Origin of the sequence: Nocardia sp. NPDC127606 (assembly GCF_042671725.1) — a bacterium.
Lineage (GTDB): Bacteria > Actinomycetota > Actinomycetes > Mycobacteriales > Mycobacteriaceae > Nocardia.
This window is the reverse complement of the sequence record NZ_JBHXWQ010000001.1, coordinates 1,336,389-1,392,178: the sequence shown is the minus strand read 5'-3', so window position 1 is coordinate 1,392,178 and position 55,790 is coordinate 1,336,389. Positions and strand designations below refer to the sequence as shown.

General features: G+C 67.1%; 59 protein-coding genes (2 of these 59 cut by a window edge). 22 read left to right on the top strand and 37 right to left on the bottom strand.

The window, feature by feature from the left end; translation table 11 throughout:
* Positions 1-48 carry the 5' portion of a M20/M25/M40 family metallo-hydrolase gene (locus ACFVJ5_RS06590; RefSeq protein ID WP_379218872.1) on the bottom strand. The gene continues 1,314 nt to the left of window position 1, outside the view, so only the first 48 of its 1,362 coding nucleotides appear in the window; the start codon lies at positions 46-48; its stop codon lies beyond the left edge, outside the window.
* Between the two features lie 141 nt (positions 49-189).
* Between ACFVJ5_RS06590 and ACFVJ5_RS06585 the strand changes: the two genes are divergently transcribed.
* Positions 190-1,146 carry an endonuclease/exonuclease/phosphatase family protein gene (locus ACFVJ5_RS06585; protein WP_379218871.1) on the top strand — a complete coding sequence of 319 codons (957 nt, stop codon included), beginning with the start codon at positions 190-192 and terminating at the stop codon, positions 1,144-1,146.
* Between the two features lie 88 nt (positions 1,147-1,234).
* On the opposite strand, the gene ACFVJ5_RS06580 is transcribed toward ACFVJ5_RS06585, so the two are convergent.
* A complete protein-coding gene (locus ACFVJ5_RS06580) occupies positions 1,235-1,960 on the bottom strand; it encodes a helix-turn-helix domain-containing protein (protein WP_379218870.1) in 726 nt (241 codons plus the stop codon).
* Between the two features lie 254 nt (positions 1,961-2,214).
* Here ACFVJ5_RS06580 and ACFVJ5_RS06575 point away from each other — a divergent pair, with 254 nt between their 5' ends.
* Both ACFVJ5_RS06575 and ACFVJ5_RS06570 read left to right on the top strand, forming a co-directional pair.
* On the top strand, positions 2,215-3,033 hold the full coding sequence (locus ACFVJ5_RS06575) for an alpha/beta fold hydrolase (protein ID WP_379218869.1): 819 nt from the start codon (positions 2,215-2,217) through the stop codon (positions 3,031-3,033).
* A gap of 50 nt (positions 3,034-3,083) precedes the next feature.
* Positions 3,084-3,491, top strand: coding sequence for a hypothetical protein (locus ACFVJ5_RS06570; protein WP_379218868.1), 408 nt, complete (start codon positions 3,084-3,086; stop codon positions 3,489-3,491).
* Positions 3,492-3,563: 72 nt separating this feature from the next.
* On the opposite strand, the gene ACFVJ5_RS06565 is transcribed toward ACFVJ5_RS06570, so the two are convergent.
* Entirely contained in the window at positions 3,564-4,175 is a 612-nt protein-coding gene (locus ACFVJ5_RS06565; protein ID WP_379218867.1) for a TetR/AcrR family transcriptional regulator, read from the bottom strand.
* Positions 4,176-4,239: 64 nt separating this feature from the next.
* On the opposite strand from ACFVJ5_RS06565, the gene ACFVJ5_RS06560 reads away from it, so the two are divergent.
* The 3 genes from ACFVJ5_RS06560 to ACFVJ5_RS06550 all read left to right on the top strand — a co-directional run bounded on the left by ACFVJ5_RS06560 (position 4,240) and on the right by ACFVJ5_RS06550 (position 7,301).
* On the top strand, positions 4,240-5,088 hold the full coding sequence (locus tag ACFVJ5_RS06560; RefSeq protein ID WP_379218866.1) for an alpha/beta fold hydrolase: 849 nt from the start codon (positions 4,240-4,242) through the stop codon (positions 5,086-5,088).
* A 79-nt stretch (positions 5,089-5,167) separates the two neighbouring features.
* The gene (locus tag ACFVJ5_RS06555) at positions 5,168-6,352 is read left to right on the top strand and encodes an NAD(P)/FAD-dependent oxidoreductase (protein WP_379218865.1); all 1,185 of its coding nucleotides are present in this window, start codon (positions 5,168-5,170) and stop codon (positions 6,350-6,352) included.
* A 10-nt stretch (positions 6,353-6,362) separates the two neighbouring features.
* Positions 6,363-7,301: a sigma-70 family RNA polymerase sigma factor gene (locus ACFVJ5_RS06550; RefSeq protein ID WP_379218864.1), complete on the top strand. Its 939-nt coding sequence runs from the start codon at positions 6,363-6,365 to the stop codon at positions 7,299-7,301.
* Positions 7,302-7,310: 9 nt separating this feature from the next.
* Here the strand turns inward: ACFVJ5_RS06550 and ACFVJ5_RS06545 are convergent, their stop codons facing one another.
* From ACFVJ5_RS06545 to ACFVJ5_RS06520, 6 genes are all read right to left on the bottom strand, one after another.
* The gene (locus ACFVJ5_RS06545) at positions 7,311-7,928 is read right to left on the bottom strand and encodes a class I SAM-dependent methyltransferase (RefSeq protein ID WP_379218863.1); all 618 of its coding nucleotides are present in this window, start codon (positions 7,926-7,928) and stop codon (positions 7,311-7,313) included.
* Positions 7,929-7,974: 46 nt separating this feature from the next.
* Positions 7,975-9,051 (bottom strand): metallophosphoesterase, encoded by a 1,077-nt coding sequence (locus ACFVJ5_RS06540; protein ID WP_379218862.1) that lies wholly within the window; start codon positions 9,049-9,051, stop codon positions 7,975-7,977.
* 142 nt (positions 9,052-9,193) lie between these two features.
* Complete coding sequence (locus ACFVJ5_RS06535; RefSeq protein WP_379218861.1) at positions 9,194-10,420, bottom strand: hypothetical protein; 1,227 nt, start codon at positions 10,418-10,420, stop codon at positions 9,194-9,196.
* Positions 10,421-10,556: 136 nt separating this feature from the next.
* Positions 10,557-11,306 (bottom strand): HAD family hydrolase, encoded by a 750-nt coding sequence (locus tag ACFVJ5_RS06530; protein WP_379218860.1) that lies wholly within the window; start codon positions 11,304-11,306, stop codon positions 10,557-10,559.
* Positions 11,303-13,636, bottom strand: a complete 2,334-nt coding sequence (locus ACFVJ5_RS06525; protein WP_379218859.1) for a glycoside hydrolase family 65 protein — start codon at positions 13,634-13,636, stop codon at positions 11,303-11,305. Before ACFVJ5_RS06525 ends, ACFVJ5_RS06530 begins: the two co-directional genes overlap by 4 nt.
* 157 nt (positions 13,637-13,793) lie before the next feature.
* Entirely contained in the window at positions 13,794-15,272 is a 1,479-nt protein-coding gene (locus ACFVJ5_RS06520) for a sugar porter family MFS transporter (protein WP_379218858.1), read from the bottom strand.
* Between the two features lie 244 nt (positions 15,273-15,516).
* Here ACFVJ5_RS06520 and ppk2 point away from each other — a divergent pair, with 244 nt between their 5' ends.
* The gene (gene ppk2, locus ACFVJ5_RS06515; RefSeq protein ID WP_379218857.1) at positions 15,517-16,452 is read left to right on the top strand and encodes a polyphosphate kinase 2; all 936 of its coding nucleotides are present in this window, start codon (positions 15,517-15,519) and stop codon (positions 16,450-16,452) included.
* A gap of 5 nt (positions 16,453-16,457) precedes the next feature.
* On the opposite strand, the gene ACFVJ5_RS06510 is transcribed toward ppk2, so the two are convergent.
* Positions 16,458-17,195: a hypothetical protein gene (locus tag ACFVJ5_RS06510; protein ID WP_379218856.1), complete on the bottom strand. Its 738-nt coding sequence runs from the start codon at positions 17,193-17,195 to the stop codon at positions 16,458-16,460.
* A gap of 134 nt (positions 17,196-17,329) precedes the next feature.
* On the opposite strand from ACFVJ5_RS06510, the gene ACFVJ5_RS06505 reads away from it, so the two are divergent.
* The 4 genes from ACFVJ5_RS06505 (at position 17,330) to ACFVJ5_RS06490 (ending at position 19,955) form a co-directional block, all read left to right on the top strand.
* Positions 17,330-17,947, top strand: coding sequence for an NAD-dependent deacetylase (locus ACFVJ5_RS06505; RefSeq protein ID WP_379218855.1), 618 nt, complete (start codon positions 17,330-17,332; stop codon positions 17,945-17,947).
* On the top strand, positions 17,863-18,075 hold the full coding sequence (locus ACFVJ5_RS06500) for a hypothetical protein (RefSeq protein WP_379218854.1): 213 nt from the start codon (positions 17,863-17,865) through the stop codon (positions 18,073-18,075). The genes ACFVJ5_RS06505 and ACFVJ5_RS06500 overlap by 85 nt, the downstream gene beginning before the upstream one ends.
* 9 nt (positions 18,076-18,084) lie before the next feature.
* Positions 18,085-18,741, top strand: a complete 657-nt coding sequence (locus ACFVJ5_RS06495) for a CPBP family intramembrane glutamic endopeptidase (protein ID WP_379218853.1) — start codon at positions 18,085-18,087, stop codon at positions 18,739-18,741.
* A gap of 65 nt (positions 18,742-18,806) precedes the next feature.
* Positions 18,807-19,955: a glycosyltransferase gene (locus tag ACFVJ5_RS06490; protein ID WP_379218852.1), complete on the top strand. Its 1,149-nt coding sequence runs from the start codon at positions 18,807-18,809 to the stop codon at positions 19,953-19,955.
* 1 nt (position 19,956) lies between these two features.
* On the opposite strand, the gene ACFVJ5_RS06485 is transcribed toward ACFVJ5_RS06490, so the two are convergent.
* The gene (locus ACFVJ5_RS06485) at positions 19,957-20,655 is read right to left on the bottom strand and encodes a GNAT family N-acetyltransferase (RefSeq protein ID WP_379218851.1); all 699 of its coding nucleotides are present in this window, start codon (positions 20,653-20,655) and stop codon (positions 19,957-19,959) included.
* A gap of 399 nt (positions 20,656-21,054) precedes the next feature.
* On the opposite strand from ACFVJ5_RS06485, the gene ACFVJ5_RS06480 reads away from it, so the two are divergent.
* Complete coding sequence (locus ACFVJ5_RS06480; RefSeq protein WP_379218850.1) at positions 21,055-21,801, top strand: class I SAM-dependent methyltransferase; 747 nt, start codon at positions 21,055-21,057, stop codon at positions 21,799-21,801.
* 51 nt (positions 21,802-21,852) lie between these two features.
* Here ACFVJ5_RS06480 and ACFVJ5_RS06475 read toward each other — a convergent pair whose 3' ends face one another.
* From ACFVJ5_RS06475 to ACFVJ5_RS06465, 3 genes are read right to left on the bottom strand one after another with little or no spacing between them, the layout of a single operon-like run.
* Positions 21,853-22,689, bottom strand: a complete 837-nt coding sequence (locus tag ACFVJ5_RS06475; protein WP_379218849.1) for a DUF5753 domain-containing protein — start codon at positions 22,687-22,689, stop codon at positions 21,853-21,855.
* Positions 22,686-23,216, bottom strand: coding sequence for a DUF6879 family protein (locus ACFVJ5_RS06470; protein ID WP_379218848.1), 531 nt, complete (start codon positions 23,214-23,216; stop codon positions 22,686-22,688). The genes ACFVJ5_RS06475 and ACFVJ5_RS06470 overlap by 4 nt, the downstream gene beginning before the upstream one ends.
* Positions 23,197-23,526 (bottom strand): hypothetical protein, encoded by a 330-nt coding sequence (locus ACFVJ5_RS06465; protein ID WP_379218847.1) that lies wholly within the window; start codon positions 23,524-23,526, stop codon positions 23,197-23,199. Before ACFVJ5_RS06465 ends, ACFVJ5_RS06470 begins: the two co-directional genes overlap by 20 nt.
* Positions 23,527-24,584: 1,058 nt before the next feature.
* On the opposite strand from ACFVJ5_RS06465, the gene ACFVJ5_RS06460 reads away from it, so the two are divergent.
* Positions 24,585-24,968, top strand: a complete 384-nt coding sequence (locus ACFVJ5_RS06460) for a hypothetical protein (protein ID WP_379218846.1) — start codon at positions 24,585-24,587, stop codon at positions 24,966-24,968.
* Here ACFVJ5_RS06460 and ACFVJ5_RS06455 read toward each other — a convergent pair.
* From ACFVJ5_RS06455 to ACFVJ5_RS06420, 8 genes are all read right to left on the bottom strand, one after another.
* Positions 24,948-25,169, bottom strand: a complete 222-nt coding sequence (locus tag ACFVJ5_RS06455) for a hypothetical protein (protein ID WP_379218845.1) — start codon at positions 25,167-25,169, stop codon at positions 24,948-24,950. The two genes, ACFVJ5_RS06460 and ACFVJ5_RS06455, sit on opposite strands and share 21 nt — an antisense overlap.
* A 58-nt stretch (positions 25,170-25,227) precedes the next feature.
* Entirely contained in the window at positions 25,228-26,466 is a 1,239-nt protein-coding gene (locus tag ACFVJ5_RS06450) for an MFS transporter (RefSeq protein WP_379218844.1), read from the bottom strand.
* Positions 26,467-26,559: 93 nt separating this feature from the next.
* The gene (locus ACFVJ5_RS06445) at positions 26,560-26,847 is read right to left on the bottom strand and encodes a hypothetical protein (protein ID WP_379218843.1); all 288 of its coding nucleotides are present in this window, start codon (positions 26,845-26,847) and stop codon (positions 26,560-26,562) included.
* A gap of 24 nt (positions 26,848-26,871) precedes the next feature.
* Positions 26,872-27,174, bottom strand: a complete 303-nt coding sequence (locus tag ACFVJ5_RS06440; RefSeq protein ID WP_379218842.1) for a hypothetical protein — start codon at positions 27,172-27,174, stop codon at positions 26,872-26,874.
* Between the two features lie 52 nt (positions 27,175-27,226).
* Complete coding sequence (locus ACFVJ5_RS06435) at positions 27,227-27,787, bottom strand: DUF4334 domain-containing protein (protein WP_379218841.1); 561 nt, start codon at positions 27,785-27,787, stop codon at positions 27,227-27,229.
* A 15-nt stretch (positions 27,788-27,802) separates the two neighbouring features.
* On the bottom strand, positions 27,803-29,467 hold the full coding sequence (locus ACFVJ5_RS06430; RefSeq protein ID WP_379218840.1) for a GMC oxidoreductase: 1,665 nt from the start codon (positions 29,465-29,467) through the stop codon (positions 27,803-27,805).
* A complete protein-coding gene (locus ACFVJ5_RS06425) occupies positions 29,464-30,912 on the bottom strand; it encodes a flavin-containing monooxygenase (protein ID WP_379218839.1) in 1,449 nt (482 codons plus the stop codon). The genes ACFVJ5_RS06430 and ACFVJ5_RS06425 overlap by 4 nt, the downstream gene beginning before the upstream one ends.
* On the bottom strand, positions 30,909-31,703 hold the full coding sequence (locus tag ACFVJ5_RS06420; protein ID WP_379218838.1) for an alpha/beta fold hydrolase: 795 nt from the start codon (positions 31,701-31,703) through the stop codon (positions 30,909-30,911). The genes ACFVJ5_RS06425 and ACFVJ5_RS06420 overlap by 4 nt, the downstream gene beginning before the upstream one ends.
* Before the next feature lie 139 nt (positions 31,704-31,842).
* Between ACFVJ5_RS06420 and ACFVJ5_RS06415 the strand changes: the two genes are divergently transcribed.
* The gene (locus ACFVJ5_RS06415; RefSeq protein ID WP_379218837.1) at positions 31,843-32,502 is read left to right on the top strand and encodes a TetR/AcrR family transcriptional regulator; all 660 of its coding nucleotides are present in this window, start codon (positions 31,843-31,845) and stop codon (positions 32,500-32,502) included.
* A gap of 34 nt (positions 32,503-32,536) precedes the next feature.
* Here ACFVJ5_RS06415 and ACFVJ5_RS06410 read toward each other — a convergent pair whose 3' ends face one another.
* Genes ACFVJ5_RS06410 through ACFVJ5_RS06400 form a run of 3 tightly spaced genes read right to left on the bottom strand, consistent with a single transcriptional unit; the run spans position 32,537 to position 34,753 of the window.
* Positions 32,537-33,169, bottom strand: coding sequence for a TetR/AcrR family transcriptional regulator (locus ACFVJ5_RS06410; protein WP_379218836.1), 633 nt, complete (start codon positions 33,167-33,169; stop codon positions 32,537-32,539).
* A gap of 25 nt (positions 33,170-33,194) precedes the next feature.
* Positions 33,195-34,283 (bottom strand): NAD(P)-dependent alcohol dehydrogenase, encoded by a 1,089-nt coding sequence (locus ACFVJ5_RS06405; RefSeq protein ID WP_379218835.1) that lies wholly within the window; start codon positions 34,281-34,283, stop codon positions 33,195-33,197.
* A complete protein-coding gene (locus ACFVJ5_RS06400) occupies positions 34,283-34,753 on the bottom strand; it encodes a DUF4334 domain-containing protein (RefSeq protein WP_379218834.1) in 471 nt (156 codons plus the stop codon). Before ACFVJ5_RS06400 ends, ACFVJ5_RS06405 begins: the two co-directional genes overlap by 1 nt.
* Positions 34,754-34,845: 92 nt before the next feature.
* On the opposite strand from ACFVJ5_RS06400, the gene ACFVJ5_RS06395 reads away from it, so the two are divergent.
* On the top strand, positions 34,846-35,403 hold the full coding sequence (locus ACFVJ5_RS06395) for a TetR family transcriptional regulator (RefSeq protein ID WP_379218833.1): 558 nt from the start codon (positions 34,846-34,848) through the stop codon (positions 35,401-35,403).
* Positions 35,404-35,707: 304 nt separating this feature from the next.
* A complete protein-coding gene (locus ACFVJ5_RS06390; protein WP_379218832.1) occupies positions 35,708-36,316 on the top strand; it encodes a GDSL-type esterase/lipase family protein in 609 nt (202 codons plus the stop codon).
* Positions 36,317-36,319: 3 nt separating this feature from the next.
* On the opposite strand, the gene car is transcribed toward ACFVJ5_RS06390, so the two are convergent.
* Together car and ACFVJ5_RS06380 are read right to left on the bottom strand one after the other, a co-directional pair.
* On the bottom strand, positions 36,320-39,775 hold the full coding sequence (gene car / locus ACFVJ5_RS06385; protein WP_379218831.1) for a carboxylic acid reductase: 3,456 nt from the start codon (positions 39,773-39,775) through the stop codon (positions 36,320-36,322).
* Positions 39,772-41,271, bottom strand: a complete 1,500-nt coding sequence (locus tag ACFVJ5_RS06380; protein WP_379218830.1) for a carboxylesterase/lipase family protein — start codon at positions 41,269-41,271, stop codon at positions 39,772-39,774. Before ACFVJ5_RS06380 ends, car begins: the two co-directional genes overlap by 4 nt.
* 95 nt (positions 41,272-41,366) lie before the next feature.
* Between ACFVJ5_RS06380 and ACFVJ5_RS06375 the strand changes: the two genes are divergently transcribed.
* The 4 genes from ACFVJ5_RS06375 (at position 41,367) to cydB (ending at position 45,278) form a co-directional block, all read left to right on the top strand.
* Complete coding sequence (locus tag ACFVJ5_RS06375) at positions 41,367-42,110, top strand: uracil-DNA glycosylase (protein ID WP_379218829.1); 744 nt, start codon at positions 41,367-41,369, stop codon at positions 42,108-42,110.
* A 35-nt stretch (positions 42,111-42,145) separates the two neighbouring features.
* Entirely contained in the window at positions 42,146-42,676 is a 531-nt protein-coding gene (locus ACFVJ5_RS06370) for a DUF488 family protein (RefSeq protein ID WP_379218828.1), read from the top strand.
* Between the two features lie 76 nt (positions 42,677-42,752).
* On the top strand, positions 42,753-44,246 hold the full coding sequence (locus ACFVJ5_RS06365; protein ID WP_379219794.1) for a cytochrome ubiquinol oxidase subunit I: 1,494 nt from the start codon (positions 42,753-42,755) through the stop codon (positions 44,244-44,246).
* 9 nt (positions 44,247-44,255) lie between these two features.
* A complete protein-coding gene (gene cydB, locus ACFVJ5_RS06360) occupies positions 44,256-45,278 on the top strand; it encodes a cytochrome d ubiquinol oxidase subunit II (protein WP_379218827.1) in 1,023 nt (340 codons plus the stop codon).
* 18 nt (positions 45,279-45,296) lie between these two features.
* Here the strand turns inward: cydB and ACFVJ5_RS06355 are convergent, their stop codons facing one another.
* The 9 genes from ACFVJ5_RS06355 to ACFVJ5_RS06315 form a co-directional block, all read right to left on the bottom strand.
* Complete coding sequence (locus ACFVJ5_RS06355) at positions 45,297-46,034, bottom strand: DUF998 domain-containing protein (protein ID WP_379218826.1); 738 nt, start codon at positions 46,032-46,034, stop codon at positions 45,297-45,299.
* 54 nt (positions 46,035-46,088) lie between these two features.
* Positions 46,089-46,946, bottom strand: a complete 858-nt coding sequence (locus tag ACFVJ5_RS06350; protein ID WP_379218825.1) for a helix-turn-helix domain-containing protein — start codon at positions 46,944-46,946, stop codon at positions 46,089-46,091.
* Between the two features lie 72 nt (positions 46,947-47,018).
* Positions 47,019-47,990, bottom strand: coding sequence for a glycine betaine ABC transporter substrate-binding protein (locus tag ACFVJ5_RS06345; RefSeq protein ID WP_379218824.1), 972 nt, complete (start codon positions 47,988-47,990; stop codon positions 47,019-47,021).
* Positions 47,987-48,724 (bottom strand): ABC transporter permease, encoded by a 738-nt coding sequence (locus ACFVJ5_RS06340; protein ID WP_379218823.1) that lies wholly within the window; start codon positions 48,722-48,724, stop codon positions 47,987-47,989. Before ACFVJ5_RS06340 ends, ACFVJ5_RS06345 begins: the two co-directional genes overlap by 4 nt.
* Positions 48,721-50,001, bottom strand: a complete 1,281-nt coding sequence (locus ACFVJ5_RS06335) for an ATP-binding cassette domain-containing protein (protein ID WP_379218822.1) — start codon at positions 49,999-50,001, stop codon at positions 48,721-48,723. Before ACFVJ5_RS06335 ends, ACFVJ5_RS06340 begins: the two co-directional genes overlap by 4 nt.
* A complete protein-coding gene (locus ACFVJ5_RS06330) occupies positions 50,001-50,642 on the bottom strand; it encodes an ABC transporter permease (protein WP_379218821.1) in 642 nt (213 codons plus the stop codon). Before ACFVJ5_RS06330 ends, ACFVJ5_RS06335 begins: the two co-directional genes overlap by 1 nt.
* 133 nt (positions 50,643-50,775) lie before the next feature.
* Complete coding sequence (locus ACFVJ5_RS06325) at positions 50,776-51,708, bottom strand: TauD/TfdA dioxygenase family protein (RefSeq protein ID WP_379218820.1); 933 nt, start codon at positions 51,706-51,708, stop codon at positions 50,776-50,778.
* 119 nt (positions 51,709-51,827) lie between these two features.
* On the bottom strand, positions 51,828-52,373 hold the full coding sequence (locus tag ACFVJ5_RS06320) for a hypothetical protein (RefSeq protein WP_379218819.1): 546 nt from the start codon (positions 52,371-52,373) through the stop codon (positions 51,828-51,830).
* A gap of 152 nt (positions 52,374-52,525) precedes the next feature.
* Positions 52,526-53,284, bottom strand: a complete 759-nt coding sequence (locus ACFVJ5_RS06315) for a spermidine synthase (protein ID WP_379218818.1) — start codon at positions 53,282-53,284, stop codon at positions 52,526-52,528.
* A gap of 178 nt (positions 53,285-53,462) precedes the next feature.
* Between ACFVJ5_RS06315 and ACFVJ5_RS06310 the strand changes: the two genes are divergently transcribed.
* A complete protein-coding gene (locus tag ACFVJ5_RS06310) occupies positions 53,463-53,987 on the top strand; it encodes a TerD family protein (RefSeq protein ID WP_379218817.1) in 525 nt (174 codons plus the stop codon).
* A 20-nt stretch (positions 53,988-54,007) separates the two neighbouring features.
* On the opposite strand, the gene ACFVJ5_RS06305 is transcribed toward ACFVJ5_RS06310, so the two are convergent.
* Positions 54,008-55,504, bottom strand: a complete 1,497-nt coding sequence (locus tag ACFVJ5_RS06305) for a hypothetical protein (protein ID WP_379218816.1) — start codon at positions 55,502-55,504, stop codon at positions 54,008-54,010.
* Positions 55,505-55,746: 242 nt separating this feature from the next.
* Here ACFVJ5_RS06305 and ACFVJ5_RS06300 point away from each other — a divergent pair, with 242 nt between their 5' ends.
* Positions 55,747-55,790, top strand: partial view of a hypothetical protein gene (locus ACFVJ5_RS06300; protein WP_378990060.1) — the beginning only. The gene runs 226 nt beyond the window's last position; the window shows 44 of its 270 coding nt (coding positions 1-44); the start codon lies at positions 55,747-55,749; its stop codon lies beyond the right edge, outside the window.

Genomic DNA, 55,790 nt, shown 5'->3' with positions numbered 1-55,790 from the left:
CGCGCGGGACCGCCCGTTCGAACCAGAATTCTCGCCAGATGCCGACACGCCCCCTTTCCTACCACCATTCGCGCACCCCTCGCGCCACCTGCGGCCCTCGGGACCCTTGCGCCGCTGCTCGCGCGCCGGACTCGGCGTGAGCAGAACTACGAATTCGCCTCCGTCCCGGTGGCGTGCTTGGCTGACACGATGAGAGCGCGGGTTGTCCGAGTCGGTGTCCGGGTGCTGGCCGGGGCCGCGACCGCGATCGGCGCTGCCGGGGTCGCGTTGCATTTCACCCGCTGGCCGCTGGAGCCGCTCGTCCTCGCGGCTTCGGGGGCGCCCTACCTGATGAGCGGTGCGGTGCTCGGGGTCGCCGGTTTCGCGGCGACCAGGCAGTGGATCGCGACCGGTGTGGCAGTGGTGGTGGCGGGCGCGGGGATCGCGACCCAGGCGCCGCTGTATGTGGCGCACAACGGTGGTGCCGGACACCCGATCGTGGCGATGCAGGCCAATCTGCTCTTCGACGGCGCCGATCCGCGCGCGCTCGTCGACCAGGTGCGTGCGCGCGACATCGCGATTCTGACCGTCAACGAGCTCACCCGCGCGGCTGTACAGAGCCTGTCGCAAGCCGGCCTCGACGAGCTGCTGCCCCATCGCTATCTCGCCCCGGGTCAGACGGCCAGCGGTACCGGTATCTGGAGCCGATTCCCGTTGTCCGACACCGTCGAATACGACGGTTACGTCCTCAATCAGATCTCGGCCACCGCCGCGGTCCCCGAGCTCGGCCCGGTCGCGATCTATGCCTTTCACCCCGTCCCGCCCGTCTACGACACCGGGGTCTGGGCCGACGAGCTCGCCCGCTTGCACGAGATCCTGCGCCGGTCCCCCACCGATCGTCCTGTGATCGCCGGCGGCGATTTCAACGCCACCTACGACCATGCCCGCTTCCGCGCCCTGGCATCGGGGCGTTTCGCCGACGCCGCGGTCCAAGCGGGCGCGGGTCATCTGGTCACCTACCCGACCGACAAGGCCATCCCACCGCTGGTGGGCATCGACCATTTCCTGCTCGCGAGTGCGCACGCCACCAGCGTCGAAACTGTCGCCGTACCCGGCGCCGATCATCGAGCGCTGGTGGCGCGGATAGTGCTCACAGCTCAGGGTTAGACCCCGGTATTCAGCTGTTGCAGAACGTGTTTCGGTGCACCGGAGACGATCCGGTGGCGGGTCGGCGATGCACGGGGTCGTGCGATCGCTATTCGCGTTCGGCGCTGCGTTCGGCCAGGCGCGCTCGCCACTGCTCCATGGCCTGGCGCAGGGCCGCGCCGACGATGGCGACGAACTCGGCGGATTGTTCGAAGCGAGCGCCGGCCGGGGTGTCGGGGCCGAGGATCTCGACACCGCGCCGGGTCATGGCGGACAACGAGTTCTGCATCTGCACCGAGGCGACGAGGTTGCGCAGCCAGATGTCGTCGTCGACGAGGTAGCGCTCGCGCCGTTCACCGGGAACCAGTTCTCGGCGCAGCATGCCCTGCTGTTCGAGGAAAGCGACCGCGTTGGAGATCGAGGCCGGGCTCACGCGTAGGCGCGCGACCAACTCGGCGGCAGTGAGCGCCCCGGAGTCGGTGATCTGCAGGCAGGCGAGCACTCTGGCTTCCATCCGGGGCAGACCCTGTTCGATGAGCAGAGCGGTGAACGATTCGGTGAAGTCGGCGACCGCGCGGGGGTCGCGCCCGTAGCCATCGTCGGGAATCGGTGGCGGGGCGGGGTCGGCCTGCTTGTGGCGGCGTGCGCGCTGCTGGGTGGCGGCCTGCGCGCGTTCGGCCCGGTAGTCGTCGGGGCCGCCGTTGCGGGTGACCTCGCGCATGATCGTCGAGGCGGGCCGTCCGAGCGTGCGCCCGATCTCGGCGTAGCCGAGTCCGTCCGCGAGCCCCGCGGCGATGTGCTGACGGTCCGCGTCGGTGAGTCTGCCTCCGGGCATCGCTGCTGGTCACCTCTCTGTCGACCGGTACGAAGCGGGTGTCTCGTACCACGCCCAGTATGCATTCACTCTCATTTCATTGCAAAGCGCAACGCCAAAGCCCGTTGCATTCACACTCATTGTCATTGCACTATCGGCGACTAATGCAGCTTTAACAAGGCTTTTCACCGAAGTTGACTGTTGACAGATGAGTGAACGCAATCTACCTTTTAGTCATCAGTAAATATCGAACACCGCAACGCAAGGACACGACAATGACTTCCTCGAACCCCACCGGCACCGTCGCCCCCTGGACCGGCATGGTGACGATCGACGACACCGAACTGGCTGTCACCGACACCGGCGGCACCGGAACCCCGGTGGTCTACCTCAACGGCCAGTTCGCCACCCAGGGTTACTGGCGCCGGGTCATCGCCGATCTCGGCCCCGGCTACCGGCACATCACCTTCGACGAGCGGGCCCGCGGCAAGTCGAAGAAGTCGGCCGACTACTCCTTCGACACCTGCGTGCGCGATATCGACGCGATCCTGGCGGCCAGGGGTGTCACCGAGAAGCCGATCCTGGTCGGCTGGTCCTACGGGGCCTATCTCGGGGCGCACTGGACCAGCCGCAACCCGGCCGGTGCGCTCGGCGCGGTCCTCGTCGACGGCGCGTTCCCCTACGACTGGCTCGACGAGGCGATGGAGCTGCGTATCCGCACGCTGTTCAAGCGTCTGAGCTGGGTGCTGCCGCTGGCTCGCCCGACCGGGCTGGCGCCCCGTTTGACCGCACAGCAGCAGGCCGACAGCAATATCGAGCTCGGCAAGCTCTCCAGCGTCGACGCGCTGGGCCCGGTGCTCGATGCCATCACTGTCCCGGTGCGGTATGTGGTCGCCTCGGGAACCTCGTTCGGTAGCCGTGGCGACGAGCAGGAGAAGATCCGCGCCGGCCTGGACGCGGCGCTCGACCGCAACCCCAACATCCGCATCAGCGCCAAGGTCGCCAGCAACCACGGTGCGATCCTGCGCAAGGACTTCCGCGCCATCACCGACGCCGTCCGCGAGGTCGAGACCATCTCCTCGCCCACCCGCTGACTCGGTACCGATCCTCTTCCCGCACAACAGAACCCAAGGAGATAACCACCATGTCCGTCACCCTCACCACCCAGGAAAAGGCCACTGTGCGGACCGCCGCGTACGGTGCGGTTTCCCTGCTCGCCGCCGCGGGCGGGGCCACCGGCAAGCCGCACAAGATCGCCACCACCGGCAGCATCGCGCTGTCGTCGGCGACCGGTGTGGTCGGACACGTCCTGGCCGAGAAGTCCGGGCGCATCGCACTGAGCGGCTCCTCGGTCGCCGAACTCGCCGATCAGGTGCTGCCCGCCCTCACCGCGGCGATGAGCCTGCTCGGTCGGCACGACCCGGTGGAGGCCGAGAACTTCCGCAACACGATCGCCGTCGCCATCGACACCGCCCAGCTCTACCAGACTCGGCCCAACCCGACGATGGTCGACATGACCCGCAAGATCACCGGAGCACTCGCCGGCGCGTGATGAGACATCCACTCGCGCAACCACAGCCGTGTCACAGGGCCCGTGACACGGCCACCGTGGTGTGCCGGGTGATCACCGATCGACGACAGCTCCCGCGCGCGCGGCGAGCACCATATCCACCCGCGCCGCCATCGCCCGACCGGCCGCGCGCAACGGTTCGGCCGAACGTAGCGTGCGGCCCAGAATGAATGCCCCTTCCAGTGCGGACAGCATCGCCAGGATCAGCTCGCGTGCCGCGCCTTCCCCGGCGCCGCGTTCGACGAAATACCGTGTGCCCTGGTCGATCCAGTCCCCCACGACCTCGGCCGCCACCTCCCGCAAGACCGGTTCGCTGTCGGCGATCTCGCCCGCGACGGTCCCGACGGGACACATGTTCATCCACCCCGACTCCTCGAGCGTGCGCGCGGCGTCGTCGAACGCGGCGGGCACCGCCACCCGCAGATCCTCGTGTGGGTCCATCAGCAGCGGCAGCAGCTGGATGTAGGCCGCGCCGGTGCTGCGCAACGCCTCGGCCGCGATCTGCACTTTGCCCTGCGGAAAGTGGTGGTAGAGCGACCCCATCGGCGCCCCGGCGGCGGCGGTGATCTGTTTGACGGTGATCGCGCTGTACCCGTGGACACGCATCAATTCCGCGACCGCGCTCACCAGTCGCTCGCGGGTGCTCGTTGACATCTGCTCGCTCACTCCACCAGACTAGAGCAAACACACTAGAGCGAACGCTCTAGCCGTGGAGGCAAGGGAGGATGTCATGGCGATCGTCGAACTCGATGCGGGCCGGATCCACTACCGCGAACGCGGCGAAGGCCCCCCGGTGGTCCTGCTGCACGGACTGTTGATGAACCACACGGTCTGGGACTCGGTCCTCGACCACCTGCCCACCGGCTTCCGCTACGTTCTGCCCGACCTACCGCTGGGCGCCCATCCCGAACCCCTGCGCCCAGGCACCGACCTGAGCTTGCGCGGCCTCAATCAGCTCGTCGCCGACTTCCTCGCCGCACTGGACCTGCACGATGTCACCCTCGTGCACTCCGACTGGGGCGGTGCCCTGTTCCTCACCGCCTACGGCCTCGACGACCGGGTCGGCCGCCTGATCATCTTCCCCAGCGAAGCCTTCGACAACTTCCCACCCGGCCTCCCGGGCAAAACCGCCACGCTCGCATCGGCTCTGCCCGGCGGGGTGACCCTGGCCTTGCGTCAGATGCGCATCGGCTGGCTGCGCCGCAGCCCCGTGATGTTCGGCTGGATGGCGAAAACTCCCCTCCCCGACGCCCTGGTCCACGCCTGGACCGAACCGGGCCTGCGCGACCCCCGCATCCGCGCCGACCTGCTCGCCTACACCCGCTCCGGCTTCGACAAGCGCGAACTCGTCACCAACACCGAAGCCCTGCAACACTTCTCCGGCGAAACCCTCATCCTGTGGTCGTCGGCGGGCAAAGTCATGCCCCGCTCCCACGGCCCCCGCCTGGCCGCCCTGATACCCCGTTCACGCCTGGTCGAAATCGACGACGCCTACGTCTTGTCGATGCTCGACCAGCCCGCCGTCGTCGCCACCGCGATCACCGAATTCCTCGCGACCTCACGCGCCACCCGAGCGTGACCCACATCACTGATTGATCCTGTCAGGATTCCGGCGGCTGTCTCGTTCAGGGTGCACGCGAACCAGACAGGAGCGAATCATGAAGCACCGCATCGTCGTCCTCGGGGCCGGATACGCCGGAACCTTCTCCGCCGGGGTACTGGCCCGCCGACTCCATTCCGACGACTTCGAGATCACCGTCGTCAACGCCGAACCCGATTTCGCCGAGCGGCTGCGCAACCATCAACTCGCCGCCGGGCAGAACCTGCGCCACCTGCCGCTGGCGGAGGTGTTCGCGGGCACCGGCATCCGGCTTCGGGTGGCGCGGGTGAGCGGCGTCGATGTCGACCGCCGGACGGTCACGATCGCCGACGGCGACGACATCGACAGGCTCGAATACGACACCCTGCTCTACTCGCTCGGCAGTACCGCCGACGTCCACAGCGTCGACGGCGCCGCCGAGCACGCCTTCCACGTGGCGTCGCGCCCGGCCGCGCTGCGACTGCGCACCCGCCTGGCCGAGCTGGGCGCGAACGGGAAGGTCCTGGTGGTCGGCGGCAACCTGACCGCGATCGAGGCCGCCACCGAGATCGCCGAATCCCATCCAGAGCTTCAGGTTGCCCTGGCCACCCGCGGCGAACTCGGCGGGTGGCTGGGCGGCAAGGCCCGCCGCCACCTGTTCGACGCCTTCGACCGGCTCGCCATCACAGTCCACGAGAACACCACCATCGCCCGCGTCGAGGCGGCGGGCGCGGTGGCCGCCGACGGCACCGCCTTCGCCGCGGCGGCGACGGTGTGGGCAGCCGGGTTCGCCGTGCATCCGATCGCCGCGACCAGCGGCCTCGCGGTGCAACCCAACGGGCAGATCACCGTCGACCGGCAGATGCGGTCGGTCTCGCACCCGGATGTCTACGTCGCCGGTGACAGCGCCTTCGTCATCGGCGACAACGGTTTACCGTTGCCGATGTCGTGCGCGTCCGCGGGATTCACCGGCATGCAGGCCACGGCCACGATCGTCGGGGACCGGACCGGGCGCAAGATCTCGACGACCTCGCTGTCGTATGTGGGCAACCACATCAGCCTCGGCCGTAAGGACGGGATCTTCCAGGTGGTCGACGGTGCCGCGCGATCGAAGTCGTGGGCCCTGCGTGGACGAACGGCCGCGCGCGTCAAAGCGGTGATCCTCGGGGTCAACCCGTGGAGCCTGAGCCATCCCACCTTCGGCATGCCCAGCCGCCGGTACCGCGCGGCCACCGATCGACCCCACGCCGTGGTCGCGACCTAGAGTCGTGCTCATGGACACTGCCACCGTGGCGCGTTTCGAGGCCAGCCGCAACCGGCTGGCCTCGATCGCCTACCGCCTGCTCGGCTCGGCCGCCGACGCCGAGGACACAGTCCAGGACGCGTTCCTGCGGTGGCAGGCCGCCGACCGCGACTACGTCGAGGTGCCGGAGGCGTGGCTGACCAAGATCGTCACCAATCTGGCGCTGGACCGGCTCCGCTCGGCGAAGGCGCGCCACGAACGCGCGGTCGGCGCCTGGATGCCCGAACCGCTGCTCGACGGCGACCCGATGCTCGGGCCCGCCGACACCGTCGAGCAGCGCGAATCGGTGACCCTGGCGGTGCTGACACTCATGGAACGGTTGTCCCCGACCGAACGCGCCGTGTACGTGCTGCACGAGGCCTTCGCGTACCGGCATGCCGAGATCGCCGACATCCTCGACATCACCGTGTCGGCGAGTCAGCAACACCTCCACCGTGCCCGTGGGCGGATCACCGTCGCGCGCACCACCATCGACATCGACCACGGCGCCGCGCGCCGAGTCGTCGAGGCGTTCATCGATGCCGCCACCTCGGGTCGCACCGATCGGCTGATCGCGCTGCTGACCGATGACGCGACCGGCATCTCCGACGGCTTCGGGGGCCTGGCCGCGAAGCTGATCCGGTACGCGACCCCGCAACGCCTCGCCACCGCGGTGCGGGCCGGTTTCACACCGAGTCCGGCCAAGCGCCGCCTCGCCGGTGGCTCACCGTCGATCTACGCCGTCGTGGCCAACGGCTGCCCGGCCGTGCTCGTCACGCTCGGCGATCGAGTCCTCGGCGTCGCGATCCTGGAGATGCGCGCGGACAAGATCGCCGGCATGCGCAGTATCGCCGCACCGCACCGGCTGGGACGGGTCACCGCCGAATGGCAGCGGCGCGACCATGACGCCCCGCTGGTCCCAGCATGGTGATCGGCCGTTTCAGCGACCTCGCGCGACGCCGAGAGACAACGCCGCCAACGCTTTCGGGGCGCCCGGCTGGTAGAACCGGTCGAGTTCGGCGATCTCGAAACCCGCTTCGGTGATCAATCCCGCGATGTCGCGCGAGAGATGACAGCCGCCGGCGATCTTCTGCTGGATCGGGTCGAGACGATGCTGCCAGGTCTGCACCGACTCCTCCGGCGCGAGTCCGTGTTCGACGAAGTGCAGGGTGCCGCCGGGGCGCAGTACCCGGCGGATCTCGGCGAGTGCGGCCGCGACGTCGGGGATGGTGCACAGGGTGAAGGTGGACAGGGCGGTGTCGAAGGTGGCGTCGGGAAACGGCAGCGACTGACCGTCCAGGCCCGCGCGTTCGATCGGAGTAGAGCTGCCCGCAACACGTTTCGCGGCGATCTTCCACGCGGTGTCCGCGGGCTCGACCCCGCTGACCCGCTCGACCGCGGCCGGATAGAACCCGATGTTGTTGCCCGACCCGAACCCGACTTCGAGCACCGCGCCGTGTAATCCGGCGCAGGTTCGCTCGCGCAGCGGCCCGTTCTGGGCGAGGCCGCAGACTTTGTCGGTGATGTGCGGGAGGATCCGGTCGGTGTAGAAGCCCATCCACCGATCATCCTCCCGCCACCGCGCTTTCTACACCCGGTCGTGCTCAGCCGAGTCGTCGGTCGAAGACCTCGGTGCTCGCGCCCGAGGCCGGGTCGACAGTGAGCACTGTGAGATTCACCGAGTCCGCGGTGAGGTCCAAGACCATGAACCCCAGTTCGTGCTGGGTTTCGAACAGCGCGCTGTGGCCACCGGCCGTCAGCCGGGGCTGACCGCCCGCGGTTTTGCCCGCCGCGCCCGACACGATCTGGCGGGTGCCCTTGGTCGCCGGCGTCGGTTCGAGCACCTGCAGGGTGTGGTCGTGGCCCGACAGCAGAAACGACACCTTGCCCAGCACGTGGTCTTCGAAGAAGCGCTTGGCGTGCACGCCGTTGATCGGTTCGACCGGCAGGCCCTCGTAGTTGCCCGCGTCGCCGTGCGGGCCGTTGCTGATGTAGGCCTGATGGGTGCAGGCGATCTTCCACGGCGCGGTGGACTCGGCGAGCGCGGTGTCGAGCCAGGCGCGCTGTTCGTTCATGTAGGGCCCGTCGACGGCCCAGTACGGATCGAGGAACGGCGGGATGTAGGCCGCGAGGGGATTGATGTCGAGCACGAAGAACTCCACGACCGGGTTCTGTTCGGGTACGCGCACCGAGTAGTAGCGGCTCGGCATCCACCAGCGCTGCGACTTCGCGTGGTAGGCCACCTCGAAGTTGCCGCGTGCCAGCCAGCCGCCGTCACCGGGGAACACCGAGCTGGTGTCGTGGTTGCCGAGCACCATGGCCCACGGAATGTCCAGTCCCGCATTGGGATTCTCGAATTTGGTGGCGAACTGTTCGTCGTCGGGCCCGTCGGGTCCGGTGTCGTAGATGTTGTCGCCCAGACCCAGCGCGAGCGAGAACGGCCGGCGTGCGTGGAATTCGCGTGCCGCGTCGGCCACCGCCCACTGGGTGCGGGTGCCGGTGCCCGCGTCGCCGGTGACCAGCACTCGCACGCTACGCCCGGCCTGCGGGGTGAACTTGGGCACCTCGGCGGGCACCGCCGCGGCGGGGGTGAGTCCCACCAGTGACAGGCCCGCGACGACACCGGCGGCGCCCGCCAGAACTTCACGACGGCCGATTCCGGACGAGAACTGATCCTGCATGGTCACCTTCTGGGTAGTGGCTCTGTTGGACAACTGACCTGATCGAAGCACAGTGGCATGATCGCGACGCCGCCGCAGCCTAACGGGCGCGGTCGCGAATCGTTCGCCGGCCTCGCGCGCATGTCGCGAAGCGAAACCGGGACTACACCGCGCACATCGATTGGATGACACCGCGCACGATCGGCGCACCGTAGTCGGTCGGCGCGAACACCAGTTTCTGCACGATCGACAGCGGCGTGGTGACAGTCTCGGTGATTCCGGCGAATCCGGCGACGGTGGTGCCCGCCGAGAACAGCAAGCTGGTGATGTCGAGGGTGAGCGTCGCCAGATCGAAGGCGTTCTCGACCTGGACCTGCGCCAACGGCACCGTGTCGAGCGCTTTGCCTTCGGCGAGGTCGGCGCCGAGGTTGGCCAGGAAGGTCAGCGGGCCCAGGTCGAGGGCCTCGACCAGCGGGCCGAGGTCGTCGGCGCGGCGCATCAGCATCACCTTGGCGACCCGGTTGCTCGCCAGGAATTCCTGGAGGGCGTCGGCGACCTGGTGCATCGCGACCCGGTCCACCGCCACGGCCCCACTGTCGAGGAAGGCGCGGGCGCGCTCCACGACGGTGGCCAGGGTCAGTTCCGCGACGGGCGTGCAGGTGCCGTCGGCGTTCATGACCAGCGCGGCCAGATCCTCGATGGGCTGGGGAACCTGCACGGGCTCGATGACGGCGTCGCCGAGTTCGAGCGGCGGGTACACGTTCGGCGCCACACAGCCGGCGTCGATCGAGTCCTGCACCGCGCGGGCCAGCGCCTTGGTTCCGGTGAACATCGCGCCCACCACCGGCTTGAGGAACATTCCGACGGTGGGCACCATGCCCGCGACGAGCTTGGCCGGGATCTTGACGATGCCGGTCGCCAGGATGAACACCTCGATAGCATCGTTGACGGTCAGCTGCGAGACCGACATCGTCTCGTCGATGCGCCCGGTGCGCACCGCGTCCAGACCGTTCACGAGGTAGGTGACGATCGGATCGTCGAGTTCGGCCGGCCGTACGCCGACCTGTTCCGGGCGCAGCGGCAGCCCGTCGCGGTGCACCCGCAGCGCGGCGATCCCGGCCCGGAAATCGGCGACCTGCTGGTCATAGGCGAGCAACTGCGCGGGCCCGACGGTGCCGCGCAGCACCGAGGCGGCGGCGGTCACCACGTCATCGAAAGTCGGTGCGCCGCGGGTGCACACGGCGTCGGCATCGCTGATGGGCGTCGTGGCCAGAGTCGGGGAAACGTCGGCCGATGCGATGCCGGGCGCAAGCATCATGCCCGTGACAAGGGTCAATGCGGTGAGGGAGCCGACGCAGGGCGCGGCACGGCGGGGCAGGGGCATTCGCATGCGTGGTGATCTCCGACCAGGGGGGCGACAGGGTGAATCGTTCGATCCGAACCTATTGCCGCCTGGTTTCCGAAACAGCCTCGTTCATATGAACACTTGCCCAACTTGGACGCACGTTCAGTTTACGTCGAATAACTCAGATCTCTCTCGACGCGGCAGACCTGCGCCGATCCACGAGCAGATCCGCCAAGTCACTGACGACGACATCGGCACCGGCGGCCCACAACGCCGAGGCGCCGGTCCCCCGGTCGACCCCGATCACCCGGAATCCGCCCCGACGCCCCGCTTCGACCCCCGACACCGCGTCCTCGATCACCACCGTGCGCACCGGGTCCACACCCAAACCCTGTGCGGCCGAGAGGAACATGTCGGGCGCCGGTTTGCTCGCCAGACGCTCGTCGTGGGCGACCACACCGTCGATCACCACCACGAACCTGTTCAGCAGACCGACGGTGTCGAGCACGAGCACCGCGTTGCGTGAGCTCGACACCACCGCCATCGGGATATCGGCGGCCGCGAGCGCGTCGACCAGAAGCAACGACCCGTCGAACACCTCGACACCGTCGCCACGGATGATCTCGGTGAAGCGGACGTTCTTGCGGTTGCCCAGCCCGTGCACCGTCTGCGCGCCGGGTGGGTCGTCGAGCTCGCCGTCGGGCATGCTCACCCCGCGCGAGGCGAGCACCGACCGCACACCCGCCGCGCGCGCCTTGCCGTCCACCAGCGCGAAGTAGTCGGCATCGGTGTAGGGGGCGGCATCGGGGGCGACGGCGGGCAGGAACTCGGTGAACAGCGCCGACCACGCCCGCCGATGCACCGCCGCGGTGTCGGTGAGGACACCGTCGAGATCGAACAGCACTGCCTGCGCGTCGAAGACGCCCGTCACGGCGCCCCGACCTCGACCACGACACCGGGTTCGAGTGTCACCGGCCGACCCCACACGGTGATCTGTACCGGTGGCCCCGCGCCCACCAGCTCGAAGCGCGCGTCGCGCTGCCCGAGATCGGCCCGCACCGGCCGTCCCCGCCAGTGCACCGAGTACCGCAAGCGTTGCCAGGACGCCGGGAGCGCGGGTGCGAAACGCAAACCCTCGGCGTCGGCGCGCACGCCGCCGAAGCCGTGCGTGGCGACTTGCCAGGTGCCGGCTGCCGACGCGATGTGGATTCCCTCTTCGGTATTGCCCTGGTTGTCGTCGAGATCGACGAACGCCGACCGCTCGAAATACCGTTGCGCCGTGCGGGAATCGCCCACCTGCAATCCCACGATCGCGTGGATCGACGGGCTCAGTGAGGACTTGTGCATCGTGCGCTGCTCATAGAACTCGTAGTTCAGCCGCCGGGTCGCCGGCGAGTATTCGTCGGGCAGCATGTGCAGCAGCATCACCACGTCGGGTTGTTTGAGCAGCGAGGTGGTCTCGCAGTCGAACGGGCTGTAGCCGTCCGGAAGTCGCGGCATGCCGTTGTCGTCCCAGTCGACGATGGGCACCACCGTGCGATCGAAATAGCCGTCGAACTGTTCGATGACACCGCAGTCGGGATCGGTCGGTGCCCGCAGCCGGTCCGCGGTGGCCAGCCACTGGGCCGGTTCGCCCGGGTCCAGCCCGATCGAGGCCATGAGATCGCGTAAACGTTCGGGCCGTTCCCGCGACATCCGTTCGTACACCCCTGCCGCCTGCCGCAGATGCCAGTGCACCAGTTTGTTGGTGAACGCGTTGTTGTCGACGTGGGAATGAAACTCGTCCGGTCCCATCACTGTCCGGATGACGAGCCGATCACCTTCCTCGACGCACCGCTGCACCCAGAATCGGGCGGTCTCGAACAGGATCTCGGCGCCTTCCCCGAACAGGTAGTCGTCATCGCCGGTGACGGCGGCGTAGCGGATGATCGCGTAGGCGATGTCGGCGGTGATGTGAAGTTCTTCCTCGCGCGTGTAGAAACGCTCTTTCCCGTCCGGGGTGTATTGCGGACATTCCTCGCGGCCGGTATCGGCCGACTCCCACGGATAGCGCGCGCCGCCGGTCCCGTTGTCGGCAGCCACTTCCCGTGCGCCGGGCAGGGTGTGATGGCGGTAGCCCAGCAGCGCGCGGGCCGCGCGCGGCTGGGTGAACAGGAAGAACGGCAGCAGCATCACCTCCGTATCCCAGAACACATGCCCCCGATACCCTTCGCCGGACAGCGCTTTCGCGCCGATGCTCACGGTCGGATCCTCGGGGTCCGCGGCGATGAGCAGGTGATAGATCGCGAACCGCAGCGCCTGGGTCACCCGATCGTCGCCGACCACTTCGCAGTCGGCGTCGGCCCACAGCCCGTCCCACGCCGCCCGGTTCGCCGCTGCGGCGGCATCGAACGAGACTGCGCGCGCGACGGTGTCGAGTGCGCGCTGCCGAGGTGGGCGCACCATTTGATAGTCGCGGCTGGTGGCGATGCCGACGAGCTTGTCGACCCGCACGGTTTCTGCCGCACCCACATCGAAGTGCCACTCCACCTCGATGCCGTCGTGGCGGGAACGCTGGTGAGCCCACCCGCTGTCGGCCGAGCAGGTGAGGGCATAGGCCAGGTCGACCCCGCTGTCGATGGTGCGGCTTTCGATGACACCGATTTCACCGTCGAATCCCGCACTCACCGACATCAGGTGCGTGGACTTGGCCCACTTGTCCCACTTGCGTTCGTAGCCGAATACCGTCTGTTCGCGGTAGGTCGGCAACCGTTCGAGGTTGCGCCGGTTCGCGTCGATACCGGTGCGCACCGTGACTGCCCCCGCCTGGTCCAGGCACGTCACTTCGATCCGCAAACAGCACAGATCTCGATCGGCGGTACTGGCGAACCGTTCGGTCCGCAGCCTGGTTCGCGCGCCGCCGGGCAGCCGGAACACCGTGTCGCGGTGCAGGACTCCGCTGCGCAGATCCAGTGCACGACGGTGCTCGACGACCTGCGCGGACTCGGTGTCCAGGCGCATACCGTCGACGAAGACCTCGCTGTCGAGCCAGTCCGGCGCGTTCACCAGATCGATGACCGGGGCGTCATAGGCGTCGTAGACACCGGCGATGAATGTGCCCGGCAACGCCCCTGTGTGCCGTTCCTCGAGCGAGCCACGGGTACCCAGGCGCCCGTTGCCGACGGTGAACATCGTCTCGAAGTAGTTGGCGCGCTGCGGGTTCCAGCCGTCCTCGACCACCGTCCACGAGGTGGTCTCGCTCGCGTGGGTCCGGGCGTTCACAGTCTCACCGTCGCAACTCGCGCGCGATGCTCGGTTCGTCTGCGCCGGGTAGCCGTAGGCCGAATGCATCACGCAGCCTTCCTCGTCGAGGGATGAGAGCTGTCTGTGTCGATGACCGCACCCCGATGGTGACGATCTGGTGCGGCCTCGGGCCGGGTCAGGCGCTGGCGGTGGGATGTTCGTAGCCGGCGGCCTCGTCCATGTCCTCGAGCGACATCCCCTTGGTCTCGGGCACGAACTTGGCGACGAAGCCCAGCGACAGCAGCGCGAACACCGCGTACATCCCGTAGGCGAAGCCGAGCGAGAAGGTCTTCAGGCTGGGGAACGAGACGGTGATCGCCCAGTTCGCCGCCCACTGGCCCGCCGCGGCGAGCGACAGCGCGGCGCCACGGATCCGGTTGGGGAACATCTCCCCGAGCAGCACCCACACCACCGGGCCCCAGCTCATGCCGAAGAAGACGACGAACAGGTTGGCCGCGACCAGCGCGATCGGGCCGAGCGCACCGGTCAGATGCGGCTCCATGACGCCCTCGGCATCAGGCACCTGGTCGGCGCCGCCGAAGCAGATCGCCATCGTGGCCAGCGTGACGGTCATGCCGATCGAACCGGTCAGCAGCAGCGGTTTGCGGCCCACCTTGTCGATGAGCGCGATCGCCACGATCGTGGTGGCGATGTTGACCACCGAGGTGAACACGCTGATCTGGAACGACCGGGATTCCTCGAAGCCGACCGCCTCCCACAGCACGTTCGAGTAGTAGAAGATCACGTTGATGCCCACCGCCTGCTGGAACACCGACAGCATCAGCCCCACCCACACCACGGGATAGAGCCCACCCGTCGGACGGCGCAGGTCCTTCCAGGACGGCTTGGTGTCGCTGCGCAGGCTCTCCTCGATACGGCCGATGGTGAGCTCGAGGTTCTTCTCACCGAACAGCATCGACAGCACGCGCCGTGCCTCGGGGATCTTGTGCGTGGCGACCAGGTAGCGCGGCGACTCCGGGATCGTGGAGGCCAGCACGCCGTAGACCACCGCGGGCACCACCATGGACAAGAACATCCAGCGCCAGGCTTCGAGCCCGAACCACAAGACCTCACTCGCGCCACCCGCGAGGTGGGCGAGCACATAGTCCACCAGCAGTGCCAGGAAAATGCCCAGCACGATGGCCAGCTGTTGCAGCGATCCGAGCCTGCCACGGATCCGCGCGGGCGAGGTCTCGGCGATGTAGGCCGGGGCGATGACCGAGGCCACACCGACACCGACACCACCGATCACCCGGCCGACGACCAGAATCCAGACATCGGGTGCGAAAGCGGTGACCACCGCACTGACGAAGAACAGGATCGCGGCGATCTTCATCACCTTGAGCCTGCCGATGCGGTCGGCGATCCGCCCCGCGGTCATGGCGCCCGCGGCGGCGCCGAGCAGCGCCGAGGCCACGGCGAAGCCGAGAACGGCGTCGGCGACATCGAATTCGGATTGGATCGCCGAGACCGCCCCGTTGATCACGGCGCTGTCGAAACCGAACAACAATCCGCCCAGCGCCGCGACGGACGCGATCCGGATCACGCGGCTGCCCGAGGCCGGCTCGCCGTCGGGGAGAGCGGACCGGTCGGTGAAGGAGCCTCCATCATGCATCGGCGTCGTCCTCTCCACGGCGGGCAGCATTGCCTCGCGAGTAGCGGCGTGAGACCACAGTCTGCCCCGAACAAGGTGCTATCTGCAGGAATTGACGATAGCGAGCCCACATCGCCGTGTTGTCGTCGAGGAAATGAACACGCGCGCCGTGCCCGTTCGCAGTGCGGCGGGGTCGGCGTGGCTTCGCTGCGCTGGGCACCGCATGTTCATCTTCGCGACACGCACACCATTTAGCGTCACAGGGATGACCGATGTCGAGATTCGTCCGATCCCCCGTGATGTCAGCGAGATCGCCGATCTCGCGAGCGTCGTGAACCTGGCCGACACCACCGGATTCACCGTCGACGACAGCGACGACGACGATCCGATCCTGCTCACCGAACCCGGCGGTCTGGTCGTCGACACCTGGCGCGAGGGCTACCCCTACGACGAGCGCCTCTCGCGCCTGCAATACGACCTCGACAAGCGGTTACTGCAGATCGAACTGCTGAAACTGCAGAACTGGGTCAAGGCGACCGGTCGCCGCGTCGTCATCGTGTTCGAGGGTCGCGACGCCGCGGGCAAGGGCGGCACCATCAAACGCTTCATGGAGCACCTGAATCCGCGCGGGGCCCGGGTCGTGGCACTGGAAAAGCCCTCCGCGCGCGAATCCACCCAGTGGTATTTCCAGCGCTATGTCGAGCATCTGCCCGCCGCGGGCGAGATCGTGCTGTTCGACCGTTCCTGGTACAACCGCGCCGGTGTCGAACGGGTGATGGGTTTCTGCACGCCCGAACAGCATCGACGGTTCCTGTCGCAGGTGCCGCTGTTCGAACGGATGCTCGTCGACGACGGTGTCGACCTGGTCAAGTTCTGGTTCTCGGTCTCGCCGCTGGAGCAGCGCACCCGCTTCGCCATCCGCCAGGTCGACCCGGTGCGGCACTGGAAGCTCTCGCCGATGGATTTGGCCTCGCTCGACAAATGGGACGACTACACCGCGGCCAAGGAAGAGAACTTCGAGCACACCGACACCGACCACGCCCCGTGGATCGTGGTCAAGAGCAACGACAAGAAGCGCGCCAGGCTCAACGCGATGCGGCACGTGTTGAGCGGATTCGATTACGACAACAAGGATGTCGAGATCGTCGGCACCGCCGACCCACTGATCGTGGGCCGCGGGCGCGAGGTCATCGGTTCCTGAATGTGCTAGCGAGTCAAGGCGACTCGGTGCGCGTCGAGCATCAGCGTGGCGAGCTCGTCGCGCTCCGCGTCGTCGAGGACGTCGAAGCAGGGTGCGATCAGTTCGTCGGTCAGCTTCTCGGCCGCGTCCCAGCGCACCCGCACATCGTCGGTGACCGTCTCGAACGGTTCGGTCCAGCCGAGGAATTTCGCGTGGCCGGGTCCGTCGAGGATCGGGGAGCCCGCGACCAGGATCGCCTGCAGTGGGGTGAGGCCGTTGGCCATCACCGCGACCAGGTGCAGTCCGCCGCGAAGCTCGCGCAGCACATGGGTCAGCTGCAGCACCGCGGCCCGCCCGTCCTCGGGCACCGGCATCGCCCGCCAACCGGCGAACAGGGGCAATCCGGTCGAGGGTGCGGCATCGACCACGCGGCCCAGCAGGTACGCGAGCCGCTCGGCCTGCTCGAACGCGGCCAGTTTGCGTTGCCCGAAATCGCGACACGCGAGCATGTATTCCGCCGCGGCGTCGGCGGCGGGCATCGGCACCGATTCCCAGGCGGCACGCACGCATCCGGGTTCGAAGAAGCCGAAGGCGGCGGTCACCACGTCGGCGTCGACGTCACCGAGCACCCCGCCACGTCCTCGGGTGTAGGCGCCGTGGAACCCGGCCACCCCGGTCGTCTCCCCGAACGCCCTGGCCTCGCGCGAGATCATGAACGCCCCACCGAGTTCGAGTACCTGCCGTTTGACCGTTGCCGACGTCATTCGTCTGCCACCTTCCGCTGTTGTCCACTCCTGGCAGACTTTAGCGTTCCATAGCCAGATGGGGTAGCCCTTCGCGAGGACAACGACCGGAATCCCGTCGACCGCACCGCTCGACCGGCCCTAGTCTGGATCCCATGACCAACCAGCTCGTGGCGATCCTGTCCGGCGCCGGTGTCTCCACCGACAGCGGAATCCCGGACTACCGTGGCCCGGCGGGCCTGTGGCAGCGCGACCCCGACGCCCAGAAACTGGTCACCTACGACTACTACATGGCCGATCCCGACATCCGCCGCCGATCTTGGCTCATGCGCGGCGAACACCCCGCCTGGCGCGCTCAGTCCAACCCCGCCCACCAGGCCGTCACCGCGCTCGCCGCCACCGGGACGGCGGTGCGCGTGATCACCCAGAACGTCGACGGGCTGCACCAGCTCGCCGGCCTGCCCGACCGCAAAGTCCTCGAACTGCACGGCAACGCCCGTACGGTGCTGTGCACGTCCTGCGACGACCGCACCACCACCGAGCAAGCCCTCGACCGCGTCAGCGCGGGCGAACCCGACCCCGCCTGCCTGCGCTGCGGCGGCATCCTCAAAACCGCGACGGTCATGTTCGGCCAAGCACTCGACCCCGAGTGCTCAGCCACGCCATGGCGATCGCCCAGGCCTGCACCGTGTTCATCGCCGTCGGCACCAGCCTGCAGGTCCAACCCGCCGCATCGCTGGCCGGTGTCGCCGCCGACCACGGCGCCCGCCTGATCATCGTCAACGCCGAACCCACCCCCTATGACGAGCTCGCCGACGAGGTCATCCGCGAACCCATCGGCACCGCCTTGCCCGCTCTGCTGGCAACGTTGGCCGCGACGAAGGCCGAGCACAGCGGCTAATCTCGGCAGATGACCGTCGACACCGGCCGCACCAGCCGGAAGACCTGGCTCACAGTCGAATTCGTCGCCCTCTTCTTCGGCCTGACCGGATCGTTCGCGGTGTTGCTGCGCGGTGTGAGCCCGCTGCCGTTCCTTGTGGTGATCACCGTCGGCATCGTGATCTATCTGCGCCGCACCGGATTCGACCGCCGCAGCTTCTGGCGAGCCGACGCACTGCGCCCCGCCCTGCCCGGCATCCTCGCGCTCTGGGCGATCTCGGCCCTCGCCCTCGCCGCCGCGGTAGCCGTGCTCCGGCCCGACTCGCTGTTCGATCTACCGCGCGAACGTCCCCTGATCTGGGTCCTGGTCCTGGTGTTCTACCCCCTGGTCAGCGTCTATCCGCAGGAACTGCTCTTCCGCGCGTTCCTGTTCCACCGCTACGCCCCGATCTTCGGCGACGGTCCGCGCATGATCGCCGCCAGCGCCCTCGCGTTCGGTTTCGCCCACTTCATCGTCGGCAACTGGATCTCGGTTCTGCTGAGCACGGCGGCCGGGGTACTCTTCGCTACCCGATATCGGCGGACCCGCTCGCTGCTCACCACCTCGGTGGAGCACGCTCTCTATGGCATCCTCGTCTTCACCGTCGGCCTCGGCGACCTGTTCTATCACGGGGCAGCGACTGCGTAGCGCTGCTCTCGATGCGACCAGGGCCGAGGTGAACTATCGGTGGCGTTGCGTCGTAGTGCTGCAGGGTGGGGGTCGAGACCGCGGCCGCCGAGGACGATGACGGAGACCGGATGCGAGTGCTGTTCGTGGCGATGCCGCTGATCGGGCATCTGTTCCCGATGATGCCGCTCGCCGAAACTCTGCGCGAGCGCGGGCACGACGTCATGGTGGCCACCGGTGGGGACGCGGCCGCGGTGGTGCGGGCGCAACTTCCCGTCGCCGATGTCGCCCCGCCGATCGACTATCTGCGTGCCGCGGTGCGGGGGCTGGGCAGGCATCCGGTGCTGGCGTTGCGGTCGGGGCAAGGGATGGCGGACGCGCGCGGCGGTGCCCACGTCTTCGCGGTCACCAATCGGCCGATGATCGAGCCGCTGCTGCGTGCCGCCACCGAGTTCGGGCCGCAGGTGATCGTGCACGAGCCGTTCGCGTCCGCGGCGGCGATCGTGGCCGACCGACTCGGAGTACCCACGGTCCTGCACAACATCGCCCTCGACAACGGCACCGTCATCCGCCGCGAACTGCTGCGATTGCTCACCGACGCCGCCCTGCCCGCACCGGCGAGCACCCTGTCCATCGCCCCACCCAGCATCGTCCGGGTCGACGGGCGGCCGTTGCGCTACACCCCGTACTCCACCCCGGGCGCGGACACACCCGCGTTCCTGCGCGAACCGTCCACGCGCCGACGCATTCTCGTTACCCGCTCGACCATGCTCGGCGACGGTCCGGACACGATGCTGCGTGCGATCGTGCGCGCCGCCCCGTATGTCGATGCCGACATCGTCATCGTGCGACCCGATCGAAAGACAGTGCGCAACACCGCACTTCCCGCCAACATCCGCACGACCGGGTGGATCGCCCTGCACGAAGCTCTGCCCCACTGCACTGCCATGGTCAACCACGCGGGAGCCGGTTCGGTCTATGCCGCCCTCCTCACCGGGGTCCCCCAGATCTCCACCCCCGCACCAGGCGACCGAGCGTGGAACGCGCTCTCGGTGCAGCGACGCGGCGCCGGACTGTCGGTGCCTGCCCGTTCGATCACCGCCGCCCACCTCAACGCCCTGATCTCTGATCCCGACCTGACGGCCAACGCGCGTGCGGTCGCCGCCGAGATCGCCGCGATGCCCAGCGTCATCGACATCGCCGACGAGGTGACCCGATCGGCAGGCACCCGTTGACCTACGGCGCTTGCACCAGCGTCAGCGTCGACTTCTTCCGCACGGTGAATCCCAGCGTCTCGTACAAACTGATCGCCGTCGTGTTGTGTGCGACCGCGTGCAGAAACGGCGTCTCACCCCGCGCGCGGATTCCGGCCCCGACCGCCCGAATCAGCCGCGAGGCGATCCCCCTGCCCCGGAATTCGACATCGGTGCACACCGCGCTGATCTCGGTCCACCCCGGAGGATGCAGCCGCTCCCCCGCCATCGCCACCAACCGACCGTCGACCCGCAGCCCGAGATAGGTGCCCATTTCGATGGTGCGCGGCGCGTACGGGCCCGGTTCGGTCCGCGCGATCAGCTCCAAGATCTCGGGAACATCAGCGGCAGTGAGCCTTTCGAGCTCAGGATCGAGGGCAACCCGCAATCCCGCACCGTCCATCTGCACGGTGTCGAACTCGGCGAGCACCGCCCAGTCCGCCGGCACCACATGCCCGATCCCGCGGATTCCAGCACTGCCGCCCGACCCGAGCGCAGCGCCCAGATCAGCCCAATCCTGCTCATCCAGCACCGCCGGATGCCCGACGAATCGCGCCACCTCCGGCTCATAGCGCCCGATCCGGCCCGTCCACCGCGCGAAACGACTGTGCTCGCCCCGCAACGAAGCCCGCACCGGATCATCGAGCGGATGCACCGCGATATCGACGTCGACGGTCAACACACTCTCCTCACCAGGCAACCCGACCGGCAAAACGTTAGCCGAGCACACAACCACCGGTCACCGTTTGCACTCACCACGATTCCGACCCTCGGCCTCGAGCACATCCCGCAGCGAGCGGACCGAGTCAGTGTTCGGCGAGCGAAAGCTGGATATCCAGTTCCAGCAGGTATTCCCTCGTGAGATAGCGGCCCACACACAACTTCTGGCCGACCTGAACCATGAACGCTCGACAGTGCTGCAGAGCTTGGACCGCCTCGCCCGAAGCCTCGAATCTCGAAGCAGCCGTTCAGAGCGAGCCCGAACACGACTTGGGCTGACGCCATGTGTACTCGATCACTTCGCCTGGGGAAACGGCTCAGATCCTACGTCCAACCTGGTCGCTCGAATTAGCGTCTGATCATGACCGGGCCATCGCCGACCTCATCGCCACGGAATCCGCACTACACCCTCCCCAATGAGTGGGATTGCGCGAACGAACGCCTCGCGCTGCTCGGCGCGGCCTATGACGCTGAGAGCATCGCGCTTGCGCGGCGACTGGGCGTAGGTCCGGGATGGCGATGTCTGGAAGCCGGGGCCGGTGGCGGCTCGTTCGCGCGATGGCTATGCGATGCCACATTGCCAGGTGGTCGAGTCCTCGCGGTAGACACCGACCCACGCCACCTGACCGACCTTCCCCACCGCGGCGGCGAAGTCGCCCGGATGGACCTCGTCACCGACGAACTCCCCGAAGGCGCATTCGATTTCGTCCACACACGATTCGTGCTGCTCCACATTGCCCAACGAGACATTGTTCTGCAGCGACTGACCCGGGCACTGGCACCAGGCGGCGTTCTCCTGCTCGAGGAAGGCGACGGCCTCGGTGTCCTCCACGAAATGCCCGGCGCATTCGGAGAGGTCTGGCGTGCCTTCGCGCGCTCGACCGAGACCGCAGGCGCGAACCAGGCCTGGGCTCGGAACCTGCCCGCACAACTCGAGGCTGCGGGGCTCATCGACGTTCGGGCAGAGGCGGAGATTCCGATGTTTCGCGGCGGTTCACCGATGGCGCGCATGTGGAACCTCACCTGGGCGCAGATCCACGAAACCTCGGTAGCACTCGATGTCTCACCCGAGGTCATTGCCGCCGCGCAGACCGAAGTTGTCGGATGAGCGGCGATGGTTCTATGCCCCAGCCACGGTCCGCGCATGGGGCCGAGCTCGCTAACGGCGCGCCCGGACAGCCTCACCGATCAACTCACGGGCACCGACACCGAACACAGCCTGGTCGTTCAACACCGCGAACATCCGCTCGTACAGGGCGATCTCACGCGGCTGCGTCACTGACAGCTCCGCGGTGACCGTCTCGACCTGAACGAGCCGCTGATCGAAGATCGCGAACCCGTTCGTCGCTGGACCCTCGTACGTTGAGTTCATCGGCACCACACCCACCACGACACGTGGCAGTGACATCAACGTCAGCAACCGATCCAATTGCCCCAGCATCACCTGATCGTCAACGACTGTCGTGTGAAGCACCTGCTCGGCGATGATGAACGAAAACCGGCGGTCACCGCGGTACAGCACCCGTTGACGTTCGACCCGCGCTGCGACACCGTCGGCGAGATCATCGGGGATGCCGTAGAAGCTGATGATCTTCGACAGGATCCCTTCGGCGTACTCGGCGGTTTGCAACAGGCCGGGCACGATCGTCGGCTCGTACCAGCGCATCGACCGGGTGTCGCCTTCGAGTTTCACCGACATCTTCTGACGGCGTCGCGTCCCGGCGCCGAGCAGGCGTTTCCACTCCATGTAGGCCGCTTCGATATTGCGCACAGTCGCGATGAGGTCGGGGAGTTGATCGGGACGACCGGTGTGTTCGCACCAGGCTTGCAGGTCAGACTCGGACGGAGTTTGTTTGCCGTACTCGGTGCGCGAAACTTTGGATTCGTGCCATCCGGCGAGCTGTGCGAGCAGGCGGGCTGTGATGCCGGCGTCGCGACGAAGCTCCCGGAGTCGAAGTCCGAGAGCTTCGCGCGCTTCATCGACCGAGTTGGTCACCGCGCACCGAGGGTGAGGTAGTCGGAGTGCGGCACCGATGCTTCCCAGACGAGGTCCCGCACCCGCACGCAGTACGCCACGATTCGCGGGTCGGTGGTCAACGCGCCGCCACGCCATCGCCCGTCCGGTTCGAATACGGTGAACGCCACCGAGTTCCGGTCGAACAGCCACCAGTCGTCGACGGTCAGTTGCTGGGTGTCTATCTCGTGGCGGGACAGGTACCGAATCTGTTCGCCCGCGGCGGCGTTCTGGTGGGAGACCTCGAGAAGCCAGCGGGTGTAGTCGGTGTGCGGGACCGTGACCACGCGCGCCCGCCGAACGGCCACCCCACGCGCCGTGGTCTCCTCGACCAGGTCCAGCCATCCCCGCAGCCACGAATAGTTGTCAGCGGGACCGCCGTTGAGGAAGTCGCGGAACGGTTGCGTCTCGTCGGGGGTGTTGTAGGTGTCTTGCACCTCCAAATGAAATGCCTCCTGGCGGGCGGACCTGAGGAGGTTGTCGAACGCTTCACCTTCCAGCAGAAGCACCGTAGAACTTCCTCTCGCACTTCGGGACCTCGATCGCTGTCTCTCCTGGCGCGAGATCCAATTGATCCAGCGTGGCACGGTCGATCACCGGTCGGCCGGTCAGGGTGAAGGTTCCCCGTCCGGTGTCGGTCATCGTCGCGCCGACGAAGGTGTCCGGCTCGGCGAATCCGAGGAGCAGGTGCGGAATCTCGATGACGGCCGAGTCGCTGGTCTCCCACCCTTGCACGATGTAGGCGCCCGTGTCCGTCGCGAGCAGCGCGGGGCACCCGCCACCGCCGCTTCCACCATTGCCGAGGAACTTCAACTGCATGACGTACCGTCCTGTCGAGTCGAGTCGAGTCGAGTCGAGTCGTGTGCACAAACTTGCGCACCATCGCTTCAGCATCCCTGGACTGGTCATTAGATGCTAGCCATTGAAGTATTTGGCGCAAGTTCACGCAAGTTTGTGGTGCCATTGTCCCGTTGCTTCGTAGCTTTGAGCCACCCCGCTCCGAGACATCCGAGGTGGCCCTTGAGTATCACGCCCGAAACCGAGATCTTGGCCGCGCTGAAACCAAGCGGCGCAATGAGGTTGCAGTGCAAGGACTCCGCGTTCAAGAGCCCACGCAACGACTGGCAGTTCACACCCCCCGGCCGGACGGCGGCGGCCCGGTGAACGCTTTCCTGCTGTGCGGTCGTGACCCCGGCCCACTCACCGCTGTGCAGGCCCATCGGGCGATGCAGGTCCATTTGGAATGCGCGGTCGACACGTGCCGGTGTCGGCGGCGTGCCCGAACCACCCTGGTCGAGCAGAAGCGGATGGTCCTCGATGAACGCGCACAACAGATCAGGGGCTCGTGATGAGCGAGGATCACCTGACTCACTGCCAGGACTGGATTTTGACCAGCTTGTGCCAATTCTCCCCGACAGCGCCGATCACGACTCCTGACCTTGCCTCGAAGTTGAGCCACTCGGTAGGGCGCACCGAGGTGTACCTCGAACAGTTGGTCGCGATGGGATTGGTTCGTGTGCACGAGGTTTCGGGCGAACCAGCTTGGCGTCCATCATCTGACGGTCTTGCGATCGGCACCGTCGAGTAGATCGCCGGTGACCGCAAGTGCGGGCGCTGAGCCCTTCTAAGGCGTGTAGACCATATGGATTCGGGAAGCGGACCGTAGCCGGGCAGATCACTGTTCACTGATAGCTCCTCCGTATCAGGCCCCATCCTGGTGAAAGTCCCACGAGATGTCCGCGAGCAGAGACAAGTCCGAGCGTGACGATGAAGACACTGCTGTAACAACGGTTTTCAACGCGCCACCGCTGTTTGACCCGTCGCGACGCGGGCATTCGCACTGAGCAAGGACAAACCTCTATTGGAGGGACAGTGTCGTGTTCACACATCTACGAGGGGCCGTGTTGGTCGGGCTGCTGGTTGTCGCCGGCTGCGCTACCAGCACCGAGGCACCTGATCCCGGTTTGCCACCGTCGACCGAGGGCGCGCCTGAAATCTCCGATGAGGCTGCCGCGCACCTGTGCCAGATGATGGCCCCGGATCTCGACAATTGGCGTGCGCAGGGGGTCACGGTGGCGCGCGTGTCGTTCAACGCCACGGTGCAGAACTGGGCGGTGCGCAGCGGTGGCATCAATGTCGCGGTGGCTCGCAATCGCGAGGTGATCGATGCCGTCACCCAGCAGCACTGCGCTGATGTGCGTCAGCAGGCCGTGCAGGCCCTGGATGTGCCGGATCTGGCCTCAGCGCTCGCCGGAGTCTGAGACGCCTGCGTCGGAAATCGCGGCGGGCGAGGTGTCCTCAGGCCCACGGCGTCGGTCACGCAAGACCAGCACGCCCGCCGCGACCGCCCAGATCACCGCGAACGCGACCGCACGCATCAGACTCCAGTTGACCATCAGCATCACAAGGGCGACGCCGCCGAACAGCGTCAACAGCCGGGCGGTACTCGTCTGACCTTTCATCGCCAGATCATCGCACGGTCCCAGCGTCCTGCCACGACGAGCTGTCACCACAGCTCGGTCAGCTCTCGACCCGCACGACCTCGTCGCGAACCGCAGGCCGACGGGTGGCCCAAGCCAGCGCGGGCACGATCAGCAGCGCGATCCCCGCACCGAGGAACGCCAGGCCGGGGTAGTCGGCGAATGCCACGATGACTCCGGATCCCAGCCCACCACCGGCGCCCGCGACAGCGATCCCCACATCGACGGTGCCCTGTGTCCGCGCACGGGTGGCGACCGGCGTCGCATCGGCGATCATCGATGTCCCCGCGACCAACCCCAGATTCCAGCCCACCCCGAGCAGCCCGAGCGCCACCGCCAGCGCCCCGACCGAACTCGGCGGGGCGAGCGCGGCCGCCAAACCAGCCGCGACCAAGGTGGCCGCGGCCGCCACGGCCACCAGGCCCGGCCCGAACCGATCCACGAGCATCCCCGACAGCAACGACGGCAGATACATCCCCGCGACATGCACCGCGATCACGAATCCCGCCGCGCCGACCCCATGCCCGTGATGCTGCATATGGATCGGCGTCATCGTCATGACCGCGGCCATCACCAGCTGCGTCACCACCATCACCGTCGTCCCGGCCACGATCGGCGCCGACCACCGTGTCGGAGCGTCCGTCACGACCACCTCGCCGGGCGGTTCGGCGATCGCGCGGGCGAGCACGAGCGGGTCCGGCCGCAACATCACCCACAGCACCACAGCCGCGAGCACATACGCCACCCCGGACAGCACGAACGGACCGGAAAGCGCGGGAATACCCCAGCTCACAGCCATATTCGACATCGGTGTCGTCAGGTTCGGCCCGACCACCGCACCGACCGTCGTCGCCACCAGCACCGTGCTGATGGCGCGCGCCCGATGGGCGGGCTGCGCCAGATCGGCGCCGGCGTAACGCGCTTGCAGACTCGTCGCGGTGCCCGCCCCGTACACGATCAGCGACACGAACAGCAGCGCCAAGCTCTCGGTCACCGCGGCCGCCACCACCCCGAAACTTCCCAGCGCACCGGTCAGATAGCCCAGGGTGAGGCCCGCCCGTCGACCCGCCCGCTGCGAAATCCGACCCACCCCGACCGCCGCCGCGGCCGACCCGACCGTGAACATCGCCGCGGGCAACCCCGCCAGCCCGGTCGACCCGAGCATGTCGCGCGCCAGCAACGCCCCGACGGTGATGCCCGCGGCAAGCCCCGCGCCACTGAAGATCTGCGCCGCGACCAACACGGCCAGCGTGCGTCGTTGCGCGGGGTGCTCGCTCATGGGCGTCATCATCGCGGCAAAGATGGACGCCGGTCCAGTCGTTAGCCACAGAAAGGTCCAGCGACGACGAACCGGCCTCTTCCAGACACGCCGCTAGCGCAAGTACGGCCCCAGCTTGATAGTCACCTCGGACCCGACATCCTCGATCGAAGTGATCGGCCACACCCGCCCGGGCAGCATCGTGCCCGCGGCCGTGGCATAACCGACCACGTCGAGGGCCGCGGCCCCGTCCTCGTCCTGCAGAATGCCGGCCTCGGTGCGCACCCCATCGGAGAACACCACATCGAACTCGTCGGCCATGCGGTCGGCGCGCACCACCACACCGGGGAACAGATGCGAATAGTCGACGATGATCCGTCCCGGCTCAGCGCGTTCGTTCATCGACGTCCTTTCCGAGATCTGACCTCAGTGACCACACGGATCGGTGAGGTGCAGCCCCTCGCTGACCTTGATCCGGCGATGCTCGGCGAGCACGATCCCCACCCCGAACAGCAAGCACACACCGGTGAGGATTCCGGCGATCACCGCCCATCCGACGAAGCCGGAACCGGCGGCCGTCAAGGTGGCCGCGAGCATCACGATGCCGACTCCGACGAGGAACAGCCCCGGCCAATTGAGCGAGTCCTGAATCGACTCACCCGCGTGTGAACGCGTCGTGCGCTCAGTATCGGGAAACTTGTGTTGATGGGGATCGATGTAGTCGGTCATGGCACGGCCTCCTTCCGACGAGAGCTCTCCGTCTTCGGCGCGTACCCCCGATTCAATCGGGCAAACGGCCAGAATCACTCGAGTTTTCCCGGACGAGCACAAAGAAGTACGGCTCGGGGAAATTGCGGTAGTCCATCAGGCCCAACACGGTGTCGTCGTCGATCCGGCGGAACACATCGATGATCGGCAGATGGTCGTAGACCATCGCGGTGGTGACAACCCCACGGTGCTCGACCGCCCGCAACCGCGCCCGGTAACCGCGAGCGCGCAACGCCGGTTTCAGCACCCCGAGCAGCCCCCGACCCCGGTCCACGACCTTGCTCGGCACCTTCCCGACCAGGCCCAACGGCACCCGTTGCGGATCGACGGCGAAAATATCGCCCGACGGGCCGCGAAACAGCAGCGGATGCACACTGTCGGGACCGTCGAACTGCTTGCCGTACCACCCCGACGCGACGAGCAAGCCGTCCATCGGGTGTCCGGTGCCCAGCTCGCGACCACTCCATCGGCCGCTGAGCTGGTCCGCGGGCACCGGCTCGAGACTGTCGAACAGAGCCAGCGCGTCCTGTCTGGAACAGGCGGGTTCGAGTGCGGTAAGTCGGTCGATCGTCATGAAGATCCTCTCGCCTCAGGCGGGCAGTCGCAGCGCGCCGGGCGCGGAAGCGGGCACAGCGGGCTGTTCCGGGACAACCGGACTGATCCGCTCGTACGCGGCACCGAGATCCGGACGCGGATCCGGCTCACCCTTGTTCGGCCAGAACGCCATCGCACGCTCGGCCTGCGCGGTGATGGTCAGCGACGGGTTGACGCCCAGATTGGCGGTGATCGCACTGCCGTCGGCGATGTGCAGTCCCGGATGGCCGTAGACACGCTGATACGGGTCGATCACGCCGGTCTCGCGGGAGTCACCGATCGTGCAGCCGCCGATGTAGTGCGCGGTCGCGGGGATATTGAAGATATCGGTGGCGATGTTGCCGGTGATGCCGTCGGACTCGGCCGCGTAGCGGCGGGCGATGTCGTGCGCCATCGGAATCCACTCCGGGTTCGGCTCCCCGCTGCCCTGCTTCGTCACCAACCGCTTGCCCTTCAGATACGAGGTCAGCGAATTGTCCAGCGACTGCATGACCAGCAGGATCACCGACCGCTCCGACGCACCGTGCGCATTCTGCGAACGCAGGAACTGCACCGGATGCAACACCATCGACAGCAACAACCGCAGGAACCGGAAGGCGCCACCGTCGATCATCGGCACCGTCTGCAAGAACAGCGCGTTCTGCCCCTTGCCGTAGGTGCACACCTCCACATGCGTCTGCGGTTCCGGATGAATGGAGGACGTGATCGCCACACCCTGGGCGAAATCCCGCCGGGACTTGCTGGTGACCCCGATGATCGCCTCGGAATTACTGCGCGTCAGCTCACCGACCCGCGCGGACAACTCCGGCAGCGTGCCGTCGCTACGCAACTTGTGCAGCAACTTCTGGGTTCCCAGCGCCGCCGCCGCGAACACCACCTGCTGGGCGGTGAACGTGCGACGCTGCTTGCGCACCCAACCGTTGGACTGCACCGTCTCGACGCGATAACCGCCCGCACCGTCGGGCGCGACCGAGGTCACCGTGGTCAACGGATGCACCTGCGCGCCGTTGCTCTCGGCCAGGTGCAGGTAGTTGAGCGTGGTGGTGTTCTTGGCGTTGTGCTTGCAGCCGGTGAAGCACTCCGAGCAGTGGATACAGCCCGCCCGGCGCGGACCCGCGCCCCCGAAGTACGGGTCATCGACCTCGACGCCTTCGGAACCCTCGTTGAAGAACACACCCACATGGGTGCGATGGAAGGTATCGGCGACCTTCAGATCCCGCGCGACCTGCAACAGCACGTCGTCCTTCGGCCCGATCCGCGGGTTCTCGACCACGCCCAGCATCCGCGCGGCCTGGTCGTAGTACGGCGCGAGCTCGGACTTCCAGTCGGTGATGTGCGCCCACGCACGATCGCGATAGAACTCCGGCAGCGGTTCGTAGAGCGTGTTGCCGTAGATCAGCGACCCGCCGCCCACACCCGAACCGCTGAAGACCAGGCACTTACCCAGCGCGCTGATCCGCTGCGGCCCGGTCAAGCCAAGGCGCGGCGCCCAGATCGCCTTGGGAATGTTCCAGTTCGTCTTCGGAAAGTCCTCGGCATTCCAGCGCCTACCGGATTCGAGAACACCCACCCGGTAACCCTTCTCGGTCAGCCGCAGCGCGCTCACGCTGCCACCGAAACCGGAACCGACGACGATCACGTCGTAGTCGTAGTCACTCATCGCGACACCACCTCATAGTCGGCGGGATCGAACCGCGCCTGCTTCTTGTATTGGATTCCCAGTAGTGGCCAGTTGGTTGTGATCCGGCCGTCGGCCTGGCGATACCACGACGAGCAGCGACTCCACACGCTGCCGCCGAGCTGCGCCTGGATCCGGTCGTCGTAGGCCTGCTCCACGTCCGGACGGACGGTCAGCGCCCGCCCGGACGCCGCGAGATGAGCGACGTAGTCGGCGAGGTACTTCGCCTGCGCCTCGAGGAAGTAGATGATCGAGCCGCCACCGGTATTGGTGTTGGGCCCGTACATGATGAACAGGTTCGGAAACCGCGGCACGGTCATGCCGTAGTAGGCGTGCGCGCCGCTGTCCCACTCCTGCGTCAGCTCCCGGCCCTGCGCGCCGGTGATCGTCATCGGCGCCAGGAATTCGGTGCTGGTGAAACCGGTCCCCCAGATGATGACGTCGACCTCGTGATCACGCCCGTCCGCGGTGCGCACACCCGAGGAGGTGATCTCGGCGATCCGCTCGGTGGTCACCTCCACATTCGGTTCGGTCAGCGCCGGAAGATAGTTGTCGGAGAACAGAATTCGCTTACACCCGACCGGATAGTCCGGCCACACCTTCTCGAACAGCCCCGGTTTGGCCTTGGTCTGTCTGCGCATGTGCCACTTCGAGACAGCCTTGATCGCGGCGGACAGCGGCTTGGAGTACACCCAGGCGACGCTGAGCCCTTCGACGACGCCGTACCAGGTGCCACGTTCGGCGAGCTCGGTCACCGGCAACTTCTCGAACACCCGGTGATGGCGCGCCGAGAACTCGCGATCGGGGCGCGGGATGATGTAGGGCGCGGTCCGCTGGAACAGCGTCAGCTTCTCGGCCTGCTGCTGGACCTCGGGAACGAACTGGATCGCACTCGCCCCGGTACCGATCACAGCGACGCGCTTACCCGTCAGATCCACCTCGTGATCCCACTCGGCGGAATGGAAACTGGTGCCTGCGAAGCTGTCGCGCCCCTCGATCGCGGGCACCGAAGGCCGGGAGAGCTGGCCCACCGCCGACACCAGCACATCGACCACCACGGTGTCCCCGCCGCCGAGCCGGACCGTCCACTTGCCGGTCGCGTCGTCGAACGCGGCGCCGAGCACTTCGGTGCCGAAGCGGATGTGGCGGCGGACATCGTATTTCTCGGCGACGTGCCTGATGTAGTCGAGGATCGCGGGTTGCCGCGAGAATCGGTGCGGCCATCGTGGATTCGGCTCGAAGGAGTACGAGTAGAACGGGGACGGCACATCGCAGGCCGCACCGGGGTAGGTGTTCTCTCGCCAGACGCCGCCGACATCGTCGGCCTTCTCGAACACGACGATGTCGTCGAAGCCGCGCTTCTTCAGTGCGATGACGGCCGCCAGGCCGCCGAACCCGCTGCCGATAACTGCGATGGACGGGGTCATGGGGTTCCTTCGAGAACGAGACGAGCGCAGGTTTCGGGGTCATCGCTGAACGGGAGGTGCCCGCAGCCGGGAAGGTCGACGTGCTGCGCGAACGGCAGCACCACCCGGGCACGGGCGCTCTGGGTGCGGTGCACAAGCACGACATCGCGGGTGCCCCACGCGATGGTCACCGGAATCTCGCCCAGCGAGCCACGGTCGTCGCCGGGGTCGAGCACATAGTTGCCGAAGTCGTCGCGGGCGGCGGCGAAGGACATGGCGCCCGCCAGCCCGGCCAAATCGGTGCGAGCGGCCTCGGGATCGACGCGAACCGGGCGGCCGAACATGGACGAGAGCAGGACAACGCGACCGGCGGGATGCTCGACCAGCCGATCCAGCGCCGGTCCGGCGACCCGAGCGGCGCCACGCATGCTGGTGAGCAGGCCCTGCGTCCACCGCCGTCCGATCGGCCCGTAGAAGCCCACCGGCGAGAACGCGGTGACCCCGGACGCGACCCCGGCGCGGCCCAGTTCGAGGGCGATCCCGCCGCCCATCGAGCTGCCGACCACGTGGGGGCGTCGAATCTCGTTGTCCGCCAACCATTGTGCGAGCCAGGTGGCATAGCCACGCGGACCCGGTCGCACAGTGTCCAGCGCGGGTGAGTCACCGAAGCCCGGGAGATCGATCGCGATGACCTCGTGCTGCTCGGCGAGCAGATCGATGATCGGTGCGAAAACCTGCCAGCGGCTGCCGAGACCGTGCACCAGCACAATCGGCGTACCACTGCCCCGGCGGAGGTGGGAGATCTGCGTCATCGCAGCCCTTCGTCGAATAAACAGTTACTGCGTACGGTTTCTTGATTGCACCAGCTCCATCGGCCGTCGTCAAGAGGTGACGGCCGACACTTTTCACTCAATCTACCGAATCTTGTCGGCAGCACGTACGATTTCTCAGGTGACCGTGCAACCTCCACGCCGCACCCAGGCCGAACGTCGGGCATCCACCCGCGCCAGAATCCTGGCCTGCACCGCCGAATGCCTGCTAGAACGCGGCTACGCGGCCACCACCGTGAGCGCGGTCCAGGAACGCGCCGGCCTCGCCCGCGGCACCGTGCAGCACCACTTCCCCACCAGAGCCGAACTGCTCATCGCCGCCACCACCCAGGTCGTCGACACCCGGCTCGAGAAATTCCGGCGCGAAGCAGAACTTCTCGCGCCCGGTCGCGACCGCCTGCAATCCGTCGTCGACCTCGCCTGGCGCGACCTCAACAGTCCCGCCTTCTTCACCGCACTCGACCTCTGGGTCGCCGCGCGCACCGACACCGAACTCCGCGACCAGCTCGTCATCGAGGAACGTCGCGTCTTCACCGAAATGCGCAGGCTCTACCTGCAGGTGCTCGGCGAACCGTACGCCTCGGATCCGCGGGCCGAGGTCCTCGTCGAATTCACCATCGACCTGCTCACCGGGCTCTCGATGACCGCCATGCTCACCGGCACACTCGGCGAACGCGAGGCGGTACTGCGCCGATGGAAGCGGGCGCTCGCCGTACTCATCGGCCAGCTTCCCAGCGAGGAACTGCTCGACGGAAGTCCACTGCCGGCAGTGTTGCACTGAGCGCTCGCGCTCCGCGTGAAAGGCGTTGCGACCCCTAGTCGCCCGTCGTCTCGACCCCGGACAACCCGTTCCAGCACAACGAGACAACGGTGTCGACCGCATCACCCTTCGGAATCGGACGACCCGTGTCCAGCCACTGCCGCGCCGCGAGGTGGCTGGCGCCCACCACGCCGAACGCACACGCGTAGGCACGGACATCGTCCATCCCCGCCGCACGCAGCTCAGCGCTGACCAGCACCGCGCACTCGCCCATGGCATTGCGCACCCGCCACCGCACACACGGCTCGCTCGGCACCGGTGACTCGAAGACCAACGTGTGCCCGCCGGCGTCCTCGTCGACGAAGTCGAAATAGGCCAGCACCGCGCGACGCACCTTGTCCTCTTGACCGTTCGCGTCGGCCAGCGCGTCGCGGATACCGTCGACCATCCGGTCCAGATAGCCCTGCAACACCGACAGATACAGATCGAGCTTGCTCGCGTAGTGCGTGTACAGCACCGGCTTGCTCATCCCGGCCCGCACACCGATGTCGTCCATGCTCGCACCGTGATACCCGTGGGCGACGAAGACCGCACGCGCGGCATTGAGCACCGTGAGCCGACGCTGGGTGCGGGCCGCCGTCTCGGCGCCCTCATCATCGGTCTGGATGTCGTTGAAGAGAAGTGTCATGGCGCGTCCGGGGATTCGAGGGTGTTCACCATGTGAGCACCGGCTTGACGACAGTGCCCGCACGCTGATCGGCCAGCGCGGCGCCGACCTCGGCATGCGGATACCGGGCGATGAGACGCTCGGCCGGGAACCGACCGGCCGCGTACAGATCGAGCAGGTGGGGAATGAAGGTGGCGGGCACGCTGTCTCCTTCGAGGCAGCCGCGAATCGCCTTGCCGTGCAGCACGAGATCACCGACATCGATCGGCGGTGTGCCACGCCCCAGCCCCACGGCCACCACCGTCGCCCCCACCGCGAGCGCGGCGACAGCATCGGCGAGTACGGTGGCGATGCCGGTCGTATCGAGCGCATGTGTCGCGCCGCCGTCGGTGAGTTCACGGATGCGCGCCGCCGTCGGCCCGTCGGCAGGATCCAGCGCGGCGTCGGCACCCAGCTCGACGGCCAGTTCCCGCCGCGCAGCCGATGTTTCGACGACGACCACGCGCACGCCGGGAACTGTCCGGGCGGCCAGCAGACCCGCCATCCCGACCGCACCCGCCCCGTACACCGCAACCCACGAACCCGGCTCCGGCCGCAATACGTTGAGCACCGCGCCCGCACCGGTCTGGAATCCGCAGCCGAACGGCGCCGCCACCGTGAGGTCGATCGCGGGGTCGACCACGATCGTGTTGTCCTCGGTGGTCAGCGCGTAACCGGCGAAACTCGACTGACCGAAGAATCCGTCGAGGATCGGGGATCCATCGACCAGGGCCCGGGGTGTGTCGTGTGCGCGGCGCCCGAACTGGTTGAGCGCGGTCGCCCGGTGGCAGTACGCAGGCCGATCGGCCGCGCAGTTGCGACAGGTACCGCAATGCCGGAAGGTCAGCACGACATGGTCACCGGGCCGGACCGTACGCACATCGGACCCGACCGCCGCGACGACTCCCGCGCCCTCGTGTCCGAGCAGGATCGGTCGATCCGCGGCGCCCGCGCGACGGGTCACCAGGTCGGTGTGGCAGATCCCCGCAGCGACGATCCGCACCAGGATCTCGCCCGCGCGCGGCTCGTCGACCTCGATCGGCTCGATCGAGAACTCCGCGCCCGGATCGCGCGACAACACTGCCGTTGTGCGCATCAAGAGACCCGTTCCAGCAGGAAGTAGAAGTATTCGCCGTGCGCGAGAACCAGTTCGGGGCGCCCGTTCATGATGCCCATCAGGGTGGTGTCGTCGAGCCACTTGAAGTGGTCGAACACCGCACGACCGTCGTAGACCATGGTCGCGGTGACCTCACCGCGGAACTCGATGTTCCACAGGGTCGCTTCACCCTGTCCCAGTGCGACATTGGAGAACAGGGTGCCGTCCTCGGCCCGGCAGATCAGCGGCTTCGCGTCGTCGAGAGCATGGAAGTTCTTTCCGTACCAGCGGCTCGCGGGCAGTGCGCGGCACAGCGGGTGACCGGTCTGAAAGGCGTCGCCGCGCCATTCGCCGAGGATGTCCTCCGCGCGCGCCGGGCGTAGCCGGGTCCACAGCTGGTCCAGCTCGGCGGTCGTCACACCGTCCGACTGCTCCTTGAGCTGCTGCCACCGTGGTTTGTCCGCGCTCATCAAGCCCTCGTCTCACAGAGTTCAGAACCATTCGGTTCACAGTGGACCATAGTTCCGAACCAGATGGTTCGGCAAGAGGTAGGATTCGGCGCATGCGTGCGGCAGGTCAGGCAACCAGGGAGCGAATACTCACGGCGGCGAAAGCCGAGTTCGCCGAATTCGGCGTCGCCGGCGCTCGGATCAACCGCATCGCGGGCGCCGCACACGCCAGCAAGGACCGGCTCTACGCCTACTTCCCCGGCAAGAACGAGCTCTACGCCGCCGTCACCGAACGCTGGACCACCGAGACCAGCAGCGAAGCCGCCATGTCCGCCGACGACCTACCGGCCTATGCCGGCCGGCTGTTCGACCACTTCGTCGCCCACCCCGACAACGCCCGTCTACAAGCTTGGGCCGAACTCGAACCATCCGGCGACATTCCGCAAGCTCTGCGCCGCACCATCGACGCGAAGATCACCGAGCTCCGCCGCGGTCAGCACGAAGGCCTCGTCACCACCGATATCCCCGCCCCGATCATGCTCCGCATGCTCACCGATCTGACCCGTACCTCAGCCACCCATGCGAGAACCGGATCCACCGACGACGGTCGTCTGGCGGCGCAGCGTGCGGCGGTGGTGGCGGCCGTAGCGCGAATGGTCGCCCCGCCGTAGCAATCGGCGCACTCCCCCACTACGGCAGGCCCACCCCCTCTCCTCCTTGTGTGTTTGAAGACCGTGAGTGGATCGAGTTGGTGGGCGATGAGAGGTGCTGGATTGACATAGTTAGATGCATATATCGCAATATCGAGATTAATATGACCATAGAACCCTTGCCGAGGCGTCAGCGACTCCCATCCCTTCCCGCCGCGATCGTCCGCACATTTCAAACCCCTTCTGCCCCTTGGCCTGCTCGCTCCCCCGCTACTGATCAGACCTACCATCGAAGGCCACTCCCCCACCTCGTACAGTTGCCCGAATGAACGAGGATCTGCGCATCTGCTTCATCGGCGACTCCTTCGTCCAGGGCATCGGCGACCCGGATTACCGCGGCTGGGTCGGCCGCGTACTCACCGCGACCGGCCCCGGCATCACCGCGTTCAACCTCGGCATCCGGCGCAATACCTCCGCTGATGTCCTGCGCCGCTGCTGGCGAGAGGTCGAGCCGCGCGTCCTGCCCGGCACCGACAATCGCCTGGTGATCTCGTTCGGCAGCAACGACGCGGTCGTCGAGGACGGCGACGTCCGGGTGGGCAGGGCCCAGTGCCTCGACAACCTAGCGACCTTGCTGACCGACAGCCGGGAGCGTGCGATCCATCCACTGGTGGTCGGCCCACCACCCGTCATCGACGGCGGCGAGGAACACCTGCGGCGCACCGCGGAACTCGCCGACGACATGGCGGAGCTGTGCGGCTCACGCGAGGTGCCGTTCGTCGCCACCACAAGGCAATTGGCCGACGACCCCATCTGGACTCGCGAAGCCATGGCCGGCGACGGTGCCCACCCCGGCAGCGGCGGCTACCAGCGCCTGGCCGAGCTCATCCTCGACGGACCGTGGCACTCCTGGATCGCCCGGCCCACGCCGTGACGGCTACTCCAGGAGGCCGAGACCGGTCAGGTCACGGACATATTTGGCGATGAGATCTGCCGGTAGGTGCGGGATGTCGTGGTGGGGACCGATCTGTGCGGCGCGGACGGCGGCATGGAATCCGTCGGCGGGGAGAGCCGAGCCGGGCAGTGGACGACCGGGTCTGCGATAGGCGTCGAGTAGCGGGAGCAGGGTGTGTTTGCGCTGCGGTTCGGGGAGGGCGCGCAAGGCTGTTGCGAAGCGGGCGAACCACTCGTCGTAGCTGTCGATGCGATCGATGTGGTGGCCTGCTTCGATCAGCCAGTCGATGAACACATCGAGGGAGATGCCGTCGTCGTGCGGGTTCAGGACGTCGTAGGTCCGGTAACCGCTCGTAGCGGCGGCGCCGAGTGCGGTGACGGCCGTGGCGACGAAGTCAGCCGGTAGTCCGTCGTAGTGGGCGCGCTGTCGTTGCCCGGCGGAATCGGTGCGGTAGAACGACTTCGGCGCGAGGCCGGTCACGAGCACGCTCAGCAGGAGCCGGGTGAAGACGTCGGGCACGTTGAGCTGGCCACGGAAGCGACTGTGCGCCAGGATCATGTCCGAGCGGAACACCGCCACGGGTAGTCCGAACCGCTCGGCCGCCTCGCGCAGCAGCACCTCACCCGCCCACTTGCTGTTGCCGTAGCCGTTGGCATAGGAACCGTCCAGCCGGCGGACCGGGCTCATGGTCCGCACGTCACCGTCTTCGGCGAAGGACTCCCCCTGCGCCGCGACGGCCACCGTCGACAGGTAGCTGACCGACTTGCGCGTAGTTGTCAGCGCCAGCCGGATGATCTCGGCGGTGCCGACCACATTCGGGCCGAACAGCTGTGCGTACGGGAGCATGTGGTTCACCAGCGCCGCGGAGTGCACGATCAGATCGACCTCGGCGGCCAGCCGGTCCCAGGTCGGCTGTGGCAGACCGAGATTCGGTTCACCGATGTCGCCGGGCAGCACTTCCAGCGCGTCCTTCGCGAGGAGCTGGAAGTGGGTGTCGAGCGCGCTGTCACTGTCGAACGCCGCGTCGAGCCGCTCGCGAGCGGCGATCGCATCACCGCCGCGAACAACGCAGATCACTTTGCCGCCCTGCGGTGCGAGCCGTTCCAGCCAGGTCAGGAGTAGGAATCGGCCGAGGTAGCCGTTCGCACCGGTGATCAACACCGTCCGCGCGGGTGCGGCGGCGGGCCTATGCGCCACGGCGGTGACATCCAAGAACTTCTCGAGTGTCAGATCCGCGGCACGAATCTCGGTCGCACCCGCACCGTGGACCGCGTCGGAATCGGTCCTGTGCGTGCCGGGTTCGCGCTCACGTCGCACATAGTCGGCGATGCGAGCCAGGTCGCTGTCCGGTCCGAGCAGCACATTCACCGGCACGTCCACCGCGAGCAATTCCCGCAGCAGAGTCGAATACGACAGTGCCGCCAGCGAATCGCCGCCGAGATCACCGAATCGCGCATCCGGTCGCAGATCTGCGGGATCGCCGCCGAGCACCGCGCGAGCGGCACGGGCGACGGTCTCGTACACCGGTAGGCCGGGCGCGTCGCGACGCAACCGCTGCAGTTCGTCTTCCTGACCGCGCGCGAGGTCCGTATAGAGCTTCTCGAGACGCTCGCCGTACCGCTGTTTCAGCTTCGGGCGCAACAGTTTCCCGACTCCGGACAACGTCCCGTCGGTTGTCGAGAACGGCTCGGCCTCGATGATGAAGTCACGCGGAATCTCGTACGGCTCGAGCTCGGCCGACACGGCGGCGCGGTGCAGCGACGAACTCACCGCGGCGCGCAACCCGCCGGCTGGCCCCGCGAGCGCGGCCTCGGTGGGCACCACGACCGCCAGCAGATACGACCGTTCGCTGCTGCCGTACACATAGATCTGGCGCACCAGATCGGCGCCCGCGAACACCGCTTCCAGCCGCGATACCGTCACGAACTCGCCCTGGGACAGCTTGAGGACATTGTTGCGACGGTCGACATAGGCCAACCGGTCCGGCGCCAGCTCGGCGACCACATCGCCGGTGCGGCAGAAGCCGTCGGCGTCGAAGACCTCGGCGGTCACCTCCGGGCGGCGGTAGTACCCGGCGATCATCGTGGTGGTCTTGAGCAGCAATTCACCGCGCGGATACGGCTTGTCGGTGCCGAAGTATCCCAGCTCGGGCACGTCGACGAGTTTGTAGTCCAGCACCGGCGGACGCATCACCTTCGTATCGAAGATCACCCCGCCACCGGTCTCGGTGGAGCCGTACCCGTCGTGCAGGCGCAGCTGCAGCACCGATTCGACGAAGGTACGCAGCTCGGGGGTGATCGGCGCGCTGCCGCACAGCGCCGACATCAGCCGGCCACCCAGGAACTGTTCGCGCAGTTCGGCTTTCACCGCATCGGTCGCCGCCTCGCCACGTTCGGCGATCTCATGACGGAAGCGCTGCATGATCATGTCGCACACCCGCGGCACCAGGAAGATCTCGGTAGGCCGCACGAGCGTGATGTCGGTGAACAACGTGGACAGGTCCGGCGCCGCCGCGAAGAACGCGGTGCCGCCACGGGCGAGCACGCTGTTGAGGGTGAGGCGGGCCGCGATATGGCTCATCGGCAGGAAGTTGACATTGATCGCGGCCAGCGGCCGCGCGGGCTGCCAGCCGACCGCGACCAAGCGCTGGGTGTACATCGCGCCCTTGGGCGTACCGGTGCTGCCCGAGGTGTAGATCAGCAGGGCGAGGGGATCTTCGCCGTCGGCGGGCACGCTCAGCGGAGCCGCGTCGGCGAGGCGGCCCTGTTCGATGGTGTCGTCGAGCGTGCTGGGCACCAGGGCCGATCCCCCGGCGCGCAGACGGGCACGGGCCGCGTCGAGGGCATCGCGGTGATCGTCGTCGTCGGCGTGATGGTCGAACACGATCAGCGAGCGTGGTGTGGCGCCGGCGAGCATCGCGTCGACGGCGACGTCCAGGTGCGCGGTATCGACCGCGAGCACCGTCGGCTCGGTTTCGTCGAGGATCGAACGCACCTGTTCGAGGCCCGCGCCCGCCTGTAACGGCACCGCGACCCCGCCGAGGTGGATCGTGGCGAGATCGAGCACGGTGTAGTCGGCGCTGGTGAACCCGAGCACCGCGATGAAATCCCCCGCGACGACGCCGTCACGATGCCAGGCGGCGGCGAGCGCGCGGGCACGCTCCCACACCTGCCCGTAGGTCAGTACATCGAATTCCGGCAACAGCTTTCGAGTCCGCCGGCCACCGGACTCGACGAGTTCGGTCCGGCGCGTGCCGAGCGCCGGGCGCTCGGCGTAGGCGGTCATGGCGGTCTCGGCGATGCGCGCGGTCGGAAGTCCGGGGGTCGTCACGAGGGCGTGCACGTCCTCGGCGGGACGCGCCGCACGGATCTGCCGGTCTTCGGCGTAGAGCGCCTTGATGCGATCGGCCAGCTGCGTCGCGGCGAGCTCCACCGTCATGCTTCACACTTCCGGATGCCTTGCCACGCTTCGCGTTGCGCGGACTCGGGGTCGACCAGCACGCGCGGTGGATGGTCGATGATGGAGGTCGTCCGGCGTTCGGCGGTATAGGGGCTCCAGGGCGGCAGCGGCCGTCCGGTGCGGGCGAAGCTGAGCCAGTTGTCCTGGATGTGGTCCTGGACCGCCAGGAATGCCCGCCTGCCGCCTGCCGCTGTCATCGCGCGACCGACCGGCCCGTCGACCCAGCCGAAAACCGGGACCAGATCGAGCGCGTGGGTGGCGCCGAAACCCGCCAGGTGCAGTGCGCGCGGAGCGTAGTCGTACCGGTAGGCGTAGGTGGGGGCGTACCGGCTGTGGCCTTCGAGGACGGCCAGCGTGGGACGCAGGAACAGGTGGTCCCCGCCGATGCGCACCGCGGTTCGCGCGGCCGGATACCCGGGATAGTGGCTCGTCACTGTGTGCTCGGTGCCCGGTTCGTAGCGTTCGAAGATGGTCTTCAGCTGTTCAGGGGTGTGCGGCACCGACTTGGCGAAGCGCTGGAACAGCGTCGCTTCGTCTCGGTTGGTGCCGATGATCAACGGCACCGGATGGGCGCGGCCCGCCGCGATCGCCGCCAAGGGAGTCTCGGGCAGGAAGTCACCATCCGCGACCGGGGCGTAGGGGAAACTGCCCGGTTCCTCGCGCAGAGCCCGGCCGAGCGCCCGGTCGCCCGCGCGGCACAGCTCCTTGGGCGACACGGTGCTCAGGACGGCCGCGGCGTCGGCAGGGGCGGCGCCGAGCCGATCCAGGCAGCGGCGGGCGAAGCGGCGGGCCTCGTCCGGTGTCAGGGTCCAGTCCGCGGGGGCGCTCTGGGCGATCGCCCGATGGAAGAGGCCGCGGGCGGTGGGGGTCGCCAACAGGCTGACCACCGCGTGCGCGCCGGCGGATTCGCCGAAGATGGTGACGTTGTCCGGGTCGCCGCCGAACGCGGCGATATTGCGACGCACCCATTCGAGTGCCGCGACCTGATCACGCAATCCGAGGTTCGACTCGAAAGGCCTGTCCGGTGTGGAGAATTCGCTGAAGTCGACATACCCGAGCGCGCCGAGGCGGTAGTTCACCGACACGACGATCACGTCGCCCCGCGCGGCCAACCGCGCGCCCGAATACATGCTCGACGTGCCGATCAGGTATCCGCCACCGTGGAAGAACACCATGACCGGGCGCGGTGTCGACGAGGGCGTCACCGGTGCGGTCACATTGAGCGTCAGGCAGTCCTCCCCCGTGGGTTGCCAGGTTCGCGGCCCCACGCGGGCACCGTTGGGGTTCTGCACCGCGGCGAAGCGGAACTCGGCCGCCGATCGCACCCCCGTCCACGGTCGAACGGGCTGGGGAGCACGCAACCGCAACGCTCCGATGGGTGGGGCCGCGTAGGGCAGGGCACGCCAGCGGGCGATTCGACGACCCGCACGACCGCGCACGACTCCGTCGGCGCTCACGATCTCGGTGGACAGCATCCCCCGAATGTACCTGGTACCGACGGTACCGCGCATATGGTTCCGTCCGCGAACTGTCTCGAAATCGCATCAGGGCCGCCGACTAGACTGTGCCGATGACCGGCGTGGATCCGGAAGCGGCCCCGGCAGCGGCGGCGCACACCCCCGATATCGCCGCGCTCGACCGCTTGGTTTCCACCTGTCGCGCCTGTCCCAGGCTCGTCGCCTGGCGCGAGGAAGTCGCCGTCGTCAAACGCGCGGCCTTCCGCGACGAAGAGTTTTGGGGTCGACCGGTACCCGGCTTCGGGCCCGCCGACGCGCGAATTCTCGTAGTCGGGCTCGCTCCCGCCGCCCACGGCGGTAACCGGACCGGGCGCATGTTCACCGGCGACCCGAGCGGCAACGTCCTGTTCGGCGCACTGCACGCGGTCGGTCTGGCCACCGGCGCGCATCCGGTCAGCCGCGACGACGGCATCGAACTGCTCGATACCCGGCTCACCGCACCGGTGCATTGCGCCCCGCCGGAAAACAAACCGACACCCGAGGAGCGGCAGCGCTGCGCGCCTTTCCTCAGCCGGGAATTGGAGCTGCTGCGCCCGACGCTTCGGGTGATCGTCGTTCTCGGCGCCTTCGGCTGGCAGGCCCTGTTCACTGTCCTGCTGGCAGGGGGCTGGAATGTGCCGCGCCCACGGCCTCGTTTCACGCACGGCGCGCACGTCGTCATCACCCATCCCGACGGCCGATCGGTCACCGTGCTCGGCAGTTACCACGTGAGTCAGCGCAATACCGCCACCGGGCGGGTGACTCCCGCGATGATCGAAAACGTCCTAGTGCGCGCGAGGACGATCGCCGAGTCCTGACCGGAATTCGCGACCTCGTCACCTAGGATCGAACAGTGCTGACTGTGTACACGATCGGCCATTCCACGCGGACCGCGGACGAATTCGTCGGCCTGCTCGATGATTACGGCGTCACCCAGCTCGTCGATATCAGGACCGTCCCCCGGTCACGGCACAATCCCCAGTTCGGTCGCGACACACTCCCGGAAATATTGCGGGCGAAAGACATTCGCTACGTGTATGTCGCCGCACTGGGTGGACTGCGGCACGGTCAGAGCAGCGATCTCAATGCGGGCTGGCGTAATGCCTCGTTCCGCTCGTATGCGGATTACATGCAAACACCGGAATTCAGTGCCGGCATCGACGAACTCGTCGACCTCGCGGGCACGGCGACGACCGCCGTCATGTGCGCCGAAGCGGTGCCGTGGCGGTGCCACCGCTCGCTGGTGGGCGACGCGTTGCTGGTCCGGGGCGTGCAGGTGCGCGACATCATGACCGCCACCCGCGCACCGGAACATCAGCTGACGAACTTCGCCCACGTCGCCGGAACAACGATCACCTATCCCCCACCGCCCGACGATCGATAGACATCCATTTCCGCTCGACACCGTTCGGCACCAGTTCACTGCGATGGCAGGAGATCCAACGATGAGTTCGCTGGCAATGAGCACACTGGATGTCTCCAGATGGCAGTTCGGTATCACCACGGTCTACCATTTCATCTTCGTCCCGCTCACCATCGGACTGGCACCGCTCGTCGCGGGAATGCAGACAGCGTGGGTGATCACCGGAAAAGAACACTGGTATCGACTCACCAAGTTCTTCGGAAAACTGTTCCTGATCAACTTCGCCATCGGTGTCGCCACCGGCATCGTGCAGGAGTTCCAATTCGGGATGAACTGGAGCGAGTACTCCCGGTTCGTCGGCGACGTCTTCGGTGCGCCACTGGCATTCGAAGCGCTGGTCGCCTTCTTCCTGGAATCGACATTCCTCGGATTGTGGATCTTCGGCTGGACCCGCTTGCCCAAACTCGTTCACCTCGCCACGATCTGGATCGTCGCGTTCGGTGTCAACGCCTCGGCGTACTTCATCGTCGCCGCCAACTCGTTCATGCAGCACCCGGTGGGCGCGAAATACAATCCCGAGACCGGACGCGCCGAGCTGGACAGCATCTGGGCGCTACTCACCAACAACACCACCCTCGCGGCGTTTCCGCACGTGGTCGCCGGCGCGTTCTTGACCGCGGCGACCTTCGTCGTCGGCATCGCGGGCTGGTTCATGGTGCGCAACGCACGCAGTGGTGATGCCACGAAACTCGATGAAGCCGAGACCATGTGGCGACCGGCGGCGCGGGCGGGCATGTGGGTGATCGCCGCGTCGATCGTCGTAGTGGGTCTGACCGGCGATATCCAGGGCAAGATCATGTTCGATCAGCAGCCGATGAAGATGGCGTCGGCGGAATCGCTGTGCCACACCGAGACCGATCCGAAGTTCTCGGTCCTCACCGTCGGCACGCACAACAACTGCGACAGCGTCACGCATCTGCTGGAGGTTCCCTACGTGCTGCCGTTCCTGGCCGAGGGCAAGTTCACCGGCGTCACGTTGCAGGGCGTGGAAGATCTGCAGAAGTCCTACGTCGAGGACTACGGACCCGGCAACTACCGGCCCAACCTCTTCGTCACCTACTGGGGCTTCCGCGGCATGATCGGTCTGCTGGCCGGGCCGGCGCTCTTGCTGCTGGCCGGGCTCTGGATGACCCGCGGTGGCCGAGTGCCCGACAAGCGCTGGTTCTCCTGGCTGTGCCTGATCGCCATCCCGACCCCGTTCCTGGCCAACAGCGCGGGCTGGGTCTTCACCGAGATGGGACGCCAGCCGTGGGTGGTGGTGCCGAACCTGACCGGCGACAAGACCATTCGCATGACGGTGGCGCAAGGCGTCTCCGATCACGCACCGGGGACGGTCATCTTCTCCCTCGCTGTCTTCACGCTGCTCTACGGCGCGCTGGCGGTGGTCTGGTACTACCTGATGCATCGCTACACCGTGGTCGGGCCCGAACCAGGGCCGACGGCTTCCGATGACGAGTTCGGTCCCGATGACGAGGGCGGTGGCGGCAGGCACCGCGCCGAACCCGTCGAGCCGCTGTCCTTCGCGTACTAGGAGACGACGATGAGTCTGCAGCAATTCTGGTTCGTGTTGGTCGCCGTGCTGTTCACCGGCTACTTCATCCTCGAGGGCTTCGACTTCGGTGTCGGCATGCTGATGCCGATCCTCGGTAAGGGTTCCGACGTGCGCAGGCGCGTCGTGCTCAACACCATCGGCCCGGTGTGGGACGGCAACGAAGTCTGGCTGATCACCGCGGGCGGTGCGATGTTCGCGGCGTTTCCCGAGTGGTACGCGAGCTTGTTCTCCGGGTTCTATCTGGCCCTGCTGCTGTTGCTGGTCGCGTTGATCCTGCGGATCTGCGCGATCGAGTGGCGCTCGAAGATCAACTCGCCGAAGTGGCGGACCTGGTGTGACATCGGCATCGGTATCGGCTCGTGGATTCCGGCACTGGCGTGGGGCTGGGTGTTCGCCAACCTCGTGCGCGGGGTGCCGCTGAACGAGAAGCGACAGGTCGTGGGCTCGGTGTGGGATCTGCTCAGCCCCTACGCGCTGCTCGGCGCGGCGACCACGGCCATCCTGTTCGCTCTGCACGGCGCGATCTTCCTGGCGCTCAAGACCGGTGGTGAAGTCCGCGACGATGCCCGCAAGTGCGTGCGGATCCTGTTCGTGCCCACGGTGGTGATCGTCGGCGGGTTCGGGCTGTGGACTCAGCTCGCCTACGGCTCCGGCTGGACCTGGGCCGCCCTCGGCGCGGCCGTTCTCGGCCTGGTCGTCGCCGGTGGGGCCACCGCCGCGGCCCGTGACGGCTGGGCCTTCCTCGGCACCACCCTCACGATCGCCGCGGCTACCATACTGCTGGTCGGCTCGCTCTACCCGAACGTGATGCCCTCGACGATCGACCCCGCGTTCGACTTGAACATCCACAACGCCTCTTCCAGCCACTACACCCTCCAGGTGATGAGCTGGGCGGCAGTCCTGTGCACCCCGGTGGTCCTGATCTACCAGGGCTGGACCTACTGGGTCTTCCGCAAACGACTCACCGTCGAACAGATTCCCGAGCCGACCGGGCTGCCACTGTCGAAATAGGTTTTCCGGCAACAGCATTCACCGCGCGCGTGATGGCACCGATAGTGCCGTGGCGCGCGCGGCGCGTTGCGGGGACCTGCCCATCAGGCGGATCGCCAGCACGGCAACCCACATGCCGCCGGCAATGATCCCCACCCGTTCGATGAGCCCTGCCGGTCCCCCGTCTACCAACTCGGCGGTAAAGGCGAAGGCGACGTACGAGGTGGCGACCAGCAAGCCGGTGGCCACCGAATACCGGTACCAGCCACGATTTCCGGACGCCTCATCGCGCCGTGCCAGCACGAAGCAAGCCACGGTCAGCGACGTGAACTGAACGAGACCGAGGAGACTGTGCACGGCGCCGTGAACGGTCAGCGCTTCCGACGCTCCCGCGGGGTAACCCAGCGACGGGTCGGGAAGGATGGGCCCGATGGCGAAGAAGGTGAAGCCGTAGATGCCGAGCAGGATGGGACCCCAGGTAGAACCGCGTCCTGTACGCAGAAGCCGCCTCGTCCCGATGGCAAAAGCGAGCAGGAGCGTTCCGGTGACGATGTAGTTCGTTATCTGCATCCACCCACCAGGCCCCAGTTCGAGGTTGCTGTCGGGGACTACCCAGGCGTTGTAGTCAGGGCGAACGGCCCCGAGGGCGAGCATGACAACGATGTTGATCAGCGGAGCGATGACACCGCAGGCCGGCAGCAGTCTCATTGCCGCTGACTGCTCGCCGGTACGTGGTGGCGAGGTGTGTGGATTCGCGGGATCGAGGTTGTCGGTCACGGGACGTGTCCTCTCGTCGATCGGGGTGAGGGAACACCACTATCGACCGATCGCTCACCCCGGGGATTGGAAGAATGTTCCCCACGCCCGGTACCGATCCCGGGCGATGACAGGCAGATTGTCCGCGTGCAGCGTCCCCGGGGTGCGGTCCGCGAAGATCGCCACATCCCGGCACAGATGAGCCTGATCGGTGTACCCGCAGACCGCGGCGACCTCGGCGGCCGGCCTGCCCGCCAGCAACGCGGTGACGGCGCACCGGAATCGGACCAGCATCGCCGCCCGCTTGGGTGTCAGACCGATCTGGGATTCGAACCTCGCCCACAGCCGTTTACGGCTCCACCCGAGGGATTCGGCGAGCTCGCCGACCTTCACCCGGCCACCCGAGGCGAGGAGGCGATGCCAGGCGGCGATCACCTCCGGATCCGGCGTCCGCATCGGCCTGTCGCACTGTGCCAGAAACGATGTCGTCAATGCGAACCGTTCCTCCCAGCTCCCCGCTTCCGCGAGTCGCTCCCGCAATCGCCGAGCCTCGGGTCCCCACAGCTGCTCCAACGGGACAACGCCTCGGCCCAGATCGGTGGCGGCGATACCCAACAGCGAGTGCGCCCGGATCGGCGACAGGCGAACCTCCACACACTCGGCCTGCCCGCTACGAATGCGCGTGGCCGCCAAGGGAAGTCCGACGACGAAACCACCCAGCGACTGCCGCCCACCGGCGTCGTCGACAACCAGTTCCCGACCCCCGAACTCGATTACCACAGCGACCGCCGTCGTCGCGGCAACCCGCAAGTCCAATCCGGCGCCACCGACATCGCGATATCCGATAATCGCCGCGTCCGACGCCGCGGCAGCGGACGGACCCGCGAAATCCCAACCCCCACCGGGCCCGCAGCTGATATCCGCAACTTCCACCCGACCAAGGCTACGGAAAAGCGCACCCCTCGCGGTGCCCACGCGCAGCAGTGCGGGGGTAGTCGGGCCCGTTCAGGCGATCAGGTTCGCGCTTTTCAGCCAGTCGTAGGCGACATCGGCGGGGTCTTCTCCGTCGATGTCCACGCGGCCGTTGAGTTCTCGCATCAGGTCGTCGGTGAGCAGTTCGGAGATCGTGCCGAGGAGTTCGCGCAGTTCGGGGTGGGCGTCGAGGACGGGGCCGCGGACGACCGCGGTGCCGCTGTAGGGAAGAAAGAACTTCTTGTCATCATCGAGGACGAGCAGGTTCAGGTTCTTGACGCGGCCGTCGGTGGTGTAGACCATGCCGAAGTGGCAGGGAGAGTCTTTGGCGGTCGCGGTGTAGACGACGCCGGCGTCCATGCGGGTGACGTTGCCCGCGGGGACACCGTTGGGATCGTTGTAGGGGATGCCGTATTTCTGCAGCATCGGAATGAAACCATCCGAGCGGCTGAAGAATTCGTCGTCGACACAGAAGGTTCGTTCGGCGACCGGCAGCGCGGCCACGTCCGAGAGGGACTTCACGCCGAGTCGCTGCGCAGTCGGCGTCGACGCACCGAACGCGTAGGTGTCGTTGAAGTTGGACGGGGGAAGCCATTCCAGGTTGTAATCACGCTTTTCGACGTCGTGGACACGCTGCCAGAGCTCCTGCGGGTCCACGATCGTCTCGGTCTCGTTGTGGTAGTTGACCCAGCCGGTGCCGGTGTACTCCCACAGCACGTCGGCGTCGCCGTTGAGCTGGGCCTGCCGCGACGATGCCGATCCCGGCGCGCCGGTGAGATCGGTGACCGAAGCGCCCGCCGCGGCCAGGTAGGTCGCGGTGATCTTGCCGAGCACCACGCCCTCGGTGAAGCTCTTCGAGGTGACGACCAACTTCGCGCCGTCGAGTGGCCGCTCCCCGCTGGGCAGACTCGCGTCGTGGAAGGTGCCCGACGAGCTCACCAGCCCACACCCGACGAGCAACGCCAGCGTCGCGACCAGCGCGCAGATCAACGGGACTCGCCTCATGAGACACCTCGTGGGGTCGCGGCCAGTTCGACGAGTCGGCCGAGCCAATCGATGGTCAACGCCAGCAACCCGACGAGCACGGCACCGGAGATGAGCAGCTTGGGCAGGAACAGGGTGACGCCGGTCGTGATCAGCGTGCCCAGGCTGGTCGCGCCGATGAAGGTACTCAGCGTCGCGGTGCCGACCAGGATGACCAGCGCGGTGCGCACGCCGTTGAGGATCACCGGCACAGCCAGCGGCAGTTCGACCTGCACCAGGGTCCGGCCGGCCGAGAAGCCGATGCCGCGAGCGGCCTCGATGGTGCGGTGATCCACCTGCCGCAGCCCGACGATCGTGTTCTGCAGGATCGGCAGGATCGCGTAGACGACGAGACCGACGACCGCCGTGCGGAATCCGGTGCCGAGCCAGAAGGTGAACAGCACGAGCAGACCGACGGCGGGCGCGGCCTGACCGACATTGGCGATGTTGACGGCGATCGGCTCGAGCCGCTGCAACGCAGGCCTGGTCAACGCGATGCCGAGGGGGATCGCGACCACCACCACGATCAGCGTGGCGACCACCGTGAGCCGGATGTGCTCGAGGATCGTGGTCTGCAGGTTCGCCCAGCCGAGCGAGGCCTGTTCGGTCGCGGTGAACGTCGACGACTGATACCAGAGCACGTATCCGATGCCGATCACCACGATGATGAGCGGTTCGAACCACACGTCGATCGGGACCCGGCGCAGTCGGTTCATGCGGGTCCGGCCGATCCGGGTACCTCGTCGGCGGCGACGACCGGGGTGGGCGTGGGATCGGAACCGTCGACGTAGGTTTCGTAGGACGGGTCCTCGACAGCGGCGTGGCCCTCGGCGAGCTTGGTCTGGATCACGTCGGTCACCGAACCGATGTTCAGCGAGCCGACGACGGCGCCGCGCCCGTCGGTGACCAGGGTGGCGCCCTGGCTGGCGGCGAGCATGGCGTCGAGCGCGTCGTTGAGGGTCGAGGACTGCGCGACCACGGGCAGTCGGCGATCGAGGTAGTCCGAGACCTCCGGCTTGCTCGCGACTTCCGTCAGCGAGGGCCACGACCGCGGCCGCCCCGCGTCGTCGACGACCACCACCCAGGTGTGTCCCGCGACTTTCGCCCGCCCGATCACGACCTGCGAGGATTCGCCGATTCTGGCGGTGGTCACCGGGTCGACCTCCACATCGCGGACCCGAGACACCGTGAGATAGGCCAGTTTCGCGCCCGATCCGACGAATTCCTCGACGAACGGCGTCGCCGGGTCGGTGAGGATCTCCTCCGGTGTCGCGTACTGCTCGATGTGTCCACCCTCGGACAGGATGAGCACCTTGTCACCGAGTTTGGTGGCTTCCTCGAAGTCGTGGGTGACGATCACGATGGTCTTGCCGAGTTCGTGCTGGATCGCGATCAGACTGTCCTGCAAGCGAACCCGGGTTATCGGGTCGACCGCGCCGAACGGTTCGTCCATCAGCAGTACCGGCGGATCGGCCGCGAGCGCGCGGGCGACGCCGACGCGCTGTTGCTGGCCGCCGGACATGTCCTTGGGGAGACGGTCGGCGAAGGTCGCCGGGTCGAGACCCACCAGGTCCAGAAGGTATTCGGTGCGCTCGGCGATCCGCTTCTTGTCCCAGCCGAGCACCCGCGGGATCGCGCCGATGTTCTTGGCGACCGACCAGTGCGGGAACAGACCACCGGACTGGATGACGTAGCCGATCGACTGCCGCAGCTTGTCGGGATCTTCCCGGGTCACGTCACGTCCGCCGATGAAGATCCGACCCTCGGTCGGCTCGATCAGCCGGTTGATCATCTTGAGCGTGGTCGTCTTACCGCAGCCCGACGGTCCGACGAACGCGACGATATTTCCGGCGTCGATCTCGAGGTCCAGGTGTTCGACGGCGGGAGTGTCCTGCCCCTTGTACCGCTTGACGACACCGTCCAACGTGATGGAATCGCCGGTCACGTTGCGCTGGGGCGCGGTCGGCGCGGGCTGGCTGGTCACATCGGTCATCACAGTCCCTTGGCAATCGTGAGGCGTCCGAGCAGGACGAGGAGCGCGTCGAAGACCAACGCGATGGCAACGATGAGAATGGTTCCGGTGAGCGCCATTTCGAGGGCGTTGGCGCCGCCGAGGCGGGACAGACCGTTGAAGATCAGCGAGCCGAGGCCGGGTCCGAGGACATAGGCCACGATCGCGGCGACACCGACGATCATCTGGGTCGAGACCCTGATCCCGGTGAGGATCACCGGCCAGGCGATCGGCAGCTCGACGGTGAGCAGGATCCGCCACCGCGAAAGTCCGATGCCGCGCGCGGATTCGACGACCGCGGCCGGCACCGATCGCAGCCCGACGATCGCGTTGCCGATCACCGGCAGGGCCGCGAAGAACGTCAGCATGATGAACGAGGGCACCACCCCGAGGCCGAACGGGACGAGCAGCAACGCCAGCAGCGCCAGCGAGGGGATCGTCAACGCGACCCGGCTCGAGGTGAGGGTCAATGCCGACGCCAGCGGCAACCGATACACCGCCACGGCGACGAGGATCGCGATGACAGTGCCGACCAGCACGGTCTGAAAGGCCAGCGACGCGTGCTGATAGGTGAGGAAGGTCAGGACCTCGCCTCGATCCTGGACATAGCTCCACAAATTCACGGCATTCCCATCGTCGGACTGGGCCAGTGGGTACCTGTTCGCGCGTGATCAACGGTCGAATGTGCCGTCGAAGAATAGTTGATACCAGGTGTTGGTCCGGGGACGCGCGCGAGGTGGTGGCGGTCGATGATGGTCAGGCCGCACGCTCGAGCGCAGCGGTGTACGGCTCGGCGTCGCCGGCGATCACCACGCTCGCGGTGCCGTCGACACCGACGGGGACCGGCCCGCCCAGCGTGATGCGGGTGAGTCGGCGGTGCTCGGTGCCGTCGTAGTCGTCGATGGCGTAGTGCTGGGTGGCCCGGTTGTCCCAGATCGCGACGTCGCCCAGCGACCAGTTCCAGCGGGTGGTGTGCTCGAGCCGGGTGATCCGGTCCTGGAACAGCCGCAACAGTGCCCGCGACTCGCTGCTCGACACCCCGACGATCTCCTTGACGAAGCAGCCGAGCAGCAGGGCTCGCTCACCGGTCTCGGGGTGCACCTCCACCACGGGGTGCTCGGTCTCGAAATAGGTGGACTCGAACTCGCGACGGTAGTCGCGGTCGGTGTCGGCGGGACGGGCCTCGATCTCGGCCGCGTAGTCGTAGCGGTTCGAATGCCGCGCGCGCAGGCTCTCGGCGAGTCGCTTGAGCGGCTCCGGCAGCGAGTTGTAGGCGACCACGGTCGAAGCCCAGGTGGTCGAACCACCGTAGCTGGGCAGGGCGACCGCACGCAGGATGGAGGCCTGCGGGACACGATCGACGAAGGTGACATCGGTGTGCCAGACATTGGACCGCGTCTGGTGCGAGTCGATGGCCAGGCTCTTCGCACCGGCCGAGGTGACCGTCGGATGCGGGGTGGTCGGGTTGCCGAGCAATTGCGCGAACTCGTACTGACCGTCCTCGGTCAGGTGCTGCTGGCCCCGGAAGAAGATCACCTTGTGCTCGCTGAGCGCGGCGCGGATGGTGGCCACCGACCGAGCGTCCAGGTCACCACCGAGCCGGACCCCGTCGACCTGAGCGCCGATGTGGGCGCCGAGCTCGACCACCCGCACCGCGCTCTCGGGTACAGCTGCGTCATGGACGGACATACGGAGGCCTCTCGCTCGAACCTGGACGATCTCGTCACACGAAACCACCGGGAACGTGCCGCGACCATCATTGAATTCAGGCTGAGCGGAATCGCCGAATCGGCCGGTTGCGTCGCGAATTACGGTATGCGCAACTCCGCCGCGCTGTGCGCCTGGGATGTCCACGTACCGAATCGCGATTCGGCGGCTTCGGCCGACGGCGCGCTGATCACCCGGGCGACCGCTGCCCATGACGCTCCCGACGCGCGCACGAAGCGGACGGCTTCGACGAGCCGCTGCTGGGCCGACGCCGTGTCCTCGAACGCCAGCCGCACCGGGATCATGGCCTGCATCTCGAGTTGGTGGTAGTCCCATTCGGCCAGGACCAGGCGGGCGAAGTCGGCGTCGAGCCGACCGGCGGCGCAATGCAGCACCCGTGCCGAGGGGGCGTGGTCGGCGGGCCGGTCGGTGCGTAGCCAGGTTCGTCCGCGCCAGCCGTCGCAGGAGCACAGGGCGCGCCACCCGATCACCTCCTCCGGTCGGCGCGGGTGGCTGTCCTCGGGTGCCAGCGGGCGGGCATCGTTGGCGACCGTCGCGCGGGGGCTCGGGGCGTCGCTGCGTCCGTACAACCCATCCGTGAAGATGTCGGCTACCCATCCGCGATGGTTTTCGAGCAAGCTGTTCATCCTGACTCCGATGTCGAATCCGAAAAGCTCGATCCCGAACCGGCCCGTCATGACGCGATCGCCGGAGGTTCGGTGTGTGGGACAACTATTCCCAGACACTGACGATCAACCTCATCGACGCCGACGGCAATCACTTCGCCGCATTGTTGTTCCTAGTCACATAATGCCTGGTCGCGGTCTGTGCTCCGAGTGCGGTGGGACCTGGTCGCGAGGTAGATCGTCGCGCCGGATCGCCCGCGGGTGAGCGGGTTGTCGAACAGGATCGGCCGCGCCTCGACATCGACGAAGGCGGATGCCAGAATCTCGCGGAACTCGTCATCTGGGGCATCGTCGGACCACATCGCAAAGGTGCCACCGTCGACCAGGTGTCGCGCGACCGCGCGCAGGCCTTCGCGGGTGTAGAACGCGGCATTCGAGCCGTGTAGGACGTGGCGCGGTGAATGGTCGATATCGAGCAGCAGCGCGTCGTACACATGTCCCGGGCGTGCCGGATCGAATCCCACCGGCCCCGCCGCCGCGGCGAAGAAGTCCGCGCAGACGAGCTCGACCCGAGGGTCGCCAGCCAACCCGGCGGTGTCGGGCAGCAGTTCACGCCGATGCCAATCGATGACGGCGTCGGAATACTCGATCACCGTGAGCGCGTGAATCCGTGGGTCCAGCAAAGCTTCTCGCGCAGTGTATCCCAAGCCGAGCCCACCGACGAGTACATCCAGCCGGTCGCCGGGCGTGCGCCCCAATCCCAGGCGCGACAGCTCACGTTCGGCGACGGTGAACAAGCTCGACATCAGGTATTCGTCACCGAGCTTCACCTCGTAGACATCGGCCCGCACCGTCGGATCGAAGCGGCGACGCAAACTGATCTCGCCGATCGGGGTCTGCCGCCAGCCGAGTTCTTCGAAGCGTGCGCTCATCGCCGTCACGGTAGTCCTGTGGCGACCAGAACCCGGCCGGACGACGCGCACAGAACGCCGCCAGATTTGTGCTGGGCGTGATCTTTACGCCATGTTTATGGGTCGATGAGTCGGGAAGTCTGGTCGGCAACCCCGCTCGTGCTCGGTCGGGTGGGGTTCTATCGGCCAGGAGTACCGCATGACGCACGCAATCACCCACCTCAGCATGGGCCTGGGTTGGGACCCGGCCCAGGCCAACGGAATGCATCAGCGCCGCAAGGACATCGATCTCAACGCCGCGGCGTTGTCGTTCGCCGGCGAGAACTTCGTCGATGTCGTTTTCCACGAGCAGCTCACCTCGCGCGACGGCGCGCTGCGCCATCTCGGGGACAGCGTCACCGGCGACGGGGACGGCGACAACGAAGTGATCGTGGTCGACCTGACCCTCCTCGATCCCGCCGTCACCACGATCGTGTTCCTGGTGACCTGCTACACCGGCCAGCGATTCGACCAGATCGCCAACGGCTTCTGTCGCGTCGTCGACAATGTCACCGGTATCGAATTGATCCGCATCGATCTCGACAGCGTCGGCGCCCACACCGGCATCGTCGTCGGCAAACTGCACCGCCCCCACCAGGATTGGGCCTTCACCCTGATCGGCCAGCCGATCATCGCCCAGCACGTGGTCAACGCGGTCCCCCAACTCACCGCCTACCTCCACTGACAGCGACGATCCACCCCGTCTCACTCCGAGAGACGGTCGCGGGCTCGCAGACGCGTCTCTAGGGCGTCGAGTACGTGCGTCACGTCCGCGTCGAACTCCTCGGCCAGCATTTCGAGTAATGCCGCGCCGATCAGCAACAGCGTGGTGAAGACCACGGGGGCAATCGGCTCGGTCGCCTCGAGCAGGGGGCGGGTCCCTGGCGCGCCGCCGCGATGCCAGGACTCGAGCAGGGCCAGCGCGCCCTGGAGGTAGATCGGTGGTTCCGGGCGGGCGCTCAGCGCGGGGATCGCCCGATCGGCCGCGCGGCGCAAGATATCGGAGATGGACTCGATGCCCGGCGCCATGGCCTCCATCGCGCAACAGGCCAAGCGCAGGGCACCGTCCAGATGACGCGGGCTGTAGCGGGCCGACTCCGGGATCTGATCCCAGGGCAGCCGCAAAACGCGAAGCAGGTCGGTGGTGATCGCCGGTGCCTGCGCCGTCGCCGGGGACGAACCGGACGTGTGATCGACGCCGAGCATGATCTCGAGCCCGATCGCCGCTGCCATGAGATCGCCTCGGCTGCTGCGGGTTTCGCGTCGATGGCGGCGATCCTCGACCAGCAACCAGCCGACCGTCTGCGCGTCGGCGCTCCGTAGCAGTTTCGCGTCGGCCTGCCAGCCGTTCGCGGTATCGCATCGCGACAGCGCGCAGACCAGGTCGGCCATGACGTGGTTGCCGGTGACCAGCGTCGGCTGATGTCGTGGACGGCGCGACACCACCGGAAGATCACCGAGCCTGGCCGAGGCGGACACGAACGACATCGCGGTGAGCGCCGCCGCGGCGGTACGCGCGGCGGACACGGCGTCGGCGGCGTTGGTGCGCAGCAGCGCGCGATGGATCGAGTCCGCCAGCGGTGCGACGCCGAACTCCGCGTAGTGCAGCAACAACCAGGCCAGGGGCATGTCGCCGAGAACAGGCGCGAGCCGTTCGTTCAGCTCGTACAGCAATGCGGCCGACTGTTCCGGCTGACGAGATCGCGGCGCCTCCCCGGTGAGGTCACGCCATTCGAGCAATGCCAGGTAATTGGGTAGCAGCAAGCTATCGACCAGCTCACTCACCTGAGCGATGACGAATTCGAAATCCAGCTCCGTCATCGCGCCCGGCCCGACCGAATTCACCACCGGGTTCCCGTCGAACGGATCGAATCCCGATTCGCCCAGGGCTAGATCGAACAACAACTCCGCGTGCCCGAGCCTGCCGACGACCCGGCCGACAAAGGGCACCACCCCACCGTCTTCCACGGCGGTTGCCGCACCGAGGAGGCAATTCACCATTGCGCCTTCGGCTTTCGCGTGCGCACAGAACCTGCGTAGCCGCTGGTGCACGATATCCCCGGTATCGAAACCCGTCCGCACGATCTCTTCCGCGATCGTCACGATTGCCGCGTCGACGACATATTCGGGCCTGCCGCCTGCTTCATCCGATGCCGACGCGGGGCCCGCAAAATAGAGCCGGTCACTGAATGCGTCGCCCATTCGTCGCCTCACCACAACCTCCACTCGGATGCGCAGTATTCCGTGTACTCGACACCCTTCCAGCAAATTGTTCGCAAGTCGCGGCTCACACCTCACAAGGCGATAACGGCATGAACTCCGCGCGCACCGGCCGCACCGGCCGCGCCCAGGACGCGTCCCACCGAGGCGCTGTTGCGACACAATCTGCCCGAATTCGGGCAGGGATGTTGGCGAACCAGGTCGGGGCAGGCATGATCGTGCGAGTGAATGACGGGGTACCCACCGAGTTGGTCCGCTACGTCGTGGC

Coding starts and splice junctions, on each gene's coding strand:
- ACFVJ5_RS06305 (WP_379218816.1), bottom strand. CDS start 55,504: ATGGGCGACGCATTCAGTGACCGGCTCTATTTTGCGGGCCCCGCGTCG.
- ACFVJ5_RS06335 (WP_379218822.1), bottom strand. CDS start 50,001: ATGACCGATGTGACCAGCCAGCCCGCGCCGACCGCGCCCCAGCGCAAC.
- ACFVJ5_RS06510 (WP_379218856.1), bottom strand. CDS start 17,195: ATGACGTCGGCAACGGTCAAACGGCAGGTACTCGAACTCGGTGGGGCG.
- ACFVJ5_RS06575 (WP_379218869.1), top strand. CDS start 2,215: ATGACTTCCTCGAACCCCACCGGCACCGTCGCCCCCTGGACCGGCATG.
- ACFVJ5_RS06380 (WP_379218830.1), bottom strand. CDS start 41,271: ATGCTGTCCACCGAGATCGTGAGCGCCGACGGAGTCGTGCGCGGTCGT.
- ACFVJ5_RS06320 (WP_379218819.1), bottom strand. CDS start 52,373: ATGAACAGCTTGCTCGAAAACCATCGCGGATGGGTAGCCGACATCTTC.
- ACFVJ5_RS06540 (WP_379218862.1), bottom strand. CDS start 9,051: ATGCAGGATCAGTTCTCGTCCGGAATCGGCCGTCGTGAAGTTCTGGCG.
- ACFVJ5_RS06570 (WP_379218868.1), top strand. CDS start 3,084: ATGTCCGTCACCCTCACCACCCAGGAAAAGGCCACTGTGCGGACCGCC.
- car (WP_379218831.1), bottom strand. CDS start 39,775: ATGACGGTGGAGCTCGCCGCGACGCAGCTGGCCGATCGCATCAAGGCG.
- ACFVJ5_RS06465 (WP_379218847.1), bottom strand. CDS start 23,526: ATGCAGTTGAAGTTCCTCGGCAATGGTGGAAGCGGCGGTGGCGGGTGC.
- ppk2 (WP_379218857.1), top strand. CDS start 15,517: ATGACCGATGTCGAGATTCGTCCGATCCCCCGTGATGTCAGCGAGATC.
- ACFVJ5_RS06450 (WP_379218844.1), bottom strand. CDS start 26,466: ATGAGCGAGCACCCCGCGCAACGACGCACGCTGGCCGTGTTGGTCGCG.
- ACFVJ5_RS06550 (WP_379218864.1), top strand. CDS start 6,363: ATGGACACTGCCACCGTGGCGCGTTTCGAGGCCAGCCGCAACCGGCTG.
- ACFVJ5_RS06325 (WP_379218820.1), bottom strand. CDS start 51,708: ATGTCCGTCCATGACGCAGCTGTACCCGAGAGCGCGGTGCGGGTGGTC.
- ACFVJ5_RS06345 (WP_379218824.1), bottom strand. CDS start 47,990: ATGAGGCGAGTCCCGTTGATCTGCGCGCTGGTCGCGACGCTGGCGTTG.
- ACFVJ5_RS06425 (WP_379218839.1), bottom strand. CDS start 30,912: ATGACCCCGTCCATCGCAGTTATCGGCAGCGGGTTCGGCGGCCTGGCG.
- ACFVJ5_RS06560 (WP_379218866.1), top strand. CDS start 4,240: ATGGCGATCGTCGAACTCGATGCGGGCCGGATCCACTACCGCGAACGC.
- ACFVJ5_RS06435 (WP_379218841.1), bottom strand. CDS start 27,787: ATGACGATCGACCGACTTACCGCACTCGAACCCGCCTGTTCCAGACAG.
- ACFVJ5_RS06375 (WP_379218829.1), top strand. CDS start 41,367: ATGACCGGCGTGGATCCGGAAGCGGCCCCGGCAGCGGCGGCGCACACC.
- ACFVJ5_RS06410 (WP_379218836.1), bottom strand. CDS start 33,169: ATGACACTTCTCTTCAACGACATCCAGACCGATGATGAGGGCGCCGAG.
- ACFVJ5_RS06390 (WP_379218832.1), top strand. CDS start 35,708: ATGAACGAGGATCTGCGCATCTGCTTCATCGGCGACTCCTTCGTCCAG.
- ACFVJ5_RS06340 (WP_379218823.1), bottom strand. CDS start 48,724: ATGAACCGACTGCGCCGGGTCCCGATCGACGTGTGGTTCGAACCGCTC.
- ACFVJ5_RS06495 (WP_379218853.1), top strand. CDS start 18,085: ATGACCGTCGACACCGGCCGCACCAGCCGGAAGACCTGGCTCACAGTC.
- ACFVJ5_RS06400 (WP_379218834.1), bottom strand. CDS start 34,753: ATGAGCGCGGACAAACCACGGTGGCAGCAGCTCAAGGAGCAGTCGGAC.
- ACFVJ5_RS06365 (WP_379219794.1), top strand. CDS start 42,753: ATGAGCACACTGGATGTCTCCAGATGGCAGTTCGGTATCACCACGGTC.
- ACFVJ5_RS06315 (WP_379218818.1), bottom strand. CDS start 53,284: ATGAGCGCACGCTTCGAAGAACTCGGCTGGCGGCAGACCCCGATCGGC.
- ACFVJ5_RS06480 (WP_379218850.1), top strand. CDS start 21,055: ATGACCGGGCCATCGCCGACCTCATCGCCACGGAATCCGCACTACACC.
- ACFVJ5_RS06505 (WP_379218855.1), top strand. CDS start 17,330: ATGACCAACCAGCTCGTGGCGATCCTGTCCGGCGCCGGTGTCTCCACC.
- cydB (WP_379218827.1), top strand. CDS start 44,256: ATGAGTCTGCAGCAATTCTGGTTCGTGTTGGTCGCCGTGCTGTTCACC.
- ACFVJ5_RS06445 (WP_379218843.1), bottom strand. CDS start 26,847: ATGAACGAACGCGCTGAGCCGGGACGGATCATCGTCGACTATTCGCAT.
- ACFVJ5_RS06455 (WP_379218845.1), bottom strand. CDS start 25,169: ATGAAAGGTCAGACGAGTACCGCCCGGCTGTTGACGCTGTTCGGCGGC.
- ACFVJ5_RS06585 (WP_379218871.1), top strand. CDS start 190: ATGAGAGCGCGGGTTGTCCGAGTCGGTGTCCGGGTGCTGGCCGGGGCC.
- ACFVJ5_RS06430 (WP_379218840.1), bottom strand. CDS start 29,467: ATGAGTGACTACGACTACGACGTGATCGTCGTCGGTTCCGGTTTCGGT.
- ACFVJ5_RS06440 (WP_379218842.1), bottom strand. CDS start 27,174: ATGACCGACTACATCGATCCCCATCAACACAAGTTTCCCGATACTGAG.
- ACFVJ5_RS06535 (WP_379218861.1), bottom strand. CDS start 10,420: ATGCGAATGCCCCTGCCCCGCCGTGCCGCGCCCTGCGTCGGCTCCCTC.
- ACFVJ5_RS06310 (WP_379218817.1), top strand. CDS start 53,463: ATGACGCACGCAATCACCCACCTCAGCATGGGCCTGGGTTGGGACCCG.
- ACFVJ5_RS06420 (WP_379218838.1), bottom strand. CDS start 31,703: ATGACGCAGATCTCCCACCTCCGCCGGGGCAGTGGTACGCCGATTGTG.
- ACFVJ5_RS06520 (WP_379218858.1), bottom strand. CDS start 15,272: ATGCATGATGGAGGCTCCTTCACCGACCGGTCCGCTCTCCCCGACGGC.
- ACFVJ5_RS06580 (WP_379218870.1), bottom strand. CDS start 1,960: ATGCCCGGAGGCAGACTCACCGACGCGGACCGTCAGCACATCGCCGCG.
- ACFVJ5_RS06545 (WP_379218863.1), bottom strand. CDS start 7,928: ATGGGCTTCTACACCGACCGGATCCTCCCGCACATCACCGACAAAGTC.
- ACFVJ5_RS06395 (WP_379218833.1), top strand. CDS start 34,846: ATGCGTGCGGCAGGTCAGGCAACCAGGGAGCGAATACTCACGGCGGCG.
- ACFVJ5_RS06555 (WP_379218865.1), top strand. CDS start 5,168: ATGAAGCACCGCATCGTCGTCCTCGGGGCCGGATACGCCGGAACCTTC.
- ACFVJ5_RS06405 (WP_379218835.1), bottom strand. CDS start 34,283: ATGCGCACAACGGCAGTGTTGTCGCGCGATCCGGGCGCGGAGTTCTCG.